49 protein-coding genes and 2 pseudogenes (2 of these 51 running past the window's edge) are annotated in these 55,986 nt (G+C 71.7%); 27 read left to right on the top strand and 24 right to left on the bottom strand.

The genetic code is table 11. The features are described from left to right. On the top strand, positions 1-282 hold the 3' portion of the coding sequence (locus tag ACZ49J_RS20080) for a right-handed parallel beta-helix repeat-containing protein (protein ID WP_467449647.1). Its footprint begins 2,157 nt before the window's first position; the window shows 282 of its 2,439 coding nt (coding positions 2,158-2,439); the start codon falls outside the window, past its left edge; it ends in the stop codon at positions 280-282. Between the two features lie 67 nt (positions 283-349). Here ACZ49J_RS20080 and ACZ49J_RS20075 read toward each other — a convergent pair whose 3' ends face one another. Then, positions 350-2,620 (bottom strand): hypothetical protein, encoded by a 2,271-nt coding sequence (locus tag ACZ49J_RS20075; RefSeq protein WP_467449781.1) that lies wholly within the window; start codon positions 2,618-2,620, stop codon positions 350-352. 407 nt (positions 2,621-3,027) lie between these two features. Between ACZ49J_RS20075 and ACZ49J_RS20070 the strand changes: the two genes are divergently transcribed. Together ACZ49J_RS20070 and ACZ49J_RS20065 are read left to right on the top strand one after the other, a co-directional pair. Continuing rightward, positions 3,028-3,861, top strand: coding sequence for a DeoR/GlpR family DNA-binding transcription regulator (locus ACZ49J_RS20070; protein WP_467449646.1), 834 nt, complete (start codon positions 3,028-3,030; stop codon positions 3,859-3,861). Positions 3,862-3,941: 80 nt separating this feature from the next. Then, the gene (locus ACZ49J_RS20065) at positions 3,942-4,415 is read left to right on the top strand and encodes an SRPBCC family protein (RefSeq protein WP_467449644.1); all 474 of its coding nucleotides are present in this window, start codon (positions 3,942-3,944) and stop codon (positions 4,413-4,415) included. Between the two features lie 129 nt (positions 4,416-4,544). Here ACZ49J_RS20065 and cds1 read toward each other — a convergent pair. Then, positions 4,545-5,675, bottom strand: a pseudogene (gene cds1, locus ACZ49J_RS20060) (L-cysteine desulfhydrase Cds1); the annotation flags it as partial. A 350-nt stretch (positions 5,676-6,025) separates the two neighbouring features. On the opposite strand from cds1, the gene ACZ49J_RS20055 reads away from it, so the two are divergent. Both ACZ49J_RS20055 and ACZ49J_RS20050 read left to right on the top strand, forming a co-directional pair. After that, on the top strand, positions 6,026-6,349 hold the full coding sequence (locus ACZ49J_RS20055; protein WP_467449642.1) for a hypothetical protein: 324 nt from the start codon (positions 6,026-6,028) through the stop codon (positions 6,347-6,349). Between the two features lie 248 nt (positions 6,350-6,597). Beyond that, the gene (locus ACZ49J_RS20050) at positions 6,598-7,104 is read left to right on the top strand and encodes an ATP-binding protein (protein ID WP_467449641.1); all 507 of its coding nucleotides are present in this window, start codon (positions 6,598-6,600) and stop codon (positions 7,102-7,104) included. A 134-nt stretch (positions 7,105-7,238) separates the two neighbouring features. On the opposite strand, the gene ACZ49J_RS20045 is transcribed toward ACZ49J_RS20050, so the two are convergent. The 3 genes from ACZ49J_RS20045 to ACZ49J_RS20035 form a co-directional block, all read right to left on the bottom strand. Further along, complete coding sequence (locus tag ACZ49J_RS20045) at positions 7,239-7,517, bottom strand: SHOCT domain-containing protein (protein WP_467449640.1); 279 nt, start codon at positions 7,515-7,517, stop codon at positions 7,239-7,241. A 262-nt stretch (positions 7,518-7,779) separates the two neighbouring features. Continuing rightward, on the bottom strand, positions 7,780-9,021 hold the full coding sequence (locus ACZ49J_RS20040; protein ID WP_467449638.1) for an ROK family protein: 1,242 nt from the start codon (positions 9,019-9,021) through the stop codon (positions 7,780-7,782). A 199-nt stretch (positions 9,022-9,220) separates the two neighbouring features. After that, complete coding sequence (locus ACZ49J_RS20035; RefSeq protein WP_467449637.1) at positions 9,221-9,886, bottom strand: alpha-ketoglutarate-dependent dioxygenase AlkB family protein; 666 nt, start codon at positions 9,884-9,886, stop codon at positions 9,221-9,223. A gap of 76 nt (positions 9,887-9,962) precedes the next feature. Between ACZ49J_RS20035 and ACZ49J_RS20030 the strand changes: the two genes are divergently transcribed. After that, the gene (locus ACZ49J_RS20030; protein ID WP_467449635.1) at positions 9,963-11,123 is read left to right on the top strand and encodes a methyltransferase; all 1,161 of its coding nucleotides are present in this window, start codon (positions 9,963-9,965) and stop codon (positions 11,121-11,123) included. A 34-nt stretch (positions 11,124-11,157) separates the two neighbouring features. On the opposite strand, the gene ACZ49J_RS20025 is transcribed toward ACZ49J_RS20030, so the two are convergent. The 3 genes from ACZ49J_RS20025 to ACZ49J_RS20015 are packed head-to-tail and all read right to left on the bottom strand — an operon-like array spanning position 11,158 to position 13,744. Then, the gene (locus tag ACZ49J_RS20025; RefSeq protein WP_467449634.1) at positions 11,158-11,928 is read right to left on the bottom strand and encodes an AraC family transcriptional regulator; all 771 of its coding nucleotides are present in this window, start codon (positions 11,926-11,928) and stop codon (positions 11,158-11,160) included. A 25-nt stretch (positions 11,929-11,953) separates the two neighbouring features. Next, a complete protein-coding gene (locus ACZ49J_RS20020; protein WP_467449632.1) occupies positions 11,954-12,841 on the bottom strand; it encodes a class II fructose-bisphosphate aldolase in 888 nt (295 codons plus the stop codon). A gap of 12 nt (positions 12,842-12,853) precedes the next feature. Further along, positions 12,854-13,744, bottom strand: a complete 891-nt coding sequence (locus tag ACZ49J_RS20015) for an SIS domain-containing protein (protein ID WP_467449631.1) — start codon at positions 13,742-13,744, stop codon at positions 12,854-12,856. 122 nt (positions 13,745-13,866) lie between these two features. On the opposite strand from ACZ49J_RS20015, the gene ACZ49J_RS20010 reads away from it, so the two are divergent. Next, positions 13,867-14,646 carry a DeoR/GlpR family DNA-binding transcription regulator gene (locus ACZ49J_RS20010; protein ID WP_467449629.1) on the top strand — a complete coding sequence of 260 codons (780 nt, stop codon included), beginning with the start codon at positions 13,867-13,869 and terminating at the stop codon, positions 14,644-14,646. A gap of 68 nt (positions 14,647-14,714) precedes the next feature. On the opposite strand, the gene ACZ49J_RS20005 is transcribed toward ACZ49J_RS20010, so the two are convergent. Together ACZ49J_RS20005 and ACZ49J_RS20000 are read right to left on the bottom strand one after the other, a co-directional pair. Continuing rightward, positions 14,715-15,392, bottom strand: a complete 678-nt coding sequence (locus tag ACZ49J_RS20005) for a lytic polysaccharide monooxygenase auxiliary activity family 9 protein (RefSeq protein ID WP_467449627.1) — start codon at positions 15,390-15,392, stop codon at positions 14,715-14,717. Between the two features lie 190 nt (positions 15,393-15,582). Beyond that, positions 15,583-16,584, bottom strand: coding sequence for an Lrp/AsnC family transcriptional regulator (locus tag ACZ49J_RS20000; RefSeq protein ID WP_467449626.1), 1,002 nt, complete (start codon positions 16,582-16,584; stop codon positions 15,583-15,585). 172 nt (positions 16,585-16,756) lie between these two features. Here ACZ49J_RS20000 and ACZ49J_RS19995 point away from each other — a divergent pair, with 172 nt between their 5' ends. The 3 genes from ACZ49J_RS19995 to ACZ49J_RS19985 are packed head-to-tail and all read left to right on the top strand — an operon-like array spanning position 16,757 to position 20,849. After that, entirely contained in the window at positions 16,757-18,079 is a 1,323-nt protein-coding gene (locus ACZ49J_RS19995) for an Nramp family divalent metal transporter (RefSeq protein WP_467449624.1), read from the top strand. A gap of 53 nt (positions 18,080-18,132) precedes the next feature. Continuing rightward, complete coding sequence (locus ACZ49J_RS19990; RefSeq protein ID WP_467449777.1) at positions 18,133-19,611, top strand: amidase; 1,479 nt, start codon at positions 18,133-18,135, stop codon at positions 19,609-19,611. Beyond that, positions 19,608-20,849 carry an NAD(P)/FAD-dependent oxidoreductase gene (locus ACZ49J_RS19985; RefSeq protein WP_467449622.1) on the top strand — a complete coding sequence of 414 codons (1,242 nt, stop codon included), beginning with the start codon at positions 19,608-19,610 and terminating at the stop codon, positions 20,847-20,849. Before ACZ49J_RS19990 ends, ACZ49J_RS19985 begins: the two co-directional genes overlap by 4 nt. Before the next feature lie 116 nt (positions 20,850-20,965). On the opposite strand, the gene ACZ49J_RS19980 is transcribed toward ACZ49J_RS19985, so the two are convergent. The 8 genes from ACZ49J_RS19980 to ACZ49J_RS19945 form a co-directional block, all read right to left on the bottom strand. Beyond that, positions 20,966-22,198, bottom strand: a complete 1,233-nt coding sequence (locus ACZ49J_RS19980; protein WP_467449773.1) for an LCP family protein — start codon at positions 22,196-22,198, stop codon at positions 20,966-20,968. Positions 22,199-22,228: 30 nt separating this feature from the next. Then, positions 22,229-24,307, bottom strand: a complete 2,079-nt coding sequence (locus tag ACZ49J_RS19975) for a glycosyltransferase (RefSeq protein ID WP_467449621.1) — start codon at positions 24,305-24,307, stop codon at positions 22,229-22,231. Between the two features lie 297 nt (positions 24,308-24,604). Beyond that, entirely contained in the window at positions 24,605-25,060 is a 456-nt protein-coding gene (locus ACZ49J_RS19970; protein ID WP_467449619.1) for a DUF6098 family protein, read from the bottom strand. Positions 25,061-25,124: 64 nt separating this feature from the next. Continuing rightward, on the bottom strand, positions 25,125-25,691 hold the full coding sequence (locus ACZ49J_RS19965; protein ID WP_467449618.1) for a hypothetical protein: 567 nt from the start codon (positions 25,689-25,691) through the stop codon (positions 25,125-25,127). A 183-nt stretch (positions 25,692-25,874) separates the two neighbouring features. Further along, entirely contained in the window at positions 25,875-26,366 is a 492-nt protein-coding gene (locus ACZ49J_RS19960) for a hypothetical protein (protein WP_467449617.1), read from the bottom strand. After that, positions 26,363-28,867, bottom strand: coding sequence for a molybdopterin oxidoreductase family protein (locus ACZ49J_RS19955; protein WP_467449616.1), 2,505 nt, complete (start codon positions 28,865-28,867; stop codon positions 26,363-26,365). The genes ACZ49J_RS19960 and ACZ49J_RS19955 overlap by 4 nt, the downstream gene beginning before the upstream one ends. A 131-nt stretch (positions 28,868-28,998) precedes the next feature. Further along, positions 28,999-29,190, bottom strand: a complete 192-nt coding sequence (locus tag ACZ49J_RS19950; protein ID WP_467449615.1) for a CsbD family protein — start codon at positions 29,188-29,190, stop codon at positions 28,999-29,001. Between the two features lie 121 nt (positions 29,191-29,311). Continuing rightward, on the bottom strand, positions 29,312-30,295 hold the full coding sequence (locus tag ACZ49J_RS19945; protein WP_467449614.1) for a hypothetical protein: 984 nt from the start codon (positions 30,293-30,295) through the stop codon (positions 29,312-29,314). 200 nt (positions 30,296-30,495) lie between these two features. On the opposite strand from ACZ49J_RS19945, the gene ACZ49J_RS19940 reads away from it, so the two are divergent. The 5 genes and pseudogenes from ACZ49J_RS19940 to ACZ49J_RS19920 all read left to right on the top strand — a co-directional run. After that, positions 30,496-30,780: a heavy-metal-associated domain-containing protein gene (locus tag ACZ49J_RS19940; RefSeq protein WP_467449613.1), complete on the top strand. Its 285-nt coding sequence runs from the start codon at positions 30,496-30,498 to the stop codon at positions 30,778-30,780. A gap of 83 nt (positions 30,781-30,863) precedes the next feature. Next, the gene (locus ACZ49J_RS19935) at positions 30,864-33,134 is read left to right on the top strand and encodes a heavy metal translocating P-type ATPase (protein ID WP_467449611.1); all 2,271 of its coding nucleotides are present in this window, start codon (positions 30,864-30,866) and stop codon (positions 33,132-33,134) included. Positions 33,135-33,301: 167 nt separating this feature from the next. Beyond that, positions 33,302-33,934, top strand: coding sequence for a hypothetical protein (locus tag ACZ49J_RS19930; RefSeq protein ID WP_467449610.1), 633 nt, complete (start codon positions 33,302-33,304; stop codon positions 33,932-33,934). A gap of 59 nt (positions 33,935-33,993) precedes the next feature. After that, positions 33,994-34,734: a DUF1775 domain-containing protein gene (locus tag ACZ49J_RS19925; protein WP_467449609.1), complete on the top strand. Its 741-nt coding sequence runs from the start codon at positions 33,994-33,996 to the stop codon at positions 34,732-34,734. A gap of 219 nt (positions 34,735-34,953) precedes the next feature. Continuing rightward, positions 34,954-35,276, top strand: a pseudogene (locus ACZ49J_RS19920) (transposase family protein); the annotation flags it as partial. Between the two features lie 181 nt (positions 35,277-35,457). Here ACZ49J_RS19920 and ACZ49J_RS19915 read toward each other — a convergent pair. Then, the gene (locus ACZ49J_RS19915) at positions 35,458-36,309 is read right to left on the bottom strand and encodes an SDR family oxidoreductase (protein ID WP_467449607.1); all 852 of its coding nucleotides are present in this window, start codon (positions 36,307-36,309) and stop codon (positions 35,458-35,460) included. A gap of 101 nt (positions 36,310-36,410) precedes the next feature. Here ACZ49J_RS19915 and ACZ49J_RS19910 point away from each other — a divergent pair, with 101 nt between their 5' ends. Beyond that, entirely contained in the window at positions 36,411-36,986 is a 576-nt protein-coding gene (locus ACZ49J_RS19910) for a TetR/AcrR family transcriptional regulator (RefSeq protein WP_467449606.1), read from the top strand. Positions 36,987-37,123: 137 nt separating this feature from the next. On the opposite strand, the gene ACZ49J_RS19905 is transcribed toward ACZ49J_RS19910, so the two are convergent. Continuing rightward, positions 37,124-37,720 (bottom strand): helix-turn-helix domain-containing protein, encoded by a 597-nt coding sequence (locus tag ACZ49J_RS19905; protein WP_467449605.1) that lies wholly within the window; start codon positions 37,718-37,720, stop codon positions 37,124-37,126. Between the two features lie 118 nt (positions 37,721-37,838). Between ACZ49J_RS19905 and ACZ49J_RS19900 the strand changes: the two genes are divergently transcribed. Together ACZ49J_RS19900 and ACZ49J_RS19895 are read left to right on the top strand one after the other, a co-directional pair. Further along, positions 37,839-38,474, top strand: a complete 636-nt coding sequence (locus tag ACZ49J_RS19900; RefSeq protein WP_467449604.1) for a class I SAM-dependent methyltransferase — start codon at positions 37,839-37,841, stop codon at positions 38,472-38,474. Positions 38,475-38,545: 71 nt separating this feature from the next. Next, on the top strand, positions 38,546-40,138 hold the full coding sequence (locus ACZ49J_RS19895; protein WP_467449603.1) for an MFS transporter: 1,593 nt from the start codon (positions 38,546-38,548) through the stop codon (positions 40,136-40,138). A gap of 191 nt (positions 40,139-40,329) precedes the next feature. On the opposite strand, the gene ACZ49J_RS19890 is transcribed toward ACZ49J_RS19895, so the two are convergent. Further along, on the bottom strand, positions 40,330-40,779 hold the full coding sequence (locus tag ACZ49J_RS19890; protein WP_467449602.1) for a hypothetical protein: 450 nt from the start codon (positions 40,777-40,779) through the stop codon (positions 40,330-40,332). Positions 40,780-41,243: 464 nt separating this feature from the next. Between ACZ49J_RS19890 and ACZ49J_RS19885 the strand changes: the two genes are divergently transcribed. After that, positions 41,244-41,804 carry a hemerythrin domain-containing protein gene (locus tag ACZ49J_RS19885; protein ID WP_467449600.1) on the top strand — a complete coding sequence of 187 codons (561 nt, stop codon included), beginning with the start codon at positions 41,244-41,246 and terminating at the stop codon, positions 41,802-41,804. Between the two features lie 127 nt (positions 41,805-41,931). On the opposite strand, the gene ACZ49J_RS19880 is transcribed toward ACZ49J_RS19885, so the two are convergent. Further along, a complete protein-coding gene (locus ACZ49J_RS19880) occupies positions 41,932-42,483 on the bottom strand; it encodes a hypothetical protein (RefSeq protein WP_467449598.1) in 552 nt (183 codons plus the stop codon). A gap of 374 nt (positions 42,484-42,857) precedes the next feature. On the opposite strand from ACZ49J_RS19880, the gene ACZ49J_RS19875 reads away from it, so the two are divergent. Continuing rightward, positions 42,858-43,553 (top strand): polysaccharide lyase family 7 protein, encoded by a 696-nt coding sequence (locus ACZ49J_RS19875; RefSeq protein ID WP_467449597.1) that lies wholly within the window; start codon positions 42,858-42,860, stop codon positions 43,551-43,553. A gap of 57 nt (positions 43,554-43,610) precedes the next feature. After that, positions 43,611-45,911, top strand: coding sequence for a glycosyl hydrolase family 95 catalytic domain-containing protein (locus ACZ49J_RS19870; RefSeq protein WP_467449594.1), 2,301 nt, complete (start codon positions 43,611-43,613; stop codon positions 45,909-45,911). Positions 45,912-45,997: 86 nt separating this feature from the next. Here ACZ49J_RS19870 and ACZ49J_RS19865 read toward each other — a convergent pair whose 3' ends face one another. After that, complete coding sequence (locus tag ACZ49J_RS19865; protein WP_467449593.1) at positions 45,998-46,702, bottom strand: TetR/AcrR family transcriptional regulator; 705 nt, start codon at positions 46,700-46,702, stop codon at positions 45,998-46,000. A 175-nt stretch (positions 46,703-46,877) separates the two neighbouring features. On the opposite strand from ACZ49J_RS19865, the gene ACZ49J_RS19860 reads away from it, so the two are divergent. From ACZ49J_RS19860 to sthA, 5 genes are all read left to right on the top strand, one after another. Beyond that, positions 46,878-48,437, top strand: a complete 1,560-nt coding sequence (locus tag ACZ49J_RS19860; protein ID WP_467449592.1) for an APC family permease — start codon at positions 46,878-46,880, stop codon at positions 48,435-48,437. A gap of 70 nt (positions 48,438-48,507) precedes the next feature. Beyond that, the gene (locus ACZ49J_RS19855) at positions 48,508-50,175 is read left to right on the top strand and encodes an amidohydrolase (protein ID WP_467449589.1); all 1,668 of its coding nucleotides are present in this window, start codon (positions 48,508-48,510) and stop codon (positions 50,173-50,175) included. Between the two features lie 76 nt (positions 50,176-50,251). Continuing rightward, positions 50,252-51,334 carry a DNA polymerase III subunit beta family protein gene (locus ACZ49J_RS19850; RefSeq protein WP_467449588.1) on the top strand — a complete coding sequence of 361 codons (1,083 nt, stop codon included), beginning with the start codon at positions 50,252-50,254 and terminating at the stop codon, positions 51,332-51,334. Positions 51,335-51,533: 199 nt separating this feature from the next. Continuing rightward, positions 51,534-52,343: an N-formylglutamate amidohydrolase gene (locus ACZ49J_RS19845; RefSeq protein WP_467449585.1), complete on the top strand. Its 810-nt coding sequence runs from the start codon at positions 51,534-51,536 to the stop codon at positions 52,341-52,343. 83 nt (positions 52,344-52,426) lie between these two features. Beyond that, complete coding sequence (sthA, locus tag ACZ49J_RS19840; RefSeq protein ID WP_467449584.1) at positions 52,427-53,830, top strand: Si-specific NAD(P)(+) transhydrogenase; 1,404 nt, start codon at positions 52,427-52,429, stop codon at positions 53,828-53,830. Between the two features lie 33 nt (positions 53,831-53,863). On the opposite strand, the gene ACZ49J_RS19835 is transcribed toward sthA, so the two are convergent. Then, positions 53,864-55,102 carry an ROK family transcriptional regulator gene (locus ACZ49J_RS19835; protein WP_467449770.1) on the bottom strand — a complete coding sequence of 413 codons (1,239 nt, stop codon included), beginning with the start codon at positions 55,100-55,102 and terminating at the stop codon, positions 53,864-53,866. A 376-nt stretch (positions 55,103-55,478) separates the two neighbouring features. Between ACZ49J_RS19835 and ACZ49J_RS19830 the strand changes: the two genes are divergently transcribed. Beyond that, a protein-coding gene (locus ACZ49J_RS19830; protein ID WP_467449583.1) for an extracellular solute-binding protein crosses the window boundary here: on the top strand, positions 55,479-55,986 show its 5' end (the start). Its footprint extends 872 nt past the window's final position; the window shows 508 of its 1,380 coding nt (coding positions 1-508); the start codon lies at positions 55,479-55,481; the stop codon falls past the right edge of the window.

Raw genomic sequence — 55,986 nt, 5'->3', positions numbered from 1 at the left:
CGGACCATCCGGTTCGGCGACTACGGTCCGGAGGAGCTGCTGCGGATCGTGGAGCAGCAGGCCGAGGAGCACGAGTACCGGCTCGCCCCGGGCGCCTCCGAGTCCCTGCTGAAGTACTTCACGGCGATCCCGAAGGGGCCCACGTTCGGCAACGGCCGCACGGCGCGGCAGACCTTCGAGGCGATGGTCGAGCGCCACGCCGGCCGTGTCGCGCAGTTCCCCGAGCCGAGCACGGACGACCTGACGCTGCTCTACTCGGAGGACCTGCCGGAGCTTCCGTGACAGTGCGGGCAGGACGGACCATCCCGCGCTGGTCCGGGCGGGTGGGGCCGCCCGGGCGCCGGTGGGCTCACTCCCCGTCGCGCGGGACCGGCACCTCCGGACCGATGCGGTCCAGCAGCCGCTTGCGTTCCTCCGCGAAGGCCGGATCGGCCTGGTAGTCGGAGTGGCCGAGGATCGGGGCCGGCAGCGGTTGGGCCGGCGTGCGGCCGTAGGCGAGAGGATCCCTGAGCGGCTCGGCGTCGACCCCGGGGCCGCAGCCACCGGGCAGGCGCACCGGGCCCCCGATGGGGTCGGTCGGGCGGTACAGGTTGCGCCAGCAGTCCACCTCGCGGTGGAGGGAGCCGAGGGCGTGCGGGCCGAAGTGGGCCGGGAACCAGCGTCCGTACAGCCGCTCCAGCGGTGAGCCGTAGGTGAGCAGCGCGACCCGCCCCCGCACCGACGGTGTCAGCTGCCAGGCGGCGGCCGCCGCGAGGACGCTGCCCTGGGAATGCCCGGAGAGCACGAGCCGCCCGCCGGTGGCCCCTGTCCACGTCGCCATGCGCCAGGTCAGGTCGGGCACGGCACGCTCGGCGTAGCAGGGCGGTGCGAAGGGATGGGCGGCGCGCGGCCAGAACGTGCCGACGTCCCAGAGGATGCCGATGGTGCGGCGCGCGGAGGCGTCCTTGTAGGCGCGGCGGCCGGACGCCACGAAGAGGACGAATCCGAAGCCGATCAGCCAGGACCCGAGAGCCTGCGCGGTGTCGGCCGCACCCGCCACGAAGGGGGGCGCGCCGCGCGCTGCCTCGCCCGGAACCTTCTGAGTGATCGTGGCGCCCACCAGAGCGCCGATGCCCAGGAGCAGTGTGACGGCCGAGATGACGCCGACCACGCGGGGAGCCCGGTCGGTGAGGGCGGCCATGGCGCGCGTCCCGGCGATGCGGCGGGTGCGGGCCGTGTCCTGGCGCTCCTGCTCCTCGTCCACCCACTCGGCCGGCTCCTCCTGCGCCGACCGCCTGTGGGCCTCCTTCAGCTCGTACTCCCGCTCCACCGCCGCCAGTTCGCCGCGCCGCAGCACCCATGTGCGCCACGCCAGCCAACCGACGAGCAACAGTACGACCACCAGGAGGGGCGGAATGACGGACGCCTGCCAGGTCAGCAGCACGGGAGGGCCGAGCATCGAGTCGCCGGTGCCGTTCAGCCAGTCGGCGACGCGCTGGGCCACCCCGCCGGACATCACTCCGCCGAGCGCGCAGGCGAGCATGGCGACGGCGGGCCCCGCCAGGCCGCGCATCGCGGTGCGCGCGTCGGGGTGGGAGCGGTACAGGACGTGGGCGACGGCGGCGAGCACGACGACGAGAACCCCCTGCGTGAGGGCGATCCCGCCGAACGTCATGTCACCCGGCAGCCGCCCCTGCGACCGCCACCCGGGGCGCGACCAGCCCGCGTACACCATGGCGAGGGCGAGCAGGACGAGCGAACCCACGGGCAGCCATCGCACCAGGGTCCTGTCGAGCTCCCTGTCGAGGCGGTTCTCGCTGCGGCCCCGTCGGCACACCACCCACACCACGACGACGGCGCCCGCCAGGAGCAGCCCGTCCAGCAGCAGGCCCAGCCCCTCCAGCAGGGCGGAGCCGCCGGGCCGGCGGTCGTAGCGGGCCGCGGAGGTGCCGACGGCCGCGGCGACCGTCAGGAAGCCCGCCGCGGTGTGCGCGGCGCGCAGCCGGGCGACCAGACGACGCCCGTACCAGAAGCCGGGGCGGCCGAGCGCGGTGCGGTCGGCCGTGGTGTCGTCGTCGGGTTCGGCCCGGTGGTTCATCGGCCTCTGGGACTCGTACGCGATCCATGTGCGGTGGGACAGGTACCACAGCAGCCCGGTGAGCGCGGTGGGTACCAGGGAGGCCAGGGCGAGGCGACGGCCGGGCGGGCTCCACCAGCCGTCGCCGGACACCTCGGGCGACAGGAAGCCGAGCCATGTGTGGTCCTCGGCGCACGCGGGAGTGCCCGCGCACTGCCAGGCGGTCAGGTCGAGGGCCACCTCACAGGCGGCGGCGACGAGCAGCACGGTCAGGGTCAGCCCGGCGAGCCGGACGAGCAGGCCGTACAGACGGACCGTCCGCCGCCGGCCCCTGGTCGCGGGGCGCATCCAGTGGGCCAGGTTGACGACCATGAACGGCAGGAGCAGCAGCCACAGGGCGCGGGAGCCGTTTCCGGAGGTCAGGTTGCACCAGACGTACGCCTCGGGCACGGGCTTGCCGCGGTAGTCCTCGGGGCGGTCCTCCGCGTCGGCGTCGTCGACGCGCCGGAAGACGGCGGCGGTCCGGTCGCCGGTGATCCGGACTGTCCGCGGATCGTTCAGCATCTCCTCGGGTGTGGTGCCGCCCACGCCGTGCACCAGCAGTTCGAGGGCCGCTCCGGCCGGTGCGGGCGACCGGTCCGGTCCATCCTGCTCTCCCGTCGGGGCATGCTCGGTCGCACTCGCCACTGTTCTGCCTTTCCCCCGTGATGACGCCCATGGCAGGTGTGATGTGCAGGCACATGATCTCCGCTCCGGGCCCGGTCTACACCCCTCGACACCGAATCTCCCCCGATCCGGGACAGAACCGAGGTTCCGAGGCGAACCGTGTGACGTGTCCACGTAGTAACCGGCAGGGACGCCTCCGGTGCCGGGGCGTGCGAGTATGGGACGTCCTCGGGACCGGGGACGGGGAGAATGTGCTCGTCGGAGGGGGTATGGAGGCGTGATGGGGCGAATGGACCGGAGCGGGCGTGAGTGAGAACCAGAACCTCCTCGCGGAGCAGCGCCGCGCCCTGATCCTCGACGAGGTGCGGCGGCGCGGCGGGGTACGGGTCAACGAGCTGACGCGCAAGCTCGGCGTGTCCGACATGACGGTGCGCCGGGACCTCGACGCGCTGGCCCGTCAGGGCGCGGTGGAGAAGGTGCACGGCGGCGCGGTGCCGGTGGCCGAGGCGAGCACACACGAGCCGGGCTTCGAGGCCAAGTCCGGGCTGGAACTGACCGCCAAGGAGGACATCGCCCGGGCCGCGGCAGAGCTGGTCGCGCCGGGGACGGCGATCGCGCTGTCCGGGGGTACGACGACGTTCGCGCTGGCGCACCGGCTGCTGGACGTGCCGGACCTGACCGTGGTCACCAACTCCGTGCGTGTGGCCGATGTCTTCCATGCCTCGCAGCGCAGCTCGGGTCAGCGGCAGGGTGCGGCCACCGTCGTGCTGACCGGTGGGGTGCGGACTCCTTCGGACTCGCTCGTGGGTCCCGTGGCGGACCAGGCGATCGCCGCGCTCCACTTCGACGTGCTGTTCCTGGGGGTGCACGGGATATCGGTCGAGGCCGGCCTGTCGACACCGAACCTGGCGGAGGCCGAGACGAACCGGCGGCTCGTGCAGTCCGCACGGCGTGTCGTCGTGGTGGCCGACCACACCAAGTGGGGCACGGTGGGGCTGAGTTCCTTCGCGTCCCTGGATCAGGTCGACACCCTGGTCACCGACGCCGGGCTGCCGGCCGCGGCGCGGGCGGAGATCTCGGAGCACCTCAGGCGGCTCGTGGTCGCGGGGGAGCCCGGGGAGGACGGTACAGACATCTGACGGTCCGCCAGCTATGGTGACGCTGCTCGGTCGACCGCCCTGCCGTCCGGGGCGGCCCGTTCCATGAGGGGGTCACGTCCATGGTGCGCCGTCTGCGTCCGGTCGGGCTCGACTTCGTCGGGACCGCACCCGTGCGGTTCGTGTTCTCACGTGAGATGTCCGCGCCTCCGGACGCGGTGTTCCGGGCCATGGCCGAGGACGTGCCGGGCTGGCGCGAGTGGTTCACGGGCGTTGCGTACGCCCGTCCGGTCGGGGACGGTACCCGGCGCGAGGTCCGGCTGAGGGGTGGGGCCCGCTTCCTGGAGACGATCGTCGCGGCGGAGCCCTCCGGGGTGTACGCGTACCGGGTGGACGAGGCGAATGTGCCGGGGGTGGGGGCGTTGCTGGAGGAGTGGCGGCTTGCCCCTGCCGGGGAGGGGACGCGGGTTCGGTGGAGCTGGGGGGCTGATGGGTCCGTGGCGTTTCGGTTTGCCTTGAGGCTTGCTCGGCCGGGGCTGCAACGGGCGTTTCGTGATTCGGTCACCGCGTTGGATCGGCGGTTGGCGGTGAGGTAGCTACGGCTACTGGGGAGCCACGGGCCGTTCGTGACTGGTCGCGCCCACGCGGCGGAGCCGCATATTCGATACAGCCCCGCGCCCCTCAAGGGACGCGGTACCGCGCCCGGAAGCAGGCAAGCCGCCCTGGTCCGGCCACTCCCCCGTCTCCAGCAAGGACTCGATCGCCATCGCGTACGGCCTGATGTCCAGCCCCTGCTCCTCCAGCCACGCGTCCGAGTAGTACTTGTCCAGGTAGCGGTCGCCCGGGTCGCAGAGCAGTGTCACCACACTCCCCCGGCGTCCCTCGGCCACCATCTCCGCCACGATCTTCAGGGCGCTCCACAGTCCGGTGCCCGTGGAGCCGCCCGCCTTGCGGCCGATGGCCGCCTCCAGGGCCCGTACGGCCGCGACACTCGCCGCGTCCGGGACCTTCATCATCCGGTCGATGGCGCCGGGGACGAAACTGGGCTCCATGCGCGGGCGGCCGATGCCCTCGATGCGGGAGCCGCAGTCGCAGGTGACGTCGGGGTCGCTGGTCGTCCAGCCCTCGAAGAAGCAGGAGTTCTCCGGGTCGGCGACGCAGACGCGGGTGTCGTACTGCATGTAGTGGACGTAGCGCGCGATGGTCGCCGAGGTGCCGCCGGTGCCGGCGGTGGCGACGATCCACGCGGGCTCGGGGAAGCGCTCCAACTCCAGCTGGCGGAAGATGGATTCGGCGATGTTGTTGTTGCCCCGCCAGTCGGTGGCCCGTTCGGCGTAGGTGAACTGGTCCATGTAGTGGCCGCCGGTCTCGGCCGCGAGGGCGGCTGACGCCTCGTACATCTTCCGCGGGTCGTCCACGAAGTGACATCGTCCGCCGTGGAACTCGATCAGCCGGCACTTCTCGGCGCTGGTCGTGCGCGGCATGACGGCGACGAAGGGCACGCCGATGAGCTTCGCGAAGTACGCCTCGGATACGGCCGTCGAGCCGCTGGAGGCCTCGATCACCGGGCGGCCCGGCCGGATCCAGCCGTTGCACAGGCCGTAGAGGAAGAGGGAGCGGGCCAGACGGTGCTTGAGGCTGCCGGTGGGGTGGGTCGACTCGTCCTTCAGGTACAGGTCGATGCCCCACTGCTCAGGGAGGGGGAAGGAGAGCAGATGGGTGTCGGCCGAGCGCTGGGCGTCGGCCTGGACCTTGCGGACGGCCTCCTTGAGCCACGCCCGGTATTCCGCGTCGCTGTGGTCGACGTCGAGGGTGTCGAGGGGTGTACCGGTCAAGCTGGGGTGAGGGGTGCTCACGGCGGCTCCTTCCGCGTCTTACCGACTGCGGGTCGCACGGTCGGACGCCCTCGATCATAAACAGCGGGCGCACGCTTCTCACCTGCATAAACGCCCCTTTGAGCATCTCAAAGCGCCCCTGTGGCAGGCAGTGCGCGGGCGCACGGGGGCGCATGCTCCGAGTGCTCCCCCGGCCGCGCCCCCGCTGCGCCGTTGGCACTGGTGCTCGACGCCGTCGACGTGCAGACTGCACCGCAGGGGCCGAGACGCCCGGACGGGGATGCACACTCGAACGGGGCCCGCACACTGGATAACGAACCACGCGGGTTCATGACAGAGCAGAGCCGACGCGCACGAGGGGGCGGGGCAACATGGCGGAGCCGGAGTTCACGGCCACAGGAGTGCGGATCGGGAAGAGGCTGCGCTCGCTGACACGGGCCGGACAGGTGCGGATCAGGGACGGCAGGCTGCAGTTGCTGACGAGCTACGGCAGCGAGATCGACAGCGCGCCGGTGCAGGCGGTGCGCGCGTCGAAGCCCTGGTTCGCCCACGAGGACCGGGCGTTGGCCGATGTGAACGGCACGCGCTACACGCTGACCCTCGGTGAGACCGACCCCGCTCCGGGCAAGCCCGGGCCGCCCTCGGCCCGGCGGTTCATCGAGGCGGTACGCAAGGCCGCGGGACGCGGCGGCTGAGGAGCCGCGAGTTGCGGGATCGACCCTCCTGGGTCACGCTGATCTCACGTCACTCTGGGTTTACCGGCGATAACGCTGCGAACCAGCCGCCGGTCGCGACCGCGGGCGGCCGTCGTACGCAGCCACTCCGCGCCAAGAGAGGCGGCCGCAGAGCGCGGTCGCCCGCAGCAGGCGGCGACTGTCCCGCAGCCACCTCGCTGGATCCGTTCTCCGTCTTCTTCCGGACCTCAATTCGGGGAGTCGCAGCCGTGATCAGCAAGCCAAGCAGGCACTGCACGGTGGAGCTCCAAGCCCTGCCGTCGCGGATCGGCCAGGTCCGCAGAATCGTCTCTGCGCAACTGCGCTACTGGCATCTGGATTTCCTCATCGACCGGGCGGCACTCGGAGTGACCGAGCTGCTGACCAACGTCCACCGGCACGCCGAGCCGGACAAGCTGTGCACGGTGGAGATCGAACTGCTGCTCGACCGGCTGACGGTCTCGGTACGTGACAACGACCCGCGCCTGCCGGTGGTACAGGACGCCGAGCCCTCCGCCACCTGCGGCCGCGGCCTCGCGCTGGTCGCCGCGGTGAGCGAGAGCTGGGGCGCCCGGCCGCACGGCGAGTCGGGCAAGGTCGTGTGGTTCACCCTGCCGGCCCACTCCGACTCCGTCGCGGCGCCCAAGCGTTCGCGGTACGCCACGAGCCACCGGCCCCCCGCCCGACGGCGCAGCAGGGCCGAACACGCTCCCGCCCGGTCCGCCGTCGCAGGCTGACCGGGCGGTGAACGGGTGACCGCCGTCGTGCGTCCGACACGACGGCGGTCACCTTCACCTCTGTCGCCGGCGCACACGACGCCGGGCCGGCCGGCGAACGTGCGTGCCCCGGCGACGCGGTGCGCCAACGACGCTCACCCCTTTCCCGCACGGCCGAAGTGCTCGTCCAGGACGGACACCCGGCGCCAGTACTCCTCCTCGTCGATCTCACCGGAGGCGAACCGGCGGCCGAGGACGGCCATGGGCGAGTCGCCGGCCGGGCGGGAGTCGTTCGCCGGACGCCAGGGGCGTCGGCCGTGCCGGACGGTGCGGCGGAGGACGGCCACGGCGCCGACGGCGACAAGGGCCCAGACCAGCGGGAAGAACAGGAACCACGGGCCGGGCCCGCCGTCCCAGTGCGCGAGGGTCTGCATGCCGGACTCATCTCCTCAGGTCGCGTTTTCCGAGCTGTCTCGAGATTCGCGCCGGGAAGGGGGCCGGGTCGTCGTACGGCCGGCGGCAGTGCGTGTACCCCACGGGGAGTACGCGAGGGCCTCGCGGCCGCAGCGACACGCCCAGGCCGACAGAGACGCCATCCGGGTGCCGGACCGAAACTGCTGACCCCGGATCGCGGTGATCCGGGCGTCGTCCGGCGTGTGCTCCTCTGCGACGTGCCGCGTTTGTGTGTCTGGGTGCTCAGGCCAGTGCCGCGAGGGGGTCGTCGAGGACCGGCTGCCAGGCCAGCTCGGCGGCTCCCACGAGACTGTTGTGGTCCAGTGTGCAGGCCAGGATCGGTACGCCCCCGCTCTGTCCCCACAGACTCCGGTCGGCGACGACCGCGCGCAGCCGCTCGGGGTCGGCGTCGAGGAGCGTACGGTGCAGGCCGCCGAGGATGATGCGGTCCGGGTTGAGGATGTTGACCAGACCCGCGAGGCCCAGGCCCAGCCGGTCGATCAGCTCCTCGGTGGCCGTTCGGACGTGCGGGTCCGTGTACCGGGTGCGGATCAGGTCGTCGGCCTGCTTGAGCAGCGACACCTCGGGGCCGGGATCGCGGCCCGCCGCGGTGAGGAAGGCCAGCGGGTCCGCCTCCACGTCGAGGCAGCCGCGGCTGCCGCAGTGGCAGGGGCGGCCCTCGGGATTGACCGTGAGGTGGCCGACCTCCAGGGCGAGGCCCGAACTCCCCGAGTGCAGACGGCCGTCGAGCACGAGCGCGCCGCCCACGCCCCGGTGGCCGGTGGCCACGCACAGCAGGTCGCGGGAGCCGCGTCCCGCGCCGTGCCGGTGTTCGGCGAGCGCGGCGAGGTTGACGTCGTTGGCCGCGAACGCCGGTTGCTCGATCCCGGCCGCGCGCACCCGCTCGGCGAAGATCTCCCGGACGGGCGCGCCCGCGGGCCACGCGAGGTGCAGCGGGTTGAGAGCCAGCCCTTCCGGTTCGGCGACCGCCGACGGCACGGCGAGACCGGCGCCCACGCATCTGCGTCCGGTGTCGTGCAGCAGCTCGGCGCCGGCGTCGACGACCGAGCCGAGCACCTTCGCCGGGTCGGCGTCGACGGTCTCACAGCCGGGGGCCGTGGCGACGATCCGGCCGCCGAGGCCGACGAGCGCCGCGCGCCAGCCGTCGGCGTGGACCTGCGCGGCGAGCGCGACGGGTCCCTCTTCGGCGACCTCCAGCCGGTGCGAGGGGCGGCCCTGGGAGCCGGCGGCGGCGCCCGGGTGTGCGTCGACGCGGATGAGGCCGAGTGCTTCCAGTTCGGCGGCGACGGCGCCGGCGGTCGCACGGGTGACGCCGAGTTCGGCGGTGAGTACGGCTCGGGTGGGTGCCCGGCCGGTGTGCACGAGCTCCAGCGCCGGGCCGAGCGCGCCGCGCCCCCGGTCCAGTCGTGTGCGTGTGGTCCCTTCGCCCGTGCCCGTCGCCCTGGGGGCCGCCTTGCCGTCCATGAGGGCGAGTCTCCCATGATCGGTGCGTGGGGCGTGTCGGGTGCCGGACTGGGGGCGAGGGTTTTCGCCCCCGCCGCCCCTACCCGTCCCATCACCAGGGGCGCCGCCCCTTCGACCCCGCTTTCGGGGCTCCGCCCCGGGCCCCGTGTTCGGGGCCGGCCCCTTGCCCCCGCTCCTCAAACGCCGGAGGGGCTGTATTTCACGAAACGCCGCAGGTCCCGAAGCCGCTCACCCGCAGCGTGATGTTCAGGCGTCCCGCCAGTCCCAGGGCCTGCGGCGCCGTGGCCGGGTACACCCTCGGTACCCCGTGGTACGCGAGGCGCGACGTTCCGCCGAAGACGAAGAGGTCGCCGCTGCGGAGCTCGACGTCCGTGTACGGCCGGGACCGGGACTCGGTGTTGCCGAACCGGAAGACGCAGGTGTCACCGAGGCTCAACGACACCACCGGCGCGTCCGACTTCTCGTCGCTGTCGCGGTGCATGCCCATGCGTGCGTCGCCCTCGTAGAAGTTGATCAGGGCGATGTCGTACGGGCTTCGGGCCGCCTCGGGACCGAGCGCGTCCGCGACCGCGCTCCGGCCCAGCTCACCCAGCCACTCGGGGAACGGCTTGACCGGCGCGCCGTCGCCGTCGACGACCGTGCGGGCGTACGCGTACGGATACCAGTGCCAGCCGAGGCAGACCTGCCGGGCGGCCATCGTGCCTCCGCCGGGCGTGCGGACCGTACGGAGTCCGGCGGGCGGCCGGGCCCACTCGCGGCAGGCCTCCACGAGCCGTCGCTGGTGCTCCGCGTCCAGCCAGTCCGGGACGTGCACGGCGCCCGGCGCGATCTCCGTACGGCTCCGGGGGAACAGCTCGGCGTCCATGGGCCCATCATCACGCAGCCCACTGACAGGATCGGAGGAAAGCCGTGCGCCACGGCTCGGCTAGCCTGGGCTCACGATGAACGACCGTATGACCGCTCCCTGGGCCGAGTACGAACTGGCCCGCTTCCCCGAGGATCACCGCGACCGGCTGCGTGCCTGGGACGCGGCCGACGCGTATCTGCTGCGTCACCTCTCGGAGAGCGGGACACCGCTGACAGGGGCTGTCGTGGTGGTGGGCGACCGGTGGGGCGCCCTGGCCACGGCGCTGGCGGCGCACCGGCCGACGCAGATCACCGACTCGTTCCTGGCCCGGGAGGCGACCCGCGCGAACCTGGCCCGCAACGGCGTCGAGGAGGGGGCGGTACGGCTCCTGACCACCCGGGACACGCCTCCTGGTCGGATCGACGTGCTGCTCGTGCGGGTTCCCAAGAGCCTGGCGCTGCTGGAGGACCAGTTGCACCGGCTCGCGCCGGGCGTGCACGAGGGGACGGTCGTCGTCGGCACCGGCATGGTCAAGGAGATCCACACCTCGACGCTGAAGCTGTTCGAGCGGATCCTCGGCCCCACCCGCACTTCCCTCGCGCAGCAGAAGGCCCGGCTGATCCTCTGTGCCCCGGACCCGTCCCCCGCTCGGAAGCGGGGCGCCAACCCGTGGCCGTACTCCTACCAACTTCCTGGAGACACAGGTCTGTTGTCCGGCCGGACTGTCGTCAACCACGCGGGCGTCTTCTGCGCCGACCGGCTCGACATCGGCACTCGCTTCTTCCTCCGGCATCTGCCGCACGGCCGTGGCGCCGGGCGTGTCGTGGACCTGGGGTGCGGCAACGGGGTCGTCGGCACCGCGATGGCGCTGGGCGATCCGGAGGCCGAGGTGGTGTTCGTCGACGAGTCGTACCAGGCGGTGGCCTCGGCGGAGGCGACGTACGCGGCGAACGCCGGGGGCGAGGCCGGAGGGAAGGCGGAGTTCCTCGTCGGCGACGGGATGGAGGGCTTCGCGCCCGGCAGCGTCGACCTCGTGCTGAACAACCCGCCGTTCCACTCCCACCAGGCGACGACGGACGCCACGGCGTGGCGCATGTTCAAGGGCGCCCGGCGCGCGCTGCGGCCCGGCGGCGAGCTGTGGGTGATCGGCAACCGGCACCTCGGCTACCACGTGAAGCTGCGGCGGCTCTTCGGCAACAGTGAACTCGTCGGCAGTGACGCCAAGTTCGTGGTGCTGAAGGCGGTCAAACGGTAGGCGGGTCCCGACGGCGGTTCCGGCGGCGGTCACGTCAGGCGACGGTCCCCCGCAGGGCGCGCGGCGAGGCGCCCAGTTCGCGTCGGCAGGCCTTGTTGAAGGCCTGGAGGTCGGGGATGCCGACCGAGGCGGCCACGGCGGGGATCGAGAGGGTTGTGGCGCGGAGCAGGTGGCGGGCCCGGTCGAGTCTGCGGCGCCGGATGTAGCCGACGACCGTGTCGCCCGTCTCGGCGCGGAACAGCCGGGTGAGGTGGTTGTGGGACACGCCGGCCGCGCGGGCGATGTCGGGCACGGTGAGCGGGGCCGCCAGATGGGCCTCGATGTGGGCGATCGCCGTGGTGACGGCGGGGTGGGGGCCCGGCTGCGCGGCGGCCGGGGTGAGGTGGGCGACACGCCACAGGGCCGTCCAGATCTCGGCCCTGGCGCGCTCGGGGGTCTGGGCGGCCGAGGCCACGGCCTGGAGCAACAGGCCGGTGAGGGCGGGCAGTTCGGGTCCTGTGTCCTGCACGACGGGAACGGTGCGGGCGGGGCCGGCCGGTGTGAGGCGCAGGTGCGCGTAGAGGTGCTCCGAGCGGCCCTGGTAGCGGTAGCGGACCGTGGTGCCGGGCGGTACGAGACTGACCCGGCCGGGGCGGACGGGGTGTGCCGTGCCGTCGACGGTCAGTTCGGCGTCGTACTGGTAGAGGTGCAACTGCCACAGCCGCGGCAGCCGGAAGACGTCCGTGCGGCTCACGACGCCGTGCACGCCGACGCCGACGGCCGCGACGACGGGCGGCTCGCCGAGGTGGATCCGCGTCTCCCGCACGGGGAGAAATTACCAGCAGGGGATGTCAGGGGGCAGGCTGCGCGCACAGCACACCGATGAGCCGGGTCACCGTCTCCACCATGGCGTCCCGTCCCACGCGAAGGTACTTCCGGGGGTCAACGGCATCCGGGTGCGCGGTGAGAAAGTCCCGGACCGCGCCCGTCATCGCCACGTTGAGCGCCGTCCCGATGTTGACCTTGGCGATGCCGCCCGCGACGGCCGCCCGCAGTTCGCCGTCGGGGACGCCGGAGGAGCCGTGGAGGACGAGCGGCACGTCCAGGGCGGCGTGCAGACGCCCCAGCAGGGTGTGGTCGAGTGTGGCCGTGCGCGTGGTCATCGCGTGCACGCTGCCGATCGCCACGGCCAGGGCGTCCACGCCGGAGCCGGCGACGAAGGCGCGCGCCTCGTCGGGGTCGGTGCGGGCGCCGGGTGCGTGCGCGTCGAGCGCTGACGTCCCGGCCCCCGCCCCCGTCTGGCCGGAGTCCTTCCCGCCCACCCGGCCCAGCTCCGCCTCGATCCACAGTCCTTGCCCGTGCGCCCACTTCACAGCGGCCCGGGTCGCGGCCAGGTTCTGCGTGTACGGCAGGCGCGACGCGTCGTACATCACGGAGCTGAACCCGGCGTCGGCGGCCTGGCGCAGCAGGTCGTCGCTCTGCACGTGGTCGAGGTGGAGCGCCACGGGGACCTGTGCCCGTTCGGCGGCGGCGGTGGCGGCGCGGGCCAGGGGGAGCAGCCGTCCGCCGCGGAACGTGACCGCGTTCTCGCTGATCTGGAGGACCACGGGCGCTCCCGCGGACTCGGCGCCCGCGACGACGGCCTCGACGTGCTCCAGGGTGATGACGTTGAACGCGGGGACCGCGGTGCGGGCCGCGGCGGCCCGGGTGATCAGTTCGCCGGTCGTGGTGAGCGGCACGACTCCTCCTGTTCAGCGGGTGGTCGTGCCGAGGATCACCGAGCGGGTGAGGTGGCGCGGCTGGTCCGGGTCGAGTCCGCGGGCGGCGGCCACGGCCACCGCGAGCCGCTGGGCGCGGACGAGTCCGGCGAGCGGGTCGAGGCCGTCGGCCACCCACAAGCCGCCGGTGCCGCCCACCTGTCCGGCCAGCCCCTCCGGGGCCTCGCCGAGCATCCAGGTCGCGGTCCCCCGGGTGCTGATGCTGATGGGGCCGTGCCGGTACTCCATCGCCGGGTACGCCTCGGCCCACGCCAGTGAGGCCTCGCGCATCTTGAGCGCGGCCTCGTTCGCGAGCCCGACGGTCCAGCCGCGGCCCAGGAAGGTGAACTGCGTGCAGTCGACGAGGCCTTCGGGCAGCGGGGTGTCCAGCGCGGTGCGCGCGTCGGCGACGGCCGTGTCCGGGTGCAGGCCGAGGTGGACTCGCAGCAGGGTGAGGGCGGTGGTCGCGAACCGGGTCTGGACGACGGACCGTTCGTCGGCGAAGTCGAGTACGGCGAGGTCGTCGGCGGCCGTCGCCACGGGTGTGTCCTGATCCGCGGTGATCGCGACCGTTCGGGTGCGGCCACGCAGCCTGTCGAGGAGTTCGAGTACCTCGGTGGTGGTGCCGGAGCGGGTGAGGGCGACGACCCTGTCGTACGGGCGGCCGTAGGGGAACTCGGAGGCGGCGAAGGCGTCCGTCTCGCCCTGGCCTGCCCCCTCGCGCAGGGCCGCGGCCGCCTGCCCCATGAAGTACGAGGTCCCGCACCCCACGATCGCGACGCGCTCCCCCGGCGCGGGCAGCACTCCGCTGTGCCCCGCCGCCTCCTGCGCGGCGCGGGTCCAGCACTCGGGCTGGCTGGTCAGCTCGTCCTCGACATGGGTCATGCCGCACCCCTTCCCCGATGCTCGTTCCTGCAAAGTATCGCGAGCTTTCAATCATGCTCAAGCATCAGCCTGGGACATCAGTGCGCTAGGGTCGCCGGAAGACCGACGGACGGAGGGTGCGGATGTCGCGCGACGCCCGCTGGAAGGCACTGCTGGAACTGCTCGTCGAGCAGGGCAGGCTGGAGGTCGAGGAGGCGGCGGTCGCACTGGGCGTGTCGGCCGCGACGATCCGCCGCGACTTCGACCAGCTGGCGGAGCAGCAGATGCTGGTGCGCACCCGGGGCGGTGCGGTCGTGCACGGCGTGTCGTACGAGCTGCCGCTGCGCTACAAGACCGCCCGCCGCGCCTCCGAGAAGCAGCGCGTCGCGAAGGCGGTCGCGGGACTCGTCTCCCCCGGTCAGGCGGTGGGCCTGACCGGCGGCACGACCACCACGGAGGTCGCGCGCGCCCTGGCCGTACGCGCCGATCTCACCTCCGGGTCACCCGCGCTGACCATCGTCACCAACGCCCTCAACATCGCCAGCGAACTGGCCGTGCGCCCCCAGTTCAAGATCGTGCTGACGGGTGGTGTGGCGCGTCCGTCGTCGTACGAGCTCGTGGGACCGCTCGCGGACGGTGTGCTGAGCCAGATCACCATGGACGTGGCCGTCCTGGGCGTGGTCGCCTTCGACGTCACGCACGGCGCCGCGGCCCAGGACGAGGCCGAGGCCGCGATCAACCGTCTGCTGTGCGAGCGCGCCGAGCGTGTCGTCGTCGCCGCCGACTCCAGCAAGCTGGGCAAGCGTGCCTTCGCGTGGATCTGCGCCACCGACGTGGTGGACACGCTGGTCACGGACACGGCGGTGGACGAGGTGACGGTGCGGCGGTTCGAGGAGGCGGGGGTGCGGGTCCTGGCCGTCTGACGGCGGCCGGTTCCCGCCGGGCGCCGCGCGCCCGGCGGGAGTCGGTGGAATCGGTGGGAGTCGGTGGTTCAGCGGAAGGTCACGTCACTGCACAGGAAGTACGTCTGGTCCATGTGCGACGCCTGCCAGATCGTGTAGACGACGTGACGGCCGGTCAGGCCCGAGGTCCGCACGTCGATCGAGTAGTTCTGGCTGGGCGCGTACTTGCCGGTGCGGGCGACCAGTTGGAGGTCGCTCCACTTCAGCGGCTGCCTGGTGGGGTCATACCCCTGGCGGGTGACGTAGACCAGGAAGTAGTCCGCGCCGTGGCTTGCCTGGTCGTACAGCTTCACGGTGAAGTTGCCGCCGATGTCCGTCGTCTTCCAGGCGCCCACGGCGTCCAGGGAGTTGTAACGCCCGCCTTCGGTCCGGCCGCCACTGCACAGCTGGCCGTCGGGGACGACCGCCGGGAAGTTGCCGGCCGAGCCGTTGCGGTACAGGCCGTTCCAGTTCCACATGGCGTTCGGGTTGTCCCGCCACGCCTGCCAGCACATCGGATCCTGCTGCTCCATGGCCGGGTTCTGGAAGTCGTTGCCCCACCGCAGCCAGCAGCCGTAGTTGCGGGACGCCGGGTCGACGACCGACCCGTGGGCTGAGGCGGTGCCGCTCCACGGGATCAGGCAGAGCAGGACCGCTCCGAGCACGCCGAGGAGAAGGGCCGGCCGGGACGGGCCCCGCCCTATTTTATCATGTACATGACAATTCATCGCGCCTTCCTTCGCATGTGGGGATGCGGGTGCGTTCGCTTGTGGGGGTGCGGGTGCGCCAGGCATGGGAGCGCTCCCACTTTTCGTTTCAGAGTCCGCCGTGGAAGGGAGCGCCGCAACGTCCGATTGCGCCACTTCCTGGCCCTCGGCGGCGCGTTCGATGCGTTCGGGCACCCCGTTCCGCCGCCCGTCATCCCCGCAGCCACGGCGCCAGCATGCCGCCGCGCTTCAGTGAGGTGAGGACCATCGACACGTCCACGGACGCCACGTCCGTCAGCCAGGGGGCCCGTGTGACGAAGTCGTGGAGGGCCGACTCGTCGGGGAAGGCCGTCAGGACCAGGAGCTGGCGTTCGCCGGTGAGGAAGCTGACGTAGCGGACGTGGGCGGACTCGCACAGTGCCGTCGCCACCGCCTCGGCCCGGGAGGGGGTGGCGCGCACCCGTAGCACCGCCTCCACCGGGAGCCCGAGCAGGGCGGGCTCGATCACGGCGCGGATCCTCACCCGTCCCTCCCGCCGGAGCACGCCCAGGCGGCGCCGTGCCGTGGCCTCGGAGACACCGGCGACCCGGGCGAGTTCCTCGTAGGTGCAGCGTCCGTCCTCGGCCAGGGCGTTAAGGAACAGCCGGTCGGGGCGGGAGAGTTCACGGGACGCGTCGACGTTCGGCAGGACGTCACCCGCGGCGAGGTCCGCAGCCACCGGGTCCCCGTCGGCGAGCGCGGCGACCTGCTCGGCGGTGAGCAGGCCCGCGTGCCACTCGCGGATCGTGCGCACATGGCGCAGCACGGGAAACGTCAGGGTCTCCACCACACCCGGCAGGCCAGGCAGTTCGTCCATCACCAGGCCGGCGAGGCGGTCGCGCGGACCCCGGAGTTCGGCGACGCAGTCGAGGGTGCCGGTCAGCACGAGGGCGAAGACACAGTCGGGGCGGCGTGCCAGTGCGGTGGCGGTCACCCTCGCATGGCCGGGTGCGCAGCGCACGCCGACGAAGGTGCTGCGGCCGCGCACGGTCATCGCCCCGATCCGCACCAGCCCGGAGTCCAGGAGCCGGCTGCCCCGGCGGACGACGGTGCGTTCGGCCTCGCCGAGGGTCACGGCGATGCGGTGCCACGAGGCCCGCCCGTCGATCTGCAGGGCGCTGATGATGCGCCGGTCCAGCGAATCCGCCACAGGAGCGGTCTGCCGTGTGTCCATCGGCTTCAGCATATGGCTGATTCCGTCATCTCCGTCGGGAAACTTGTTCCCTTCCGTCACCATGCAGGACTCTGCCGTGAGTGTTCCGCACCCGCCGCAAGAGTCGCTCGTGCCGTACGAGCCGCACACCCACCCATGACTCCCGACTCCCGTAACTCCCCGATGTACGGAGATGGTTGACGTGACCACGACTCCAGGTAGTCCCCTACGGCAGCAAGCGACTCCCTCCACCGACGCCGCGGGCGCACCCGCCCGGCGCGGGCGACTGGCGCTCCTCGGCCCCGGCCTGGTGCTCGCGGCGGCGAGCGTCGGTGCCGGTGACATGGTGACGTCCCTGGCGGGCGCCGCCGGGTACGGCATGGGCCTGCTGTGGGCGATCCTCATCGGCGTCGTCCTGAAGTACGCGCTCACCGAGTCGGTGGGCCGGCTCTACATGGCGACCGGTCAGACCGTGATCGCGAGCCTGAAGTCGGTCGGCCGCTGGCTGCCGGTCGCGTTCTTCCTGTTCGTCCTGGTCATCGGGCTGCTCTACGGGGCGGCGCTGGGCTCGGTGGCGGCACTGGCGCTGTCCACGCTGTTCCCCGCACTGCCCGTCAGGCCGCTGGCCGTGGCGGTCGCGCTGGTGGCCGCGGCCATCGTGTACGTGGGGCGGTACGCGCTGTTCGAGCGGGTGATGAGCGTCTTCATGCTCGCCAAGTTCCTCGGCATGGTCGTCTTGGCGGTGGCCACGCTCGCCACCACCGACGACCCGGCCGGGCTGTTCTCCTCGCTCCGGCCGAGGCTGCCGGAGGGCGATCTCGTGACGGTGTTCGCCCTGATCGGCGGGGTGGGCGGCACGGCCGGGATCGCGTCGTACAGCTACTGGGTGCGGGAGAAGGGGTGGAGGCATCGGAGCCGACTGCCCGTCATGCGGGCCGACTCCGCGGTGAGTTACGCCGTCACCTTCCTCTTCGTGCTCTGCACGACGGTGGTGGGCACGGGTCTGCTGTTCGGCAGCGGCAGGACCATCACCGGCAACGAGGGACTGGCCGCGCTCGCCGATCCGCTGGGCGCGGACCTGGGGTCGGTGGCCCGTGTGCTGTTCCTGGGTACGTTCTTCCTGGTGACGCTGAGCGCGCTGGTCGGCGGGTTCAACGCGCTGTGCTATCTGCTGTCCGACTCCCTGCGGACGCTGCGCGGGGTTCCGGACGATCAGGCCGAGCCCCACATGGCGCAGCACAGCCGCCCCTTCCGGGTGTTCCTGCTCTACTGCGCGGCCGCCGCCGTCGCCGTCACCTTCGTGGGGCGGCCGGTGCCCCTGGTGCTGACGTACGCCGCCGTGGGCTCGCTGATCCTGCCGCTGCTGTCGGGGGCGCTGCTGGTGCTCCTCAACCGGCGGAGCGTCGAGCCGCCGTACCGCAACAAGACCACTGCGAACGTGCTGCTCTCCGGATCCTTCGTCCTGTTCGGAGTGCTCGCCGTCGTACAGCTCAAGGAAACGATGGGAGGGGCGTGAACCGCACCATCACCACCTCGGACGTCAACTCGCCGGACGTGGACGGCACGGGCATGGACACCACCGACATGGACACCACGGACCTGTGCTTCTGGACCGCCACCGAACTCGCCGCCGCGATCCGGCGCCGCGAGGTGTCCGCCCGGGAGGTCGTCACCGCGCACCTGGACCGGATCGAGCGCGTCAATCCGGCCGTGAACGCCATCGTCTCCCTGGTCGCCGACCGGGCGCTGGCGCAGGCGGCCGAGGCCGACGAGCTCCTGGCGTCCGGAGCGGAGGCCGGCCCCCTGCACGGACTGCCCGTGGCGCACAAGGACCTCCACGACACCGCGGGCATCCGCACCACGTACGGCTCACCGGTCTTCGCCGACCGCGTCCCCGACCGGGACCACCTGGTCGTCGAGCGGCTGCGCGGCGCCGGAGCCATCACCCTCGGCAAGACCAACGTCCCCGAACTCGGCATGGGTTCGCACACCGTGAACCCCGTCTTCGGCGCCACCCGCAACCCCTACGACCTCTCCCGCAGCGCCGGCGGCAGCAGCGGCGGCGCGGGCGCGGCCCTCGCCTGCGGGATGCAGCCGATCGCCGACGGCAGCGACACCGGCGGATCGCTCCGCAACCCCGCCTCCTTCAACAACGTCGTCGGCCTGCGCCCCTCCCCCGGCCGTGTCCCCTCCTGGCCCGACAAGGCGCCGTGGGGGCAGCTCTCGGTCAAGGGCCCCATGGCGCGGACCGTGACGGACGTGGCCCTCACGCTGTCGGTGATGGCGGGCCCGGACCCTCGCGACCCGCGCTCGCTGGAGACGCCCGGTTCCGCCTTCGCGGGCCGGCTCGACGGCGACGTCCGCGGGCTGCGGGTCGCCTGGTCGCCGGATCTCGGCGGGGCCGTGCCCGTGGACGCTCAGGTGCGGGACGCGCTCCGGCCGGCGGTCGAGGTGTTCGCCGGGCTGGGCTGCGAGGTGGAGGAGGCCTGCCCCGACCTGACCGGTGCCGACGAGGTGTTCCTTATCCAGCGGGCCTGGCAGATGGAACTGGCCTACGGGCCCCTGCTGGAGGAGCACCGGCACCGGATGTCCTCCGACGTGGTGTGGAACATCGAGGAGGGCTGGGGACTCAGCGGCCCTGACCTGGGGCTCGCCCAGTCGCAGCAGGCCGCGCTCTTCCACCGGGTGCGGGAGTTCTTCGAAAGGTACGACCTGCTTGTGCTGCCGGTCAGTCAGGTCGCCCCGTTCGACGTGCGCCTCCCCTACCCCACGTCGGTGGACGGCACCCCGATGGAGACGTATCTGGACTGGATGCGCTCGGCGTACCTGATCTCCGTCACGGGCTGTCCCGCACTGTCCGTCCCGGCGGGTTTCACCGCCGGAGGTCTGCCGGTCGGCCTGCAGGTGGTCGGTCCGCACCGGCGGGACTGGGAGGTGCTGTGCGCCGGGTACGCCTTCGAGCAGGCCACGCGCGCCGGGGAACGCAGGCCTCCGGCCGCCGTGCTGGAGGGAAGGGGTTTTGTTCCGGCGGCCGGGAGTGCCTCATGAGCCCGCGCAGCGCGGTGGTGGTCGGCGCGGGCATGCCCGGGCTGGCGACCGCCTGGTTCCTCCAGGAGGCGGGCGTCGAGGTCACCGTCGTCGACCGCCGGGGCGTCGCGGCGGGCGCGTCCTGGGGCAACGCCGGCTGGCTGGCACCGGCCCTCACCGTCCCGCTGCCGGAACCGGGCGCCCTCCAGCTGGGCCTGCGCACGTTCTTCTCCCCGTCCTCGCCGCTGTCCGTGCCGCCCCGCGCGGACGCCCGGCTGGCCCGCTTCCTGCTGACCTTCAGCCGGAACTGCACCACCCGGCGCTGGCAGGTGGCCATGAGCGCCCTCGCCGCGCTGAACCGGCAGGCGCTCGCGGCGTACGACGAGCTCACCGAGGGCGGGATCGCCGAGCCGACGCGGGCGGGCGGCCCGTGCCTGATCGCCTTCACGTCCGCCGCCGGCCGCGCTCCGTTCGTGGCGGAACTGGAGGCGGTGCGTGCGGCGGGCCAGCACGTCGACTACGACCTGCTCGACGGGGCCGGGGCACGGCAGGAGGAGCCGGCGCTGTCTTCTCGGGTCGACGCGGCCGTACGCCTGCGCGGTCAGCGTCACCTCAATCCCGGGGCCTTCGTCAGGGCGCTGGCCGACGCGGTGCGCGACAGGGGCGGCAAGATCGTCACCGGGTCGGCGGTCACCCGGGTCCGGGACCTCGGCACCGCGGCTGCCGCGCACTGCGCCGACGGTACGCAACTCCGCGCGGACGTGGCCGTGCTGGCGCCGGGCGCCTGGCTGAACCGGCTGGCCGCGCCGTTCGGCGTGCGCACCCCGGTCCAGTCCGGCCGCGGTTACAGCTTCAGCCTGCCGCCGGAGGGACTGCCCACCCGGCCCACGTACTTCGCCGCGCAGCGCGTGGTCTGCACACCGCTGGGCGACCGTGTGCGGGTCGCGGGCATGATGGAGTTCACGGCGCCCGACCGGCCGGGGGACCCGCGACGTGTCCAGGCGATCGTCAACGCGGCACGCCCTCTGCTCCCTTCCGCCGACTTCGACCGGCGCGAGGACGTCTGGGTGGGGCCGCGCCCCTGCACCGCTGACGGCCTGCCCCTGGTCGGCCCGACCCGCTCGCCCCGCGTCCATGTGTGCGGCGGGCACGGCATGTGGGGTATCGCCCTCGGCCCGTTGAGCGGCAAGCTCCTCGCCGAGTCGATCGTCACCGGCCGCCCGCCCGCCGAGCTCACCCCGCTGCATCCGCTGCGCTGAGATCCCCGGGGGCGGTGAGGTGCGGGTTGGCAAGCTGTACGGCCGGGTCCTGTCCGGGCTCGACGCCGGCACGCCCTTCCTGTGACGGGTGACGGGCCGACGGTGCCCGCCTCCCCTTACTGGCCGGTCACCGGCCGGTCCGCCCTCAGCTGCGCGAACAACTGCCGTGCCCTGGCCATGTCCCACTGCACGGCCACGCCCTTGGACGTACGGAACGCGGGGTCGGAGACGGGGACGTTGACCTGGCGTCCGTTGCCGTCCGTGACCTTGCGCATCGCCTGGAACAGCGCCGTGAGCTCCCGCAGGCCCGTGTCCTTGTCCACGACGAGCGTGTCGAGTCCCGCGCCGAGGGTCGGGAAGACCTTGGCCGGGTTGAGGAGCGTGCCCGGGGTGGCGGTCTTCTTGGCGAGGGCGGCGAGGAACTTCTGCTGGTTCCGGGTGCGTCCGAGGTCGCCGTCGGCCTCCTGCTTGCGCTGCCGTACGAAGGCAAGCGCCTGGGCGCCGTTGAGGGTCTGGCAGCCCGCCCGCAGGTTAGCGCCCGAGTTCTTGTCCCTGATGGCCCGGTCGAGGCACAGGTCCACGCCGCCGACCGCGTCGACGATGTCGACGAAACCGGCCAGGCCGATCTCGGTGTAGTGGTCGATGTGCAGGCCGGTGTTGCGCTCGACGGTCTTCACCAGCAGGCTCGGCCCGCCCAGCGAGAACGCCGCGTTCAGTTTGTTCGGCCTGTCGGGGTAGCGCCTGCCGGTCTCGGGGCGCAGGAACGACGGGATCGTCACCCACGAGTCACGCGGCAGGCTCATCATCGTGGTGCCGCCGGCGCCGGTGTGCAGCAGGATCATCGAGTCGGTGCGGCGCCCCTCGGTCGAGCCGGTGCGCAGGTTCCTCCTGGCCTGCTCGGACAGTCCTTCCCGGCTGTCCGAGCCGACGATCAGGTAGTTGGTTCCGCGGCCGCTCGGCGCACGGTCCCTGAGGGTGCCCAGGTCGACGTCCTGGTCCAGCTCGGTGCCGGCCCACACGTACGCGCCCGCCGGGGAGACGAGGAGCGCGGCGACCGTGAGGACGGCCAGCCGCGCGGCCCGGCGGCGCCGGGCGGGACGCCGCCGGGGGGATCTGCCACCGCGTTCGGGGCCACCCGCTTCGTGAGATCGGGCGCGATGCCCGTGAGGGCGGCGCACCACGTCGGTGCGGCCCGCCGCGGTGGACGACGGCATGCCCGGCAGCGGCGCCGTGCGCGCCGGAGGCGGGGCCGATGTCCCGTCCGCCACCCGGCGCGTACCGCCGCCCGCGGGCTCCGCCGCTCCACCGCCCCACTCGTCGCCCGGCAGCCGGTCGGTCCACTCGTTCATCAGACTGTCCAGCACCTCACCACATCGGGATCACCTCGTCGGCAGGCTCTTATACGGGGCCGCGCCGCCGATGTGTTCACCGGCCGTCCCGGAACGCCGCATGCGATGCCATTTCAGCCGGCTGCCGAGCAGCAGGGCGACCAGGGACTGGATGACCACCAGGTACATCAGCTGCCGGTAGACGAAGAACTGCAGCGGCAGCGACCACAGGGTCCACAGCCTCTCGCCGTCGAGCCTCAACGCGTACCGGGCGCTGACGAGTTGGGAGCCCATGAACCCTAGCCAGATGCCGGCCGACAACCACGGGTCCAGGAACAGCACGCCGTACAGGGCGAACACGTCGATGACCGGGGCGAGCAGCGGCAGGGCGACCTGGAAGAGCGCGACGTACGTCAGTCCGCGCCGCCCGAAGCGACCGGCCACTCCCCCGGCAAGGACGGCACCGCGGTGCTTCCACATGGCCTGGATCGTGCCGTAGCACCAGCGGTACCGCTGCCGCCACAACTGGCCCAGCGAGGTGGGCACTTCGGTCCACGCCACGGCGGACTCCTCGTAGAGCACCCGCCAGCCCGCCCGCCACAGTGCCATCGTGAGGTCGGTGTCCTCGGCGAGGGTGTCCTCGCTGACGCCGCCGACGCTGATCAGCGCGTCACGGCGGAAGGCGCCGATGGCGCCGGGGACCGTGGTCATGCACTCCAGGACCTCGAACATGCGGCGGTCGAGGTTGAAGCCGAAGACGTACTCCAGGTGCTGCCACTTGGCCAGCAGGCCGCGCCGGTTGCCGACCTTGGCGTTGCCGCTGACAGCCCCGACGGCCGGGTGCGCCAGCGGCTGGATGAGCTGGTACACGGCGTCCGGTTCGAAGACGGTGTCGGCGTCGACCATGACGATGATGTCGTGCCGCGCGAGGGCCAGCCCGGTGTTGAGGGCGGCCGCCTTGCCCGCGTTGGCCTGGCGGACCACCTCCACGCGCGGGTCCCCGACCGCTTCGGCGAGGTCGGCGGTACGGTCCGTCGAGCCGTCGTCGATGACGATGATCTGCAGCTGGCGGTGCGTGGAGGCCAGCAGGGACAACAGCGTGGACTCGATGCCGAGTTCCTCGTTGTACGCGGGCACGAGCACCGTCACCGGTTCGGTCACCTCGCCCCGCCAGGGCGCGCCGGGGCTGGAGCTCTCGAGCCGGCGGACGTGGGCCCGCGCGAAGAGACCGAGCAGCGCCAGGCGCAGCAGTCCGAGGCCTCCCGCGATCGCGAGGGTCCATGTCATGGCGGTCACGAAGGCCCGCCCGAGCCGGGTGACCCAGATGAGGGCGGTGCCCTCCCAGCGCTCGGCGGTGGACGGGGAGGCGTACGGAACGAGCCTCGCGCCGGCCGACACGGTGGTGAAGCGGTCGACGTCGGGGTTCTTTAGCAGGTTCCTCGCCTGCTGGTAGGCGAGCGACGTCTGGCTGAACTGCCGGATGAGGCCCTGCTCCGGCTTGCGGGACGACCTGTCGGCGGTGACCAGCACATAACCCCGGCCGGTGGCCTGCCGCGCGGCCTTCCACTCACGGCCGCACAGTGTGTCCGGTGTGGTGGTCCGCGGCAACCGCAGCAGATTGGGGCGCAGTCCCACGGTGCTCGCCAACGCCCCCTGGGTGAGGTCGAGTTCGGCGGCGAAGCGGGCGGGCGAGGCCTCGCCCAGGACGGCACCGGTGTAGGTGTTCGAGCCGATCTCGTGGCCTTCGGCGCGGATTCTGCGCACCAGCTCCGGATGGCGCGCCGCCTGGGAACCGAAGAGGAAGAACGTGGCGCGCGCGTTGTGCCGCCGCAGCAGGTCGAGCAGGCGCGGGGTCCAGACGGGGTCCGGGCCGCCGTCGAAGGTGAGGGCGACGGTGCGGGCGGGCATCGAGGCGGTCTGGATGCCGTTGCCGTTGATCCCGATCACGGGCCCGCCCCGTGCCACGGCGTCCGGTGCGGGCGAGGTGCAGGGGGACCGTGTCTTCGCGGCGTCGACCTCGTGGGTGGTCCAGCCCTCGAAGAGCAGGACCGCGAACATCGCGGGGAGGACGAGGATCAGCAGGAGCCAGTGTCCCCGGGGGTCACGGGACTGTTTGTGGCGGCCCTTCACGGAATGCCGTCCCCCCTCTCGGCCGCGACGCCGGCGCGTCCTGAAGTGGGGCGGGCCATGGCGGTGCGGGGGCGCGGGCGGGCGGAGTCACTTCTCCGGCCATGCGGGCCGGACCGCGCCTGCTGGGGGAAGGTGCTCGTCGGCTGTCCGATGGGGCTCGTTTGGCGCATGGGGCGCGAGTGTAGTGACAGACCCGCGCCTCCATGGCCCATACAGCGAGCCTCACAGAAACGTGAGGATCACACCGGGGAGCACCGGCTCGTCCTGCACGTCAGTCGTTCGGGAGAGCCGTTCGGGTCATCGTTCGTCGTCCCGGCGCATGGTCCCCCACTGCCCCTCCTGGCGTGCCACCGCGGTCTCGGCTTCTTTGACGACCCGCTCGTCGATCCAGCCGATGGGTTCCACGTCGTGCACCAGCGGCTCGTTGTCGGGGCCCCGCCCCGCCGCCTGGCCCCGGAGGATCCACGGACGGACTCCGGGGCCCTTGTCCCGGGGGAGGTGTGAGTAGTCGTAGAGACGGCGGGCCACCCACAGCTCGACCGGCCGGTCCTCCCACCAGGGCTCGACATCGAGTGGGTTGGCCGACAGGCCGGGCATGCGGACGCCGGTGAGGCCGTCCCTGCTCTCTCCGGCGTGCCGCCGGTCGGCCTCGGGACCGTGTGACCAGCGCACATAGAGGTGGGGGATGCTCTCCACCAGGGCGGCCACTTCGCCGAGGGTCCGCACCACGGGCAGCTCTTCAGAGGTGGTCAACGGATCGTCACTCCTCGCGACATCGCGTGATCCGACAGGGACCGGTCCGCGCGGTCGATCGTCCCTACGCTCCCGCGCCTGTTCGCTCGCGTGGCCGCAGGGGTGTCGTCACCTGCTGCTGGTGCAGCTCCTCCAGGGTCCTGAGCTGGCTGTGGGCACGGTCGAGAAGGTCGTCGAGGAGCCGCGGGTCGAGGCGGTCCTCGGTGTCGGACAGCCGCCGCAGGCTCTGCCACAGAGCGAGTTTTCCGGTCACTCCCATGCGCAGGGCCTCCAGTTCGATCAGCGTGCTCAGGGGAGAGCGGCGGACGAGCCTGCCGTTGGCCTTCAGGCGGCCTGCCTTCTCCAGCGCCCAGCCCGCGTAGATCTTGTACGGACGGCGCGGGACGTTCAGCCGCCTCATCAGCTCCTTCAGGATCTCCCGGTCCTGGGCGATCTCGGTGGCCAGGGCGTCGACGTCCGGGGCGAGCGCCGTGCCGCGGGAGGACTTCGCCAGGTGACGGGCGCGTTCGGCACCCGCGGTGGCGCCGGCCAGATGGTCGTTGAGGTAGATGCCCAGCAGGTCCGGGCCGGTGTCCGTGACGTCTTCCGGGCGGGTTGGGGTCGTCGTACCTGAGCTCGGTCGGTGGTTCATCGCGGGTCTCCTTCACGGACCGGTGCGGCGGGCCTGGGCACGGCCTTCCGGAGTGTCCCCCGTGCCCGGGGGCGGTGGCGGTACGCGGCTCTTCTCGCGCCGTGTCACCCGCCGGGAATCCGTACGGCCGTCCGAGTACCCCCTGACCACACGGATCACCGCCGGAACTCCGGACGCGTGGTGTCACAGGCTGGTGAGCAGCTGCGGGGAGAGGTTCTTGATCATGGTGTTGGTCCAGCGGAGCTGCCGGAGGGTCTGGGGGTGACAGGACGAGGCGAGGCCGAGGAGCCGGGAGTCCCGGGTGGCCTGGGCCGCTTGGGCGAGCATCTCCCAGTGGACCGAGTTCCCCGAGGCGGCCAGGTGGAGGGCGCGCAGGTCGTGCAGGAGCCGGAGGCCCGGTTCGGGGCGGCGCCCGAGGGCTTCGGCGGTCTTTTGGCGCAGGGTGGCCATGACACCGGTGGTGGGGTGGTCGGGAGGGCCGGACAGGTCGAGGCCGTAATGCCGGGCGGTGCCGGCGAGCCGGGTGCCGTGCTCATGGGACCAGCGGGCGAGGTCGGTCGCGACATGGTGGACCTCGTGCTCGTTGCGGTGGCGTTCGGCGGCGGCCAGCAGTTCCTTCTCCAGCTCGCCTTCGCCGTGGTGCAGTGCCCGCAGGACGAGGGTGATGCCGCTCATGGCCTGCTCCCCGGTTCGCTCGTGGTGGTGGGGGTGGCGTGGGCGCCGGGTGTGGTGTGGGTGGCGTGGGCATCGGGCCCGCCGGTGGTCGGTGGGACGCCGTCGGGGTGGGCGGGTGCGGAGGCGGTCGTGGTCGGGGCGGGTGCGGGGGTGCCGTGGCCGCGTTCGACGAGGCTGATCCGTGCGGCGGCGGTCTTGAACAGCGGCTGTTTGGAGACCGGGTCCCAGTCGGTGACGGTGGTCTCGTTCGCGGCCCGGCCCTCTTCCTTGTCCGACGGCCGGTGGCCTTCGGGGGTGTCCCAGTAGCCGTAGTGGAAGGGCAGGAACACCAGGCCGTCCCTGATGCCGGTGACGCGCAGCCGGGCGTGGACGGCCCCGCGGGCGGTGGCCACCTCCACGAGGTCGCCCTCCGCGAGGTCGCGGGCGGCGGCTTCGGCGGTGGACAGTTCGGCCCACACTTCGGGGGCGGCGGCGTTCAGTTGCGGGGTGCGGCCGGTCTTGGTGCGGGTGTGGAAGTGGTAGAGCGTACGGCCGGTGGTGAGCTGGAGCGGGAACTCGGCGGTGGTGTCCTCGTGCGGCGGGAGGTACTCGGCGGCCTTGATGACCGCCTTGCCGTCGGGGTTGAGGGAGCGGTACTCGACCGGTTCGACTGTCGCTCCGGTGACCAGGTCCTTGCCGTAGCTCTCGCAGGTGTCCGGATGGGCCCAGGTGACGCCGTCGGTGTAGAGGCGCTCGGTGCCCTCCGGGGTCTGTTCGGTGCAGGGCCACTGGACGCCGGAGCCGCCGCGGAGCCGCCCGTGGCTCAGGCCGGTGTAGTCGCACGGCCGTCCGGCGCTGCACCGCTTCCACGCCTCGAACGCCGACTCCGGGTCCCGCCAGGTGATCAGCGGGCTGCCCTCCTTGTCGCGGAAGTCCATGCGGGCGGCGTAGTCGAGGAGGACGTCCAGGTCGGGGCGGGCCTCGCCGGGTGGGTCGACCGCCTTGTCCGACAGGTGCACCGTACGGTCGGCGTTGGTGAAGGTGCCGGTCTTCTCCCCCCAGGTGGCCGCCGGCAGCACCACGTCGGCAAGCTGCGCGGTCTCGGTGAGGAACAGGTCCTGGACGACGGTGAACAGCCGGTCCTGGGCGAGGACGGACCGGATGCGGGAGAGCTCGGGCAGGGACACGGCAGGGTTGGTACCGGTGATCCACAGCATGCGGATCGAGCCCTGTTCGGCGTAGCGGAGCATCTGCATGACGTGGGTGGGCGGGGCGTAGTGCGGGATGGTCTCCGGCTCGACGTTCCACACCCGGGCCAGGTCGGCGACGTGTTCGTCGTTCTGCCAGTTCCTGAAGCCCGGCAGGTCTCCGTCGGCGCCGCACTCGCGGGTGTTCTGGGCGGTGGGCTGGCCGTTCATCTGCAGGACTCCCGCGCCGGGGCGGCCCAGCATGCCGCGGACCAGGTGCAGGTTGTTGACCTGGACGGCCGCGGCGGTGGCCTGGTGGGACTGGTAGAAGCCCTGCAGGACGGTGGACAGCAGCCGCTCGGCGGTGCCGATGACCTCGGCCGCCTCCTCGATCGCCGCGGCCGGGACGTCACAGATCCGGGCGGCCCACTCGGGGGTGAAGTCCTTCACACGGGCCGCCAGTTCGTCGTAGCCGACGGTGTGGGCCTCGACGAAGTCGTGGTCGACGCGGTCGGTGCGGATCAGCTCGTGCAGCAGGGAGTCCAGCAGGGCGACATTCGTTCCGGCCCGGGGCGCCAGGTGCACGGCCGCGCGCCGGGCCACGGGGGTGGGCCTCGGGTCCACGCAGACAAGCCGGGGCGGGGCGGCGCCCTCCAGGCGGTCCAGGACGCGCATCCACAGCACCGGCTGGGTCTCGGCCATGTTGTGCCCGAACAAGGCGATCACGTCGGCGTGGTCCACGTCCGTGAAGGAGCCGGGCTGTCCGTCGGAGCCGAACGTCTCCTTCAGGGCCTCCGCGGCCGTGGACGTGCACAGCCGGGTGTTGCCGTCCAGGTGATGGGTGCCGATGCCCGCGCGGGCGATCACCGCGAGCGTGTAGTACTCCTCGAGGAACAGCTGCCCGGTGGTGTAGAAGCCGATCGAGCCGGGCCCCCGCTCGTCCAGCAGCTGCTTCGAGCGGGCCACGACCCTGCCCATCGCGTGCTCCCAGTCGCACTCCACCAGCTTGCCGCCCTCGCGCACCAGTGGCCGTGTCAACCGGTCCTGCGAGGTCCCGCCCTGCCACCCGAACAGGTCCTTCGGCCCGAGCCGGCCGTGGTTGACCCGGTCCACCGCTCGTCCACGCACCCCGACGATGCGGCCGTCGCGCACCGCGATGTCCATCGCGTCGCCACCCGAATGCAGCAACGACGCCGACTGCACCCACCGCTCGACGTCGTCCTCGGCCACTCCCGCCCGCAGATGCGTGTCCGTGCGGACGGGCCAGGCGGTCCCCGGTCCGTAGGGCGTACGCACTCCCCAGGGCTCGGCGATCCGATCCACCGAAGCGTTCACCACCACACCTCCACAGCCACGGGTACCGGCGGGCGGCGGGTACCCCGGCGCCCGCCGGGCAACGCACACGGAGCGGATGCGCGGACGTGGGGGGGGGGGTTCCCTGGGGAAACCCCCCCACCACGCGGCACTCAGGTGCGGTCGCGCTTGCTGGAGCGCCCGGTCTCCTCCATGCGCTCGCGGGCCTTCTCGGCCTGCTTCCTGGCCTCGCCGCGCGCCTGGTCGATGTCGCCCTCGACCTGCTTCTCGCGGTCGCCCATGACCTTCCCGGCCATCTCCTTGGCCTTGCCCTTCATCTTGTCCGCGCCGCCTTTGCCGGCCATGACTCCTCCTGTGGGGGGTGAGGTCGCTTGCCCGCCCAACGTAAGCCGGGGCACGGCACGCCGCGCGTTGGAGCGTCACGGTGGGTAGTGGGCTCGGCGGGACCGCCCGCCAGGGCACTCCTCAGTGGCTGTGATCCGCCGGTGACTCCTCCTCGCTCCCCTCCGTGCTCTCCTCCGTGGCCGTCCGCGTCCCGGATGTTCCGGCGCGGACCGTGAACGCCGCGGTGTGGACCTTCCCCTCGTGCTTGAAGTCGAGGAAGAGCCGGTACGTGCCACCGCTGGGCGCGGTGGCCGTGAACGAGATCCCGGGGCCGGGTTCGGTCGTGCCGTCGCCGGGTTCGCCGTTCGGGTGGACGTGGAGGTAGGCCAGGTCACCGGAACGCAGAGCGACAAGGTGGCCGTACGCGCCGAGGTAGGGCTGGAGGTCGGTGACGGGCTTGCCGTTCCGGGAGACGTTCAGCTTGAGCTCGGCCGCCTTTCCGGGTGCGAGTCCTCCGTCCAGCTCGACCTCGTAGCCGTCGACCTGGGACGTGGTGTTCGGGGTGGGCAGGTCCTGCGGCTCGTAGGGGCCCGACGTGGCGAGGTCGGCGCCGAGGGTGAGGTTCTCGGCCCCCTTCCTGGCCGGGGTGAAGTCGGCGAAGACCCGGTAGCCGCCTGCCCGGGGCAGGTCGACGGGTGTGCTCCAGGTGCCGTCGGCGGCCCGTGTGGGGTGGAGGTGGCGGTAGGTGACCAGGTCGCGTGAGGCGAGGATGAGGTGGAGTTCCTTGTCGTGTTCGCGCCGGTACGAGGTGACCGCCCGGCCGGAGTCGTCCCGGATGACGAAGCGCAGGTCGGTGCGCTGGCCGGCGGTGACGCGCGGGGTCCTCAGATCGAGGGTGTAACCACTCTCGGAGATCTGCAGTCCGCCGGCCGTGGCCTCCTCGTGCCCGGTGTGTCCGCCACCTCCCTCCTGCTGTGCGGGTGAGGGGCCGCTGTGCTTCGTGTCGTGGGCGGCGGGCGCGTCGTCCGCGACAACGGGGTCCACGCCCTTGCCCACGCCGTAGGCGGTGCCGAACGTCGCGGCCAGCGCGGCGGCGAACGCGGTGATCTTCAGTCCGGTGTTCATGGCCGTCTCCTTCGGGGACAGGGCCTCTCGTGAGCGTCATGGGAGGCCTCGATGCATTTCAACATACCCCTCGGGGGTATGAAGTCAAGCGAACGGAGCCACTTGCGTTCCGTACCCCCTGGGGGTATACAGGACTCGGCGCGGATACCCCCGCCCCGTATACATCCCACAACGCAGCGCTCAGCTGACAGGAGGAACCCATGTCGTCGTCCTGCTGCTCCACCGAGGGCACCTGCTCGACCGGCACCACCGGCGCGGCCACGGCCACGGAGGGCGTCACCACGGCGTACGCCGTCTCCGGCATGACCTGTGGTCACTGCAAGGCCACGCTCACCAAGGTCATCGGCGAGCTGGACGGTGTGACCGGTGTCGAGGTCGACCTCGACGCCGGCCGGGTCACCGTCACCAGCGTCACCGAGCCCGACGACGCCGTCATCGCCGAGGTCGTCGACGAGGCCGGCTACGAGCTGACCGGCCGGGCCTGACCCGCACGTCAGCCCGTTCCCCCGCACCGCCGGGACCCGGACCTGTCCGGGTCCCGGCCATCCGTCCCGTACGAGGAGCAGCCATGAGCATCACCACGTCCGGCCCCACCGCCGAGGTAGAACTCGCCATCGGCGGCATGACCTGCGCCTCCTGCGCGGCGCGCATCGAGAAGAAGCTCAACCGCATGGACGGCGTCACCGCCACCGTCAACTACGCCACCGAGAAGGCCAAGGTCAGCTACTCCGGTGACGTGGCCGTCCAGGACCTGATCGCCACGGTCGAGGCGACCGGATACACCGCGCACGAGCCCGCGCCGCCGGTACCGGCGGCCGAGTCCGGGGGCGGTGACGACGCGGCCGAGGCGGACGGTGAACTGCGGCCGCTGCGGCAGCGGTTGGTCACCGCGGTGGCGCTCGCGGCGCCCGTCGTCGCGATGGCCATGGTCCCGGCCCTGCAGTTCGAGTACTGGCAGTGGCTGTCCCTGACCCTGGCGGCGCCCGTCGTGACGTACGCGGCCTGGCCCTTCCACCGGGCGGCGTTCACCAACGCCCGGCACGGTGCCGCCACCATGGACACCCTCATCTCGGTCGGCACCTCGGCGGCGTTCCTGTGGTCGCTGTGGGCCCTGTTCTTCGGCACCGCCGGCGAGCCCGGCATGACGCACCCCTTCGAGCTGACCATCGCCCGCGGCGACGGCGCCGGGAACATCTATCTGGAGGCCGCGGCCGGCGTGACCGCGTTCATCCTGGCCGGACGCTACTTCGAGGCCCGCTCCAAGCGGAAGGCGGGCGCGGCCCTGAAGGCGTTGCTGGAGCTGGGCGCGAAGGACGTCACCGTGCTGCGCGCCGACGGCGCCGAACAGACCATCCCCACCGCCGAGTTGAAGGTGGGCGACCGCTTCCTCGTGCGGCCCGGCGAGAAGATCGCCACCGACGGGACGGTGGTCGAGGGATCCTCAGCCGTGGACGCCTCGATGCTGACCGGTGAGTCCGTCCCCGTCGAGGTGGGCACGGGTGACGCCGTCACCGGCGCCACGATCAACGCGGGCGGCCGCCTCGTGGTCGAGGCCACCCGGGTCGGCGCCGACACCCAGCTCGCCCGGATGGCGAAGCTGGTGGAGGACGCGCAGAACGGAAAGGCCGCCGCACAGCGGCTCGCGGACCGGATCTCCGCCGTCTTCGTACCGATCGTGATCGCCCTCGCCCTGGGCACGCTCGGCTTCTGGCTCGGCAACGGCGCCGGGCTGACGGCCGCCTTCACCGCCGCGGTCGCCGTACTGATCATCGCCTGCCCCTGCGCCCTGGGCCTGGCCACACCGACCGCGCTCATGGTCGGCACCGGGCGCGGCGCCCAGCTCGGCATCCTCATCAAGGGCCCGGAGGTCCTGGAGTCCACGCGCAAGGTCGACACGATCGTCCTGGACAAGACCGGCACCGTCACGACCGGCCGTATGACGCTGCGGGCCGTGCACACCGCCGAGAACGCAGATGAGGCCGACGTCCTGCGGCTGGCAGGGGCGTTGGAGCACTCCTCGGAGCACCCGATCGCCCGCGCCGTCGCCGAGGGAGCCCTGGCACAGCTGGGCTCACTGCCCACACCGGAGGACTTCGCGAACGTGCCCGGCCTGGGCGTGCAGGGCATCGTCGACGGCCACGCGGTCCTCGTCGGCCGGGAGCGGCTGCTGGAAGAGTGGGCGATGAACCTGCCCGTGGACCTGGAGCGGGCCAAGGCCGAGGCGGAGGCGGCCGGTCGCACCGCCATCGCCGTCGCCTGGGACGGCGAGGCACGAGCGGTCCTCGAAGTCGCCGACGCGGTGAAGGAGACCAGCGCGGAGGCCATCGAGCGGCTGCGGGAGCTGGGGCTGACCCCGATCCTGCTGACCGGGGACAACCGGGCGGTGGCCGAGTCGGTCGCCCGCGAGGTCGGCATCGCAGCCGAGGACGTGATCGCCGAGGTGCTCCCCCAGGACAAGGTCGACGTCGTCAAGCGGCTGCAGGGCGAGGGCCGTTCGGTGGCGATGGTCGGCGACGGCGTCAACGACGCGGCCGCGCTCGCCCAGGCCGACCTCGGCCTGGCCATGGGAACGGGCACGGACGCCGCCATCGAGGCCGGCGACCTGACGCTCGTACGCGGCGACCTGCGCGCCGCAGCCGACGCCATCCGCCTGGCCCGCCGCACCCTCGGCACGATCCGGTCCAACCTGTTCTGGGCGTTCGCCTACAACGTGGCCGCCCTGCCGCTCGCGGCGGCCGGTCTGCTCAACCCGATGATCGCCGGGGCGGCCATGGCCTTCTCCTCGGTCTTCGTCGTCGGCAACTCCCTGCGTCTGCGCTCCTTCCGGGCCGCCGCCTGAACCAGTTCGAGCGCTGTCCGGGTTCCGTCCCGGACAGCGCTCACGGCTGTGGGCTCCACCGCGGGCGCGCGTCCGTGGTGAGGCCACGCGTGCCGCATTCCGGACGAGCCCGCTCTTAAGGGATCTCGCCCCGGTCCGGCCGGGCGATGTCCGATGATGGGCGCGTCATGACCATGCTCCTCCGTCCGCCGACGCACCGTGCTCCCCTGCCCGTTCTGCGGGCCGCGGTCTTCGCGGTCGTCGGGACGGTGCTGGGGATGAGCGCCCACCATCTGGTCGCCGACGGACCGGCTCCGCTGCAGCCGGGCGCGGCGGCGGCCCTGGTGCTGTTCGGCATGGGACTCGCAGGCACCCGGCGCCCACGCTCCCTGGTCACGGTGGTGGCGGCCTGCGGTGCCACGCAGGTGGCCCTGCATCTGTGGCTGACGGCGGCCGGTGCCCCGCACCACGCGGCGGCCACGGGCGTGTCCGGGCACCCCCGGCACGGCATGGGCCCGCCCGACTCGCTCGCGATGACGGCCGTCCACGCCGCGGCGGCGCTTGTCGTCGCCGTCCTGCTGCACCGGGCCGACAAGGCCTGCTGGTTCCTGACCCGTGGCCTGGTGGAGGCCGTCGACCGCGTCCGGGCGCGGATCGACACGGTCCTGGGCCTTCGGGGCGACCTCCCGGCCGCGCCGGAGGCCGGACTGCCGGGGCCCGTCCGGGAAGGGCTGGAGCGGCCACCGCCCGAGGGCGCGGTGCTCGCGGACGTGCTGGTGCGCAGGGGTCCTCCCCGGGCGGGGTTCACTCTCGTCCCCTGACTGCCCCTGCCGGAGCGGCCGTCGCGCCGTCCGTGCTTTCCTCATGCCTGGAGACACCCATGCCCCGCACCACCCGCCTGCGCGCCGGTATCCGCCGTACGGCCCTCGCGTCGGCCGTGGCCGCCGCCGTCCTGTTCGCCGCCGGTCAGGCCGCCGCCCACGTGGAGGTCGAGTCCGACGACGCCCAGGCCCTCGCGCAGAACGTCGAGCTCACCTTCAGCGCCGAGTCGGAGTCGGGCACGGCCGGGATCTCCGAGCTCCGCGTGATCCTGCCCAAGGGCATCACACCCGGCGACGTGACCTACGGCGAAGGCCCCGAGGGCTGGAAGTTCACGGCGGCCAAGGACGGCTTCACCGTCGGGGGCGCGGCCGTGAAGGTCGGAGAGGACGTCGAACTCTCCGTGCTCGTACGGCAGTTGCCCGACGCGAAGGAGCTGGTGTTCAAGACGCTGCAGACCTACAGCGACGGCAAGGTGGACCGCTGGATCGAGCTGGGCGAGTCCGGCGGCGACGGCCACGGACATGGTCACGGCAACACCGCCCCCGTGCTGAAGCTCAGGGCCGCCGAGCCCGGCGCCGAGCCGGTCAGCCCGTCCCCGAGCGAATCCGAGAGCCCGTCCGCCTCCCCGACGCCGAGCGCCGGGACGACCGAGCCTTCGGCTTCTCCCGCGGCCGGGGCGGCCGGGGAAGACGACAGCGGTCTGTCGGCCGGCGCCTGGACCGGCATCGGCGCGGCCGTGGTCGTCGTGGCGGGGGCGGCCGCCTACCTGGTCCGGCGCCGGAGCGGCGCACAGGAGTAGCGGCGCCGGCCGCGCCGCGGGACGCCTACGCCGTGGCGGCCGGCGTCCGAAGCGCGCCACCGCCCAGCGGAGACCAGGGGGTCCGGTCTCCGCTGGGCGGTGGCGCGCGGCGGTGCGGGGCTCCACGGCCGCGTCCGGCTCGCCCGTGCGCGCGAGCCATGCCCGCAGGGCCTCGCCGAGGCGGTCCGCGACGGCGCGGTGGGAGGTCAGGCCGGCGAGACCGGGGGCAACCGCAACGATGTCACCCGCTGATCCCGCTCCTCCCAGCCGTGCCGCCCGTCCGCGGCAAGCGCGGCCGGCCCCGACGCCGCCCCGCCGTGGTGCTGGCCGACCGCGGCTACGACCTCGACAATTACCGCCGGCTGTTCTGGGTCCTCGGGGTGTAGCCGCTGATCGCCTGCCGTGGCACCGAGCCCGGCTCCGGACAGGGCACCCAACGCTGGGCCGTTGAGCGCGCGTTCGCCCATTTACATTGGTTCCGCCGCTTGCGAATCCGCTGGGAGAAACGCGACGACATCCACGAAGCGTCCCTCACTCTCTGATGCGCGCTCATCTGCGGCCGACGCTCATGCGATCACGCGGGAGTGCTGGGTGGGACGACGTGCCGGACTTCCGGAGGTCGAAGTTGCGGAGGATACGTAAGGGCGGAGATGCGTAAGGGCAGAGATGCGTAAGTCCGTAATGGCGGCGAGATTTCCTGACGGGTCGTGCCGGCAGGGCGGATCAGTGAGTGAAGGCGACAGATTCAGCGAGATCCTTCTGAGTCTCGAGCGCGGTGAGACGTTCGGTGAGTGCCGCGTGGATTGCGCTATAGGTGTCGGAGCCGAGAGCCAGGCGCAGTGGCGGGCTCGGGTGGCGAGTGGTGTCGTAAATGGCGGCGGCGAGCTTGGCCGGGTCGCCGGTGAAGACGCTCTCGTCCGCGGTTTCCAGATAGCGCCGGGTCTGGCCGACGGCATTGCCGCGGTAGACGGTCGTCTCGGTGGTGTATTGCAGGGCCGAAGCGAAGCCGGTACGGGTGGCGCCGGGCTCGACCAGAGTGAGGTGAATGCCGAAGTCGGAGACCTCGCGGCTGACGCTCTCGGTGAAGCCCTCCAGCCCCCACTTGCCCGCGTGATAGGAGCTGTGAGTGGGGATACCGACCTGGCCGCCCACGCTGGATATCTGGATGATCCGGCCACCGCCCTGCTCACGCATCGGCTGCAGGAAGGCGCGGGTGATCACCATCGGCGCGAGCAGGAGGACCTCGATCTGGTCGCGAATCTGCTCGACGGTCATTTCCTCGGCGGCGCCCACCACCGCGTATCCGGCATTGTTGACCACAATGTCCACCGGCCCGGACCGGAGAGTCCTGCCGACCACCTTGTCCACGTCGGCCGGCCGCGTGAGGTCGAGGATCTCGACAGTCAGCCGGTCGCCGTACGTCTCGCGCAGGTCTTCCAGAGCTGCGGGGCGGCGGACCGTCGCCGTAACGCGGTCGCCGTTGCGCAGGGCATGCTCGGTGAGATGGCGGCCCAGCCCACCGGAGGCTCCGGTGACGAACCAGTGACGTGAGGCCTTGCCGGAGGTAGCTGGCATGGGGGTCTCCTGAAGTAGAGTGATACCGGAACTCGTTCCGTTTAAAGTTAAGCGGAACGGATTCCGGAAAGCAACTGGAGACCGACACCGAAGGAACCCGCATGCCCGCCACGCCCCGCCGCACCAGGAGTGACGCGCTGCAGAACCGGGAGCGCCTGCTGGAGGTCGCCGCCCAGGCCTTCGCCGAGCAGGGGCTGGACACCGCACCTGCCGCCATCGCCAAGCAGGCGGGCGTCGGTGTCGGCACGCTCTACCGGCACTTCCCGACTCGGGAAGTCCTCATCGACGCCGCCTACCGGCGCCAACTCACCCAGGTGTGCGAGAAGGTGAACGACCTTCTCGCCCAGCATCCCGCCGCCGAGGCCACCCGGATGTGGATGGAACACTTCATCCACTACGCCACGGCGAAGAGCGGAATGTCCGAAGCCCTCAACGCGGTCATCGCCTCCGGCATCGATCCATACTCCGACAGCCGCGCACTCCTTACCGACGCCGTCGCCGCCCTCCTCGCGGCCGGCGCCCGAGACGGAAGCCTGCGAACGGACGTCGCCCCGGACAATGTCCTACTCCTCATGGGTGGCATCGCCTATTCCGTGCAGCACGGCACCAAAGAGCAAGCCCGTCCGCTCGTCGACCTCTTCATGGACGCGCTGACCAAGGACTCGACCTCGAGCTGAACCCGAGCTCCCGGACCGGCACGCCAACGCGCGCGCAGCCACGGACAATTCATCGAGCGGCTCTGTCGGCACTCACACTGTAGGGCCCTTGCTCGATTCGTACTCGACATCCCGGCGCTTCATTCTGATCCCAGCCCTTACTCGGCCGGGCCTCGTCTCGGCGCTGCACGGACATGCGCGCGTTCGCCCTGTTTCCCGATGAGACTCAGGTACTCGACGGGACCGGCACTGGTGGCCCCGAACCAGTGCGGAGTACGTGTGTCGAACTCCGCGGCCTCCCCGGACTTGAGGATGAGGTCGTGATCCCCGAGCACGAGGCGGAGCGTTCCGTTGAGGACGTAGACCCAGTCGTAGCCCTCGTGGGTGCGCATGTCGGGTTCGGCGTCGTCGTTTCCGGTCGGGAGGACGAACTTGTAGGCCTGGATTCCACCGGGCCTGCGGGTCAGCGGCAGAATGACCGAGCCGTCGCTGCAGGAGATGGGACGCAGATTGATGCGGGGGTCGCCCGTCGGCGGCGCATCGACGAGCTCGTCGAGTGTGACCCCGTAGGCGCGCGCAAGCGGAAGCAGCTGCTCGAGCGTGGGGCGGCGCAGGCCCGCCTCGAGCCGGGACAGGGTGCTGGTGGAGATGCCGGTCTCCGCCGCGAGGTCGGCGAGCGTGACGTCCCGACGCAGCCGAAGGCGTTTCAACCTCGGTCCGACGGCGTCCAGCGTGCGGTCAATGGCTTCATCCATCGCACCATTTTGCCATTTGGCAACAACGTTTGCACATCCGCCCTGTCTCTCGGCACCGTGACGAAAAAGCCGACGAACGCACCCGCAGAAGGGTGTCGCGAGCGAGGGAGCGCACTCTGTGACGCACGGATTCGACAAGGACTTCTGGGAGCGGCACTGGCAACAGGGACGAGCCGGCGGCCCCGCATCCATGGGCGGCAACCCGCCCAACCCGTACCTCGCTCGTGAGACCAGCGGCCTGGCACCGGGCACGGCGCTGGATGCGGGGTGCGGCGGCGGTGCGGAGGCGATCTGGCTCGCCTCCCGCGGCTGGCACGTCACCGCAGCCGACATCTCGTCCGAGGCACTTGCTCGCGCTGCCGAGCGGGCGGCGACGAGCGGGGCTCACGAGCGCCTGCTGTGGGTTGAGGCGGATCTGGGCGTCTGGCGCCCGGGCGCGCAGTTCGACCTGGTCATGACCCACTACGCCCACCCGGCGATGCCGCAGCTGGAGTTCTACGACCGCATCGCCGGATGGGTGGCCCCCGGCGGCACGCTCCTCATCGTGGGGCACCTGCACACCAGCGGCTCTGCCGGCCACGGGCACCGCCCTCCTGCCGAGGCGTCGGTCACTCCCGCGGCCATCACCGCGCGGCTGGACGGCACGGAGTGGGAGATCGTCACCGCCGAAGAGCACCTCCGCACACTCACCGGCCGCGGAGGCCGGGCGGTCCCCCTCCACGACGTCGTCGTGCGCGCCGCCCGACGCCATTAGCCACACCGTCCGACAGCGCCAGGGCCGCTGCTCCGGCGCCGATTCCCCTTGCCTTCTGGAAAGGTTTCTCCATGAGCACGAACCGCTCCTCGGACGCGGGAGCGCCCGACCCGACCATCCAAGACCCGCGACAACGACGCACGATCCTGGTCGGGGTCTGCATCGCGCTCATGGCGATCATCGCTTCGGTGTCCGGGCTGAACGTCGCCCAGCCGGAGCTCACCGTCGCCTTTGACGCCTCGCAAACCGAGGTCTTGTGGTTCATCAACGTCTACACCGTCACTCTGGCCGCGCTGCTCCTCCCGCTCGGCGCGATGGGTGACCGGTGGGGCCGCAGGCCGGTGCTACTCGCGGGCCTGCTCGTCTTCGGAACAGCGAGTGCGGCGGCCGGCCTTGCGACGTCGTCCGAGATCATGCTCGCCGCGCGCTTCCTGAGCGGCGTAGGCGCGGCAATGATCATGCCGGTCACCCTGGCCGTCATCACCTCGACCTTCCCGGACGAGGAGCGCTCCAAGGCGATCGGCGTGTGGACCGGCGTCGCCGGCGGTGGAGGCATCCTGGGGATGTACCTGTCGGCCGTCCTGGTCGACCTGGCGAGCTGGCGATGGCTCTTCGTCCTGCCGGTCGTGCTCGTCGTCGTCGCCATCGTCATGGCTCTGCGATCCATCCCGAACTCGCGCGAGGCATCGGGGCACGGGTTCGACGCCGTCGGTTCGCTGTCGTCCGTGGCCGCGGCGGTCGGGCTCGTCCTGTTCCTCCACGAGGGGCCCGAACGCGGCTGGACCGCGCCCGCCACGCTCCTGAGCCTCCTCGTCGGCGTCGTCGCCGCTGTCGGATTCGTGGCATGGGAGCTGCGCCGACAGGCTCCGCTCCTCGACGTCCGCCTGTTCCGCAAGCGAGGTCTAGCAAGCGGTTCCGTGTCGCTCCTGACGGTCTTCGGCGTGCAGGCGGGAATCTTCGTGGTCCTGTTCCCGTACTTCCAGGCGGTGCTCGGCTGGTCCGGCCTTCGCTCCACCCTGGCGCTCATGCCGATGGCGCTGCTCATGATGTCCGCCTCCGGCCTCGCCCCGCAGGCGGCCGCGCGCATCGGCAGCCGCTCGACGATGGCCTCGGGGATCTTCCTGAGTGGCGCGGGACTGGTCCTCATGGCCACCTTCGTCTCGGTCGACGGCGGGTACTTCTCGATCCTCCCCGGCATGCTCGCCATGGGAGTTGGCATGGGGTTGACGATGACGCCCGCCACCGAGGCCATCACCGCCGCCTTGCCGCGTGAGCGTCAAGGCGTCGCGTCCGCGCTCAACGACGTCACCCGGGAGTTCGGCACCGCACTCGGGGTCGCGCTCCTCGGAGCGGTCCTGAGCGCAGGCTACCGCGGCGCCATCGACTCCCGGCTCGACGGAGTGCCGGACGACGCCGCCGACGCCGCCCGCGAGGGCGTCGCCAACGCTCTCGCGACCGCCGGCGGGGACAGCCCCCAGACGCAGGCGCTGATCCGAGCCGCTCAAGAGTCCTTCGTCGACGGCTGGCAACAGGCCATGTGGGCAGGCGCAGTAGTGATGGCGATCCTGTTCGTCTACGTTCTCGCGCGAGGTCCGCAGCAACGGACCGAGGGTTCCGGTGGCAACAGCCGTGACTCCAACGATGTAGTCGCCGACCTGCTTTGACCCGCCCGCCACCCTGTCCTGCCTGCCTGCCTGAGCGGAGGTCAGGCGCTGCGGCCCGGGTGTTGTCGGGGCACAGTGGGCATGCCCGGAGATCGGCTTCCAGCTCGTCGAGGCGGGGCAGCATTCTGGGATTGGTCGGCAGCAGTAGGCAGCGAATGCAGACTTCTGTGAACCATCGGTGCCAGTGCGGATCACGTCTCGTCGGGGCCGATTACGGCGTTCAGCGCGCGCAGAGCGTCATCGTATTGGCGACGGTCGAACTGGAACGGACCGAATGCCGTGTACTCGCGGGCCTTGCGATGGGGTTGCTCGAAGGAGTCCCAGACCACGAGGTGGGCTGTCGGGGTGATGCGGGCCATGAGGGGCCAGCATCCCCACTCGCCGCATTCACAACCGAGCACGGGTGTCTTCGGCCCCATCGCGTTGGTGGACCGTCCGAGGAAGTGATCCCGCATCGGGCCGAACCGGAAGAACTCCGGGATCAGACCGCCGTAGGCATCGCCGGCGGGCTGCATCCCGGCCGCGATCTCGAACCCGTCGATCAGCTCGGTGAGTGGTGCTCCGTCGACGCGGGGGACGATCACGAGCGGGCCGCCGTCGCCGCGGTGCCGGCCGTCGAAGCAAATCTCGTTGCTGGTCATCCAGCGATTGTCTCAGCGAAGCCGTTCCCTCCTCCCGGCTGGATTGAGCTGGAGCTATGCGTGGCATGCCGAGGTCGATCGCCGTACCGCCGGGAGTTCGCCGGTCCATCTGAGCGAGCTTGCTTCAGCGCCGGCCGGGCTGACCCGGAGTCCTTCAACCTCGCCGAGCCAGCCCACGCGCTCGGCCTCGGCGATGCGGGGCGACGAGGTTGTCGCGGATTTCCTCCAACCGGCCGCGCCGGGCCGGGTCCGAGGGCGAGTGGCCAGTTCGTGGACGGTCATTGAGGTGGTCCTCGCCTGCGTCGAGGTGCTCCGTCCCGGGACCTGTGGAACAACTCCAGCACAGCGCGGTGAGAGGCGTCCCGAAGCGGCGGTCCCCGCGTTAGCCCCAGGGGCGCCGGGGCACTCGGGGCCCGTGGCGGGTCCGCCCCGGAGTCGCCACGCCCCTGGCTGGAGGTGAAACCATGGGACACGGAGGAAACGTCATCGACGAGCTGGTGACCGATCACCGTGAGGTCGAGGAGATCTTCGGCCGGATCGAGGCGCTGCCGCCCGGAGAGAAGGACCGCAAGGTACTCGCCGACCAGGTCACGATCGAACTGGTCCGGCACTCGGTCGCCGAGGAGGCCTACCTCTACCCGGCGGTGCGGGAGCACATGGCGAACGGGGACGCGTTGGCCGACAAGGAGCTCGACGACCACTCCAAGGCCGAGCAGATCATGAAGGACCTGGAGGGCTGCGACGCCGACGACCCCGAGTTCGACCGGCTCATCGGCATGCTGATGACCGAGATCCGGTCGCACGTGGCCGACGAGGAGGAGAACCTCTTCCCCGGGCTGCGCGCGGCGTGCACCGCGGACGCGCTCGACACCCTCGGTGAGAAGGTCCGCCAGGCGAAGAAGACGGCACCGACCCGACCGCACCCGTCCGCCCCGGACACGCCTCCGGCGAACAAGCTGCTGGCGCCGGGCGTCGGGATGGTCGACCGCCTGCGTGACGCGCTGTCCGGTCGCGGCAAGAGGTGAGGTGACGGGTACGGTTCGGGTCAGGGGCGCCCGCGGGCGCCCCTGACCGGTGTCGATCACGGCTCGGCCGGGAGCCCCCTCCGTGCTGACGCGGCCGGCACGGGGACCTGGCCGTCCCGGCTGCCGCTCAGGCGATGAGCGCCTCTCCCGGCTTCCCCGGCGCCCCCGGCTTCAGACGGTCGAGGAGCTGGGAGTGGTGCAGTGCGGCCACGGGTGCGAGGAGGTCGGGATGGCGCAACAGCGCCGCCGCCCGGCGGTCGCGGTCGTCAGGCGCGACCAGTCGCCGGAACTCGACCGGCGCACCGGCCGTGTGACCGCCCTCTGCGACCGCGGCCACGGCCAGGCCGGCCAGTTCCGGATCGGTGAGGAGGCAGGCCGCCCAGCTCGCCACGACCTCGTCCACCCAGGTGCGCCAGGCGTGGTCGTCCGGGTCCTCGTCCCCGGTCCCGGCACCGTCCGCGCCCGTGATCCAGTCCAGCCGGGCGGAGCCACCGGGGCCCGCCATCTCCACCAGTGCCGCGTCCATCGGCGTCGGATAGCGCAGCCACGACGCCACCGTCACGGCCTGTCGTGCCTGCACCTCGCACAGGGCGGCGGCCAGCGCGCCGCCTCCCGAGGGGTAGGCGCACACCAGCCACTGGGTCGTCGCCGCGATGAGGGGGGAGAGGTCTGCGAGCACTGCCGGGCCGTCCGAGGTACTGCCGGGGAAAGGGGGACCGCACAGCACGGTAGCCCGCCGCGCGTACCGTGAGACGTGACGCGTGCCTCGCACGCGACGTGGCCTCGGCCACATCATCGCCGCGACGCCCCGAGAGCGGCGCGTGCAGCCGGGGCTACTGAAGGACCGTACACGGCGGGGACAGAACGCGGCCCCATGCGCCTCGTGGGCCATAGACGGACCTACATCGGACCTATCTCCGACTCGTTCCATGCATTGACGCGGTTTGACGGCCAGTCCTACGCTGCGCCAGGACGAGAGATCCGATGAATCGTTCCTGTGATCCACCCGCTCAACCCCACACCAGCGCGTGACGTCCACCAGGAGTGATTGGCATGAGCCCTTCAGACTCACAGCCGTCCAGACGTACGGTCCTCGCTGCCGGCGGCTTACTCGCCGGCAGCGCGGTCTGGGCGATGACCCCGGCCACGTCCTCGGCCGCACCCACCGCACCCGCCTCGCCGACGGACGGCTGGACGAAGACCAGCTTCACCTACGGCATGCAGAAGCCGTGGAACCTCGACCTGAGCGACCGCTACACCCACACCGGCGGCGTCCACCGGATGTGGGTGTACGACACCGACGAGCCCATGTCGCAGGGCAGTTCCACCGACCCGCGCACCGAGATGCGCTGGAGGCAGGAGTACACGTCCGGGCAGCACATGTGGGACGCCGACGTGTACCTCCCGTCCGGTACGAACGGCGCGACCTTCGTGCAGATCCTCCGCGTGATCCACCCCGCGGGCACACCCGCCACGGACTTCATGCTCAACGCCTACAGCGCGAGCGGCGGCACCGTGCGGGCCTACGACCGCACCGTCCTCAAGACGAACGCCTACAACACGTGGTTCAACGTCAAGCTCGAACACAACGCCTCCAGCGGCACCGTCAAGGTCTACTTCGACGACGAGCTGGTGCTGACCACCGCGGACCGCGGGCCGGCCACGCGTCACTTCAAGAACGGCGTCTACCACCACGGCAGCGGCCGCGCGGAGGCCCGCTTCCGCAACATCACGTACTGGACCCGGTGAGCGGTACGGAAACCATCGAGGACCTCGACGAACCGTCGCACCTTGGAGGCACCCGCAATGACCTCTAGAAGAGCCGTGCTCGGCTCCGTGATCGGCGGCACGACGCTCGCCGCGCTGCCCACGGTGACCGAAGCCGCTCCCGCCGGCACCGCCGGCGAAGAAGCCCTCGCGGCCGGTCCCGGCCGCGCCCCCTGGAAACTCCGCAACCGCATGGACTCCACCGGCGCCTGGTCCGGCTTCCTGCGCCGGCAGGACCTGGTCTGGCGCAAGCTGCCCAAACTGTGGCACGAAGCACCGTTCCTGGGTGACGGGCGGCTGGGCAGCATGGTGTACCAGGATCCGGTGACCAGCGGCATTCGCTTCACCGTCCAGCACGGCGAAGTGCAGGACCACCGCCCCCAGTTCGGCAGCGGCTGGGGCACCTGCCGGCTGCCCGTGGGGCATCTGACCCTCGATCCGGTCGGCACCGTCACCGGCGTCGACTGGCGCCTGAGCCTGTGGGACGCCGAGCTCACCGGCACGGTCACCACGGACAAGGGCTCCCTGTCCTTCACCGCGTTCATCCACGACGGCATACTCGCCGCACGCGCGACGGCCGACGGCGACGAGGAGGTGCGCTGGACCTTCCACCCCGAGGAGGCGATCAGCCCCCGGAAGATCAGTGAGGCGCCACCGAACGGGTACGTCCCCAACCCGCCCTGGGAGACCCGGACGACCGACGGCGTCGCGCAGGTCCTGCAGCCGCTCACCGGCGGCGGCCAGACCGCGACGGCCCACCGCCGCTTGGGCGACGTCCTCCTTCTCTCCGTCGCCCACAGCCATCCCTCGGACACCCGGGCCGCGGAGGTCTCGCTGAGGAAGATCCAGCGCGCCCCCTCGTACCGGGCGCTCCGCGACCGCCACACCCGCTGGTGGCACGCCTTCTACCGCAAGAGCTTCGTCTCGATCCCCGACGAGCGGCTGCAGAGCTTCCACTGGATCCAGCTCTACAAGGTCGCGTCCGCCAGCCGCGAGGGCGGCCCGGTGATGGCCACCTCCGGCCCGTGGCTGGAGCCCACACCCTGGCCCGCAGTGTGGTGGAACCTCAACGTGCAGCTCGAGTACTGGCTGATCCACGGCTCCAACCACCTGGAACTGGACTCGCTCGCCAGTACTCTCCGGCAGAGCCAGGAACAGCTGATCGCGAACGTACCCGCCGCCTACCGGTCGGACAGCGCCGGGGTCGGCCGCAGCTCGGACATGTTCATGAACCGCGGCGCCCCCACCCCGGGCAGCGGCGGCGAGTCGGGCAACCTCCCCTGGGCCCTGCACAACGCCTGGCTGAGCTACCGCCACACCATGGACGAGTCACTGCTGCGCGACACGGTGTTCCCGCTGCTGCGCCGCGCGATCAACTACTACCTGCACTTCCTCCAGCCGGGGGACGACGGCAAACTGCACCTGCCTAAGACCCTGTCCCCGGAGTATCCGGTGGTCCCTCCGAAGGACACCAACTACGACCTGGCACTGCTGCGCTGGGGCTGCGCCACTCTGCTGGAGGCGTCCGAGCGCCTGGGCGTCGATGATCCGCTGAAACCGCGCTGGCAGGAGGTACTGGCCAAGCTCACCCCGTACCCGGTGGACGACAACGGCTTCATGATCGGCGCGGACACCCCGTACGCCCAGTCGCACCGCCACTACTCCCACCTGCTGATGATCTATCCGCTGTACCTCGTCAACTGGGACCAGCCGGAGCAGCGCGAGCTGATCGAGAAGTCGGTCGTCCACTGGCACGCGGTGACCGGATCCCACCGCGGGTACAGCTACACGGGCGCCGCGTCGCTGTACGCGATGATGGGCCGCGGCGACACCGCGCTGTCGTACCTGAAGAAGTTCTTCGACCCGACGACGCGCTACCCGTGCCGGGCCAACACCCACTACACCGAGGCCGGCCCCGTCATCGAGACCCCGCTGTCGGCGTCGCAGTCCCTGCACGACATGCTCTGCCAGAGCTGGGGCGGTGTCGTACGGGTCTTCCCCGCCGTGCCGGACTCCTGGGCCGACGTCGCCCTGCACGACTTCCGCACCCAGGGCGCCTTCCTCGTCAGCGCGTCCCGCACCGGCGGGGTCACCCGTTTCGTCCGCGTGCGGAGCCTGGCGGGTGAGCCGCTCGAACTGCGGCACGGACTGACCGGCGGCCCGGTGACCGCGGTCCTCGACGACGGCACCAAGGCCCACACCCGCCCGACGGACGAGGGCACCCTCGCGATCGATCTGCCCAAGGGCCGCGAGGTGCTCCTGTACGCGGGCCGGCGCCCCGACCTCGTCATCGCCCCGGTGGAGGTGAGCGAGCCGGGCGAGCCCTGGGGGCTGCCGTAGACCACCGAGCCGCCGCAGCGCTTCGCATCGGGCCCAGGGGGTGAGCTCCTGGGCCCGATGCCTCTTCCGGCAATCCCGGCGCATGGCTACCGGCGCGCCGACGCCGCCGGGGCTCGGGCCGCCAGTGCCTCCAGCAGGAGGTCGACCGCGTCCTCGAAGGAGCTGTCCCGCATGGTGTACAACTCCTGGCGCACGGTGGTCAGCGCCGGATACGAGGCGGGGTCCAGCCCCTGGTAGACGTCGTTCCACGCCCGGTGGTCGGCCTCGCGCTGCTGTCGTGGGAGCGCCTGGAACGCCGCGTCCATCGCCGCGTGGCCGAGCACGGTGTCGATGAACGCCAGATACAGACGGGTCGCGTCGGAAGGATCGAAGCCGGCGGACAGCAACAGGCCGATCCCCGTCTCCACGGCACGGATCTCGTTCTCGCGCCGGGTGACCCGGTACGAGGCGAAGGCGGCCGCGCGGGGATGGGCGAGGTACCCGGCGCGCACCCGCAGGGCCATCTCGCGCAGTGCGGCCACCCAGTCGTCACCGGGGGTGAACCCCGCCATGGCGTCGCCGATGATGCGGTCGGCGATGGCGAGCACCAGGTCGTCGGTGCCGTCGAAGTAGCGGTAGAGGGCGCTGGGATCGCAGCCGAGGGCGGTGCCGAGCCGTCGCACGCTGAGCGCCTCCGGGCCGTGCTCGCCGATCAGGCGCAGGGCGGTCTCCACGATCAGGTTCTCCGACAGCAGGACCCCCGAGCGGGTGGGACGGCGGCGTTGTCTCTCCCGCGGAACACGGGTGGGCATACCGGACTCCTCTCGTGCCGGGCCTTGTGGACCTACCGGCCGCATACGGGGAAGTGAAGAGGCGCGCCCGCCTTATGTCAACAGCATTGACGCAAGGCGAACGCGCGGTGTTCGATCGCAGTCCCGCGCGGCTCGTCCTCTCGTCCCTCCCCTTGCTCCCCGCGAGGAGGCTTCCATGCCGTCCCTGTCTCCCCAGCCGTCCACGCCTTCGCAGCCGTCCACACCGCACCGGCCCGCCCCGCCGGCGCCGTCCGGTGGGGCGGACACCGGGCTGCGCCGCTCCCTCGGTGTCGTGGACGGCGTCGCCATCGCCGCCTCCAGCACCGCCGCCACCACCAGCATCGCCATCGGCATGGGCACGATCGCCACCATCGTGGGCCTGCAGGCCCCGGCGCTCCTGCTCCTCGCGTTCCTTCCGGTGCTCGGCATCGCCACCGCGTACGCCCGCCTCAACCGCTCGGAGCCCAACTGCGGCAACGGCTACACGTGGGTCGGCAAGACCCTCGGCCCCTGGCCCGGCTTCCTGACCGGATGGGTCACCATCGTCGGCTCGGTCATCTTCTGCGCCTATACCAGCGCGGTCATGGGCTCGGTCGTCCTGATCTTCGCCAACAAGGCGGGCCTGCGCAGTCTGGCGGGCATCGCCCTCGATCCGTCCTCCACCGGTGTCACCACGGCGGTGGGGCTGGTGCTCCTGGTCGGCCTCACCGCGCTCGCCGTCACCGGGATGCGCGCCACCACCCGCTTCCAGTTCGCCCTGCTCGTCTTCGAGTACGGCGTGCTGCTGGGCTTCTGCGGCTGGGCCCTGATCACCGGCGGGCAGTCCTTCTCCTTCTCCTGGTTCAACCCGTTCGAGATCTCCGACGGCACCACCTTCGCCCAGGGCATGGTCCTCGCGGTGTTCTTCTTCTGGGGCTGGGACGCGGCCTTCAGCGTCAACGAGGAGACCCGGAGCCCGGGCGACTCGGCCCGCGGCGGACTGATCGCCCTGTTCGCCATGCTCGGGCTGTTCCTCTTCGCCTCGGTGGCCTTCCAGCGCGAGATGAGCCTGACCGAACTCATCAAGAACGGCCCGCAGGCCCTGCCGTACCTCGGTCAGAAACTGGCGGCGGAACCCTGGGCCACCCTTCCGCTGGTCGCCCTGATGTTCTCCGCCGCTGCCTCGGTGCAGTCCACCCTGATTCCCACGGCGCGCGGACTGCTCGCGATGGGGCGGGACCGCACCATGGGGCCGTTGTGGACCCGGGTGCACCCCCGCTACGGCACTCCCGCCGCCGGAACGGTCGTGGTGCTGTCCATCGCCGCCGCGATCGCCCTGCTGGCCGTCGCCATCCCGAAGCTGAGCGACATGCTGCTCGCCGCCGTCAACGCCATCGGCCTGCTCGTCGCCCTCTACTACGGCCTCACGGCGCTGGCGTGCGCCGTCCGCTTCCGGTCCGCCGCCCGGGAGGGGCTGCGCGCGGCGGTGCTCGCCGTGGCCGTGCCCGCCCTGTCCGGTCTGGTGCTGCTGGGGCTCGGCGGCTATCTCGGATACTCGTACCTGACCAAGAGCGATCACTTCGAACTCAGCCCCGACAACGGGTGGTTCATGTTCTCCCTGCCCGCCCTCATCGTCCTCGCCGGCCTCGGGATGGCGGCGGTCGCCAAGTACGTCCGCCGATCGCCGTACTTCACCACGGGACGCGGAACCGACGCGGAGGCCCTCACCCTCCCGATGGACCGCACGGCCGTCTGAGCCCGCGGCCCGCCCGGCCCGCTCCCCCTCCATGCCCCTGTCCCCCACCCTCTCCAGGGAGTTCCCCCCGATGTCGCAGTCCCAGGTCACGGGCCCCGCCGATCTCGTCCTCACCGGCGGGCCCGTCCACACCGTCGATCCCGCCCGCAGCCGCGCCACCGCCGTGGCCGTGCGCGGCGGGCGGATCGCGGCCGTCGGCCACGACGAGGTGCACGCGCTGATCGGGCCGGGCACGGAGGTCGTCGACCTCGCCGGGAAGCTGCTGCTGCCCGGCTTCCAGGACGCCCACGTGCACCCGCAGGGCGCGGGCCTGGAACTCGGCATGTGCCACCTGGCCGACACCGTCGACCCCGCCGAGTACCTGCGGCGGATCGCGGCGTACGCCGACGCGAACCCGGACGCCTCATGGATCAGCGGCGGCGGCTGGTCCCTGGAGGCCTTCCCCGGCGGCGCCCCCACCGCCGCGGCCCTCGACGCGATCGTCCCCGACCGGCCCGTCTTCCTGCCCAACCGGGACCACCACGGCGCCTGGGTCAACTCCCGGGCGCTCCAGCTGGCGGGCATCGACGCCCGCACCCCGGATCCCGCGGACGGCCGTATCGAACGCGACGCCGACGGCCACCCGACCGGCATGCTGCAGGAAGGCGCGGTCCACCTGGTGGGCCGGCTGGTTCCCGAGCCCACCCCCGAGGAAAAACTCGCCGGGCTGCTGCGGGCCCAGGCGGTCCTCCACTCCCACGGTGTCACCGCCTGGCAGGACGCCATCGTCGGCGCCTACGCCAACATGACCGACCCCGCACCCACCTACCAGAGGGCCCTCGACCGGGGACTGCTCACCGCCCGCGTCGTCGCCGCCCTGTGGTGGGACCGCGAACGCGGCGCCGAGCAGATACCCGAACTGGTGGCCCGCCGCGACGAGTTGAGCCGGGAACGGTTCCGCGCCGGCACGGTGAAGATCATGCAGGACGGTATCGCCGAGAACCACACGGCCGCGATGCTCGACCCGTATCTCACCGGCTGCGGCTGTGCGTCCGACAGCAGCGGCATCAGCTTCGTCGACCCCGGTGACCTGAAGAAGTACGTCACCGAACTCGACGGTCTCGGCTTCCAGGTCCACTTCCACGCCCTCGGCGACCGCGCGGTGCGCGAGGCGCTGGACGCCGTGGAGGCCGCCCGCGCCGCGGTCGGGCACCGCGACACACGGCACCACCTGGCACACCTCCAGGTCGTCCACCCCCACGACATACCGCGGTTCCGGGCGCTGGGCGCCACCGCCAACCTGCAGATGCTGTGGGCCGCCCACGAGCCGCAGATGGACGAGCTCACCCTGCCGTTCCTGGGTCCCGAACGCGGCGCCCGGCAGTACCCGTTCGGGGACCTGCTGCGCGCGGGGGCGACACTGGCCGCGGGGAGCGACTGGCCGGTCAGCAGCCCCGACCCGCTCCAGGCCATCCATGTCGCCGTCAACCGCGTCTCCCCCGGCGCCCCCGAGGGCACCCCCGAGTTCCTCCCCGGACAGCGTCTCGACCTGGGCGCCGCCATCGCCGCGTACACGGCGGGCAGCGCCTACGTGAACCACCTCGACGACATCACGGGCAGCATCACCGTCGGCAAGGCGGCCGACCTCGTCGTCCTGGACCGGGACCCGTTCACGGGCCCGCCCGAGGAGATCGCCTCCACCCGGGTCCTGGAGACCTTCGTGGAGGGGGCACGGGTCCACGCGGCCCCCGACGCCTGAGCTCCGGCGGCATCGGCTCCCCGGAGTTGACCCTCGACCTGCTCAAGGGTCCAGAGTTCCGGGTGTGGAGAGCGAGATGCAGAGCATTGGTGAGTTGGCGCGGGACAGCGGACTGAGCGTGAGCGCCCTGCGGTTCTACGACCGGGCCGGTGTGCTGGTCCCCGCCTGGGTGGATCCGGTCAGTGGCTACCGCTGGTACGAGCCCGAACAGCTCACGGAGGCCCGGCTGCTGGGCCGGCTGCGCCGGGCCGCGATGCCGCTGGCGGACATCCGGCTGGTACTGGCCGGCTGGTCAGGCGCGGACACCGACCTGGTGCGGGGGCTGCTCCAGGCCCATCTGCGACGCCTGGAACTGGGGCTGGCCGATGCCCGCAGCGAGTTCTCCGCGCTCCGACCACTGCTCGATCGCAAGGAGGACTCCATGACTTCGCTCCACACCACCCCCGTCCGGCTGAGCGTGCCCGCGCCCGGACTCGCCGCCGCTCTGGACGCGGTCCGTTTCGCCGCGAGCACCGACCCGGAGCTGCCGGTGCTCGGCGGAGTGCTGTTCGACGTCGACGGCGAGGTGCTCCACGTCGTGGCCACCGACCGGTACCGGATGGCTGTCGCACGGGCCGGTGCCGCCGGCCATGGCGGCGCGCGGGTGCAGGTCATCGTGCCCGCGCCGCTCGCTGACGCGATGCGGGCCCTGCTGGGAGGCGAGGACCCCGTCCAACTCGCGGTGGACGGCGACCGCGTGACGCTGGAGGCCGGGGACCGCCAGGTGACCGGGCAGTGCCTCGGCCACGACTTCCCCGACTACCGTCGCCTCGTCCGCCTGCCGGCCGGGCGCCGCGCCCTCGTCGACGTGCCGGCCTTCCGGCAGGCGCTGCGGACCGGTCCCGTCCGCGCGAGCGAGGCACGCGGACAAGACGGCGCGTGCACCGATCTCAGCGTGCTGAAGGTGACGGCCGACGGCACGGTGACCATCTGCGAGGACGGTGACGACGACCAGAGCCAGGTCGCCGTCAACCGCGACTTCCTGCTGCACGCGCTCACCGCCGGGGCGCGGGACCACCTGGTCCTGGAGTTCGGCGACCCCACCGCCCCCGTCGCGATCCGCCGGCCCGACGACGAGGACACGTTCTCGATGCTGATGCCGGTGCGTCTGGAGAACTAGACGGTGTACCGGTCGTAGTACTGGTGGAGAGCCGGGCGGGACCTGAGGCCGGGGCCGGACAGGGCACCGTGACGGCGATGAACGGTGTGAGGGGGCCCACCCGGCCGATGTGCGCGGAGAAGGCGTTCGGCACAACCCTCGGCCGCTCCACGTGATCTCGTAGAACGTCCTGCTGTCGGTACACCCGGAGGAGCCGTACATGTCCCGTGCCTCGGAGTCCGTCGCCGCCGAGCCGTTCGCGCTGCTCCCCGGCGCGCGGGACTCCCCCGTGATCCTCCATGTCCCGCACTCCGCGCGAAAGATACCGGCCCCGGTGAGAGGGGACATCGTGCTCGACGAGCGGGAGCTCGAACGGGAGCTGGACCACATCACCGACGCGCACACCGAGCGGCTGGCCCGCGCCGCGGCGGAGGCCGCCGCGGTCAGGCCGTGGCGGTTCGTGAACCGGCTCTCCCGGCTGGTGATCGATCCCGAGCGGTTCCCGGACGAGCGGGAGGAGATGAGCGCCGTCGGCATGGGCGCGGTCTACACCCGCACCACACACCGGGCGCCGCTGCGGCGCGCGGACTGCGAGCCCGGGCCGCTGATCGAGCGGTACTACCGTCCGTACGCGCGGGCCATGACCGAGGCGGTGGCCGGCCGTCTCGCCGTGGCGGGGCGGGCCGTCGTCCTCGACGTCCACTCCTATCCGACGGCCCCCCTGCCGTACGAACTGCACGGCGACGGCCCCCGCCCTCCCGTGTGTCTGGGCACCGACCCCTTCCATACGCCGCCCGAACTGCTGGCAGCCGCCGAGGAGGCGTTCGCCGGCTTCGGCGGCACGGGTGTGAACAGTCCGTTCTCGGGCGCCTACGTCCCGCTGGTGTTCCACGGCACGCGACCGGACGTCACCGCGCTGATGGTCGAGATCCGCCGCGACGTCTACATGAGAGAGCCGGGCGGTGCCGCGGGCCCCGGTCTCGACCGCCTCGCCGGGTCTCTCGCCGCGCTGGTCGACGCGGTCTCGTAGACCGAGGTGTGCCGCCAACTCGGAGACAATGGTTGCCTGTTCGCCCTTCCGGCAGGGCGCCCCGGGCTGTCAGACTTCCGAGAATGCCCGACTTCGACATGCTTGTCATCGGATCCGGTCCGGGTGGCCAGAAGGCCGCCATCGCGGCGGCCAAGCTGGGCCGCCGCGTCGCCGTCGTCGATCGCCCCGACATGGTCGGCGGTGTCTCCCTGCACACCGGGACCATCCCCTCCAAGACCCTTCGTGAAGCGGTGCTGTATCTCACCGGCCTCACCCAGCGCGACCTGTACGGCCAGAGCTACCGTCTGAAGGAGGACATCACCGTCGCCGACCTGACCACACGCACCCAGCACGTGGTCGGCCGCGAGGTCGACATCATCCGCAGCCAGCTCGCGCGCAACCACGTCGCCCTGTTCTCCGGCACCGCCCGCTTCGTCGACGCCCACACCGTCGCGCTGCGCGAAGCGACGGGCAACGAGCGGCTGTTCGCCGCCGAGCACATCGTCATCGCGACCGGTACCCGCCCGGCCCGGCCGGACAGTGTCGAGTTCGACGGGCGGACGATCATGGATTCGGACAACGTCCTCACACTGGAGCGGGTGCCCCGTTCCATGGTGATCGTCGGAGCCGGGGTGATCGGCATGGAGTACGCCTCCATGTTCGCGGCCCTCGGCAGCAAGGTCACGGTGGTGGAGAAGCGGTCCGGGATGCTCGACATGTGCGACGTCGAGGTGATCGAGTCGCTGAAGTACCACCTGCGGGACCTGGCCGTCGCCTTCCGCTTCGGGGAGACCGTCGCCGCGGTCGAACGCCATCCGAGGGGCACGCTCACCGTTCTGGAGAGCGGCAAGAAGATCCCCGCGGACACCGTGATGTACTCCGCGGGCCGGCAGGGTCTGACCGACGAACTCGATCTGGACAGGGCCGGGCTGTCCGCCGACCGGCGCGGCCGGATCACCGTCGACGAGCACTACCGCACCGAGGTCCCGCACATCTACGCGGTCGGCGACGTCATCGGCTTCCCGGCGCTCGCCGCGACCTCGATGGAGCAGGGGCGTGCGGCGGCGTACCACGCGTGCGGCGAGCCGGTGGGCCGGATGCACCACCTCCAGCCGATCGGCATCTACACCATCCCGGAGATCAGCTTCATCGGCCGCACCGAGGACCAGCTCACCGAGGACCGCGTACCGTTCGAGGTCGGCATCTCCCGCTACCGGGAACTCGCCCGGGGGCAGATCATCGGCGACTCCCACGGCATGCTCAAGCTGCTGGTCTCACCCCGGGACCGCACTCTGCTCGGGGTGCACTGCTTCGGCTCCGGAGCCACCGAGCTCATCCACATCGGGCAGTCGGTGATGGGCTGCGGGGGAACGGTCGACTACCTGGTCGACGCGGTGTTCAACTACCCGACGCTCGCGGAGTCGTACAAGGTCGCCGCGCTGGACGCGACCAACAAGCTGCGGCAGATCGACCGGATCGGCGACTGAGACACCGGGCCGGCCGACCATGTCCCGTTCCGGTCAGCCGGAGGCCTCGGTGAGCATGCGCCAGCCGGGCGTGTAGTTGCCGTGGAGCACGAGTGACGCGGCGCCGACCGCTCCGACGGTGTCGCCGATGACGCTCTGCTCGATGGCGATGGGCCGGATGGCACGGGCGACGGACGTGCTGTTGACAGCCGTGTCGATCTCCTCGCACACGATGGGCTCGATGCCGCGCAGCCCCTCACCGCCGAGGACGACACGACTGACGTCGAGCAGGCTGACGGCGCCCCTGGCGGCCTGACCGATACGGCGCGCGGCACCGCGTACGACGTCACGGGCCTGCTCGTCTCCGGTGCGGGCGGCCCGGCGGAGCAGCTTCCAGTCGTTGTGCAGGGAGGCGGGGTCGCCGGCCAGGCCGACGCGGTCGGCGGCGGCCCGTCCGTGGCGGCGCAGGAAGTCGTCGATGATCGCGGCGGGGCTGCAGTAGGGGCCGAGGCAGCCGGTACCGCCGCAGTGACAGACGCGGTCCCCCGGTTCGACGGCGAGGTGCCCGAACTCCCCCGCGTTGCCCGAATCGCCGTGCAGCACGGTGTTGTTGAGAACAATGCCGGCACCGATGCCGGTACCCAGGTAGATGAACAGGAAGCTGCCGGCTCTGGCCTCGCCGCCGATCCAGCGTTCGCCGATGGCGGCGGCGGTGGCGTCGTTGTCCAGGGCCACGGGCATGCCGGTGGCCTCGGCGAACATCTTCAGCAGGGGGACGCGGTCCCAGCCGGGGAGGTTCGGCGGGGAGACCACCTCACCCGAGGAGCCGTCGATCGGCCCGGGAGCGGCGATGCCGAGGCCGAGCAGGCGGTCGGGATCCACGGCGGACCGGTCGACGAGCCGGAGGGCCGCGCGGGCGACCCGGTCCACGACGTCGGCGGGGTCGTTCGGGACCGTGAGCCTGAGCCGACGGCTGGTGATCGCCTCGCCGGCCAGGTTGACCAGGACGATCACGGCCGCGTCGGGGTCGAGATGGACGCCGAGCGCGTAGGCCCCGTCGGGGCGGGGAGCCAGCAGGGTGCGGCGCTTGCCTCCGCTGGAGGGCGCCTGGCCGGTCTCCGTGACGAGGCCGGCGTCGAGCAGTTTGCGGACGACGTTCGAGACGGTCTGGTTGGTCAGGCCGGTGAGCGCGGCCAGTTCGACCCGGCTCACGGGCCCCCTGGTCCGGATGGCGTCCAGCACGACGGCCTGGTTGTACCCGCCGACCCGGGGCAGGTTCGTGCCACCGAGCATCGTCACCTGTCGGTCACCTACCGCTCCTTCGTGTCTTCTCGTTGTCCTCGACTGATCGGCGCGGGCGCGACCGGAACGCGCGTTGTGAGCCGAACCGCGAACCATGCCCCTTTATGTGCTGAACGGCGGTTCGTGACGAAAGTTTACACGCCGGAAGCGTTGACTTCATCCATCAATTGGATTTAGCTACGGCCATCAAGCCGGGCGCACCAGGCCAGGTCGCGCGGGGTGGCGCCGCATGGAGCGCCTCGCTCGTACTGCCCGCGGCGCGCACCCCAGTCGCGGCTTTCCCGTTCTTCTCCTCGTCCTCCCCTCGCTCTTCTCCTCGTCCTCCCCTCGTTCTTCTCCTCAGGTTTCGCGTTCCGGAGGAACCACCGTGCGTTCGAGACTCATCGCTGCCGCAGCACTCACCACCGCCACCGCCCTGGCCGCCTCCGGCTGCGGGGATTCCGGTTCGTCCGGGAGCTCCGCCAAGTCGATCAAGGTCGTCTACTGGCAGAACCTGGACAGCAAGAACAAGCTCCAGGCCAACCGCCTCTCCTCGGTGGTCAAGCAGTTCACCAAGGCCAACCCGGGCACCAAGGTGACCCTCGTCCCGGTCACCGCCTCCGAGAACGACTACTACACCAAGGTCCAGCTCATGATGCGGTCCCCCGCGACCGCCCCCGACCTCGTCTACGAGGACACCGCGCTGATCAACTCCGACATCGCGAGCGGCTACCTCCAGCCCATCGACTCCTACCTCGCCAAGTGGAGCGACTGGTCGAAGTTCGTGCCCGCCTCCAAGGTCGCGGCGCGCGGCGCCTCGGACGGCAAGACGTACGGCGTCCCGGACGGCACCGACACACGCGGGATCTGGTACAACAAGCAGCTCTTCGAGAAGG

The organism is Streptomyces sp. NPDC030840, assembly GCF_055572015.1.
Note: the sequence above shows the minus strand (reverse complement) of the source record. Positions and strands in the feature narration are given on the sequence as shown.

Excerpts from the sequence above, each read along its gene's own strand:
- ACZ49J_RS20075 (WP_467449781.1), bottom strand. The coding sequence starts at position 2,620 with ATGCTGAACGATCCGCGGACAGTCCGGATCACCGGCGACCGGACCGCC.
- ACZ49J_RS20065 (WP_467449644.1), top strand. The coding sequence starts at position 3,942 with ATGGTGCGCCGTCTGCGTCCGGTCGGGCTCGACTTCGTCGGGACCGCA.
- ACZ49J_RS20055 (WP_467449642.1), top strand. The coding sequence starts at position 6,026 with ATGGCGGAGCCGGAGTTCACGGCCACAGGAGTGCGGATCGGGAAGAGG.
- ACZ49J_RS20045 (WP_467449640.1), bottom strand. The coding sequence starts at position 7,517 with ATGCAGACCCTCGCGCACTGGGACGGCGGGCCCGGCCCGTGGTTCCTG.
- ACZ49J_RS20040 (WP_467449638.1), bottom strand. The coding sequence starts at position 9,021 with ATGGACGGCAAGGCGGCCCCCAGGGCGACGGGCACGGGCGAAGGGACC.
- ACZ49J_RS20035 (WP_467449637.1), bottom strand. The coding sequence starts at position 9,886 with ATGGACGCCGAGCTGTTCCCCCGGAGCCGTACGGAGATCGCGCCGGGC.
- ACZ49J_RS20030 (WP_467449635.1), top strand. The coding sequence starts at position 9,963 with ATGAACGACCGTATGACCGCTCCCTGGGCCGAGTACGAACTGGCCCGC.
- ACZ49J_RS20015 (WP_467449631.1), bottom strand. The coding sequence starts at position 13,744 with ATGACCCATGTCGAGGACGAGCTGACCAGCCAGCCCGAGTGCTGGACC.
- ACZ49J_RS20010 (WP_467449629.1), top strand. The coding sequence starts at position 13,867 with ATGTCGCGCGACGCCCGCTGGAAGGCACTGCTGGAACTGCTCGTCGAG.
- ACZ49J_RS20005 (WP_467449627.1), bottom strand. The coding sequence starts at position 15,392 with ATGAATTGTCATGTACATGATAAAATAGGGCGGGGCCCGTCCCGGCCG.
- ACZ49J_RS20000 (WP_467449626.1), bottom strand. The coding sequence starts at position 16,584 with ATGGACACACGGCAGACCGCTCCTGTGGCGGATTCGCTGGACCGGCGC.
- ACZ49J_RS19995 (WP_467449624.1), top strand. The coding sequence starts at position 16,757 with ATGGTTGACGTGACCACGACTCCAGGTAGTCCCCTACGGCAGCAAGCG.
- ACZ49J_RS19990 (WP_467449777.1), top strand. The coding sequence starts at position 18,133 with ATGGACACCACCGACATGGACACCACGGACCTGTGCTTCTGGACCGCC.
- ACZ49J_RS19985 (WP_467449622.1), top strand. The coding sequence starts at position 19,608 with ATGAGCCCGCGCAGCGCGGTGGTGGTCGGCGCGGGCATGCCCGGGCTG.
- ACZ49J_RS19980 (WP_467449773.1), bottom strand. The coding sequence starts at position 22,198 with ATGAACGAGTGGACCGACCGGCTGCCGGGCGACGAGTGGGGCGGTGGA.
- ACZ49J_RS19965 (WP_467449618.1), bottom strand. The coding sequence starts at position 25,691 with ATGAACCACCGACCGAGCTCAGGTACGACGACCCCAACCCGCCCGGAA.
- ACZ49J_RS19960 (WP_467449617.1), bottom strand. The coding sequence starts at position 26,366 with ATGAGCGGCATCACCCTCGTCCTGCGGGCACTGCACCACGGCGAAGGC.
- ACZ49J_RS19950 (WP_467449615.1), bottom strand. The coding sequence starts at position 29,190 with ATGGCCGGCAAAGGCGGCGCGGACAAGATGAAGGGCAAGGCCAAGGAG.
- ACZ49J_RS19945 (WP_467449614.1), bottom strand. The coding sequence starts at position 30,295 with ATGAACACCGGACTGAAGATCACCGCGTTCGCCGCCGCGCTGGCCGCG.
- ACZ49J_RS19940 (WP_467449613.1), top strand. The coding sequence starts at position 30,496 with ATGTCGTCGTCCTGCTGCTCCACCGAGGGCACCTGCTCGACCGGCACC.
- ACZ49J_RS19935 (WP_467449611.1), top strand. The coding sequence starts at position 30,864 with ATGAGCATCACCACGTCCGGCCCCACCGCCGAGGTAGAACTCGCCATC.
- ACZ49J_RS19930 (WP_467449610.1), top strand. The coding sequence starts at position 33,302 with ATGACCATGCTCCTCCGTCCGCCGACGCACCGTGCTCCCCTGCCCGTT.
- ACZ49J_RS19925 (WP_467449609.1), top strand. The coding sequence starts at position 33,994 with ATGCCCCGCACCACCCGCCTGCGCGCCGGTATCCGCCGTACGGCCCTC.
- ACZ49J_RS19915 (WP_467449607.1), bottom strand. The coding sequence starts at position 36,309 with ATGCCAGCTACCTCCGGCAAGGCCTCACGTCACTGGTTCGTCACCGGA.
- ACZ49J_RS19910 (WP_467449606.1), top strand. The coding sequence starts at position 36,411 with ATGCCCGCCACGCCCCGCCGCACCAGGAGTGACGCGCTGCAGAACCGG.
- ACZ49J_RS19905 (WP_467449605.1), bottom strand. The coding sequence starts at position 37,720 with ATGGATGAAGCCATTGACCGCACGCTGGACGCCGTCGGACCGAGGTTG.
- ACZ49J_RS19895 (WP_467449603.1), top strand. The coding sequence starts at position 38,546 with ATGAGCACGAACCGCTCCTCGGACGCGGGAGCGCCCGACCCGACCATC.
- ACZ49J_RS19890 (WP_467449602.1), bottom strand. The coding sequence starts at position 40,779 with ATGACCAGCAACGAGATTTGCTTCGACGGCCGGCACCGCGGCGACGGC.
- ACZ49J_RS19885 (WP_467449600.1), top strand. The coding sequence starts at position 41,244 with ATGGGACACGGAGGAAACGTCATCGACGAGCTGGTGACCGATCACCGT.
- ACZ49J_RS19875 (WP_467449597.1), top strand. The coding sequence starts at position 42,858 with ATGAGCCCTTCAGACTCACAGCCGTCCAGACGTACGGTCCTCGCTGCC.
- ACZ49J_RS19870 (WP_467449594.1), top strand. The coding sequence starts at position 43,611 with ATGACCTCTAGAAGAGCCGTGCTCGGCTCCGTGATCGGCGGCACGACG.
- ACZ49J_RS19865 (WP_467449593.1), bottom strand. The coding sequence starts at position 46,702 with ATGCCCACCCGTGTTCCGCGGGAGAGACAACGCCGCCGTCCCACCCGC.
- ACZ49J_RS19860 (WP_467449592.1), top strand. The coding sequence starts at position 46,878 with ATGCCGTCCCTGTCTCCCCAGCCGTCCACGCCTTCGCAGCCGTCCACA.
- ACZ49J_RS19855 (WP_467449589.1), top strand. The coding sequence starts at position 48,508 with ATGTCGCAGTCCCAGGTCACGGGCCCCGCCGATCTCGTCCTCACCGGC.
- ACZ49J_RS19850 (WP_467449588.1), top strand. The coding sequence starts at position 50,252 with ATGCAGAGCATTGGTGAGTTGGCGCGGGACAGCGGACTGAGCGTGAGC.
- ACZ49J_RS19845 (WP_467449585.1), top strand. The coding sequence starts at position 51,534 with ATGTCCCGTGCCTCGGAGTCCGTCGCCGCCGAGCCGTTCGCGCTGCTC.
- sthA (WP_467449584.1), top strand. The coding sequence starts at position 52,427 with ATGCCCGACTTCGACATGCTTGTCATCGGATCCGGTCCGGGTGGCCAG.
- ACZ49J_RS19835 (WP_467449770.1), bottom strand. The coding sequence starts at position 55,102 with ATGCTCGGTGGCACGAACCTGCCCCGGGTCGGCGGGTACAACCAGGCC.